This window comes from Rhizobium sullae, from assembly GCF_900169785.1.
Lineage (GTDB): Bacteria > Pseudomonadota > Alphaproteobacteria > Rhizobiales > Rhizobiaceae > Rhizobium > Rhizobium sullae.
In genome coordinates this window covers 1-57,354 of the sequence record NZ_FWER01000006.1, presented here as the reverse complement: position 1 = coordinate 57,354, position 57,354 = coordinate 1, and the positions used below count along the sequence as shown (strand labels likewise).

47 protein-coding genes, 1 tRNA gene and 7 pseudogenes (1 of these 55 only partly in view) are annotated in these 57,354 nt (G+C 59.5%); 35 read left to right on the top strand and 20 right to left on the bottom strand.

From position 1 onward, the window contains the following. The 3 genes in view from BN1800_RS07465 to BN1800_RS07455 are tightly spaced (at most 22 nt apart) and all read right to left on the bottom strand, a layout consistent with a single transcriptional unit that may run on beyond the window. Positions 1 to 233, bottom strand: the 5' end (the start) of a protein-coding gene (locus BN1800_RS07465; RefSeq protein WP_086996107.1) for an acyl-CoA dehydrogenase family protein. It extends 895 nt beyond the left edge of the window; 233 of the gene's 1,128 nt are visible here — the first part of the coding sequence; the start codon lies at positions 231 to 233; the stop codon falls past the left edge of the window. A gap of 22 nt (positions 234 to 255) precedes the next feature. After that, a complete protein-coding gene (locus BN1800_RS07460) occupies positions 256 to 1,443 on the bottom strand; it encodes an acetyl-CoA C-acyltransferase (protein ID WP_086996104.1) in 1,188 nt (395 codons plus the stop codon). A gap of 21 nt (positions 1,444 to 1,464) precedes the next feature. Continuing rightward, positions 1,465 to 2,232, bottom strand: coding sequence for a 3-hydroxyacyl-CoA dehydrogenase (locus BN1800_RS07455; RefSeq protein ID WP_027511606.1), 768 nt, complete (start codon positions 2,230 to 2,232; stop codon positions 1,465 to 1,467). Between the two features lie 89 nt (positions 2,233 to 2,321). On the opposite strand from BN1800_RS07455, the gene BN1800_RS07450 reads away from it, so the two are divergent. After that, positions 2,322 to 3,392 carry an AraC family transcriptional regulator gene (locus BN1800_RS07450; RefSeq protein WP_037142754.1) on the top strand — a complete coding sequence of 357 codons (1,071 nt, stop codon included), beginning with the start codon at positions 2,322 to 2,324 and terminating at the stop codon, positions 3,390 to 3,392. 23 nt (positions 3,393 to 3,415) lie between these two features. Here BN1800_RS07450 and BN1800_RS07445 read toward each other — a convergent pair whose 3' ends face one another. From BN1800_RS07445 to BN1800_RS07435, 3 genes are all read right to left on the bottom strand, one after another. Next, positions 3,416 to 4,678, bottom strand: coding sequence for a glycerate kinase type-2 family protein (locus tag BN1800_RS07445; RefSeq protein ID WP_027511604.1), 1,263 nt, complete (start codon positions 4,676 to 4,678; stop codon positions 3,416 to 3,418). 201 nt (positions 4,679 to 4,879) lie between these two features. Further along, positions 4,880 to 6,073 (bottom strand): NosD domain-containing protein, encoded by a 1,194-nt coding sequence (locus BN1800_RS07440; RefSeq protein WP_086996101.1) that lies wholly within the window; start codon positions 6,071 to 6,073, stop codon positions 4,880 to 4,882. Between the two features lie 319 nt (positions 6,074 to 6,392). Then, complete coding sequence (locus BN1800_RS07435) at positions 6,393 to 7,841, bottom strand: CYTH and CHAD domain-containing protein (protein WP_086996098.1); 1,449 nt, start codon at positions 7,839 to 7,841, stop codon at positions 6,393 to 6,395. A gap of 116 nt (positions 7,842 to 7,957) precedes the next feature. On the opposite strand from BN1800_RS07435, the gene BN1800_RS07430 reads away from it, so the two are divergent. Then, positions 7,958 to 8,395: an NUDIX hydrolase gene (locus BN1800_RS07430; protein WP_086996095.1), complete on the top strand. Its 438-nt coding sequence runs from the start codon at positions 7,958 to 7,960 to the stop codon at positions 8,393 to 8,395. Between the two features lie 149 nt (positions 8,396 to 8,544). Then, on the top strand, positions 8,545 to 8,883 hold the full coding sequence (locus BN1800_RS07425) for a gamma-glutamylcyclotransferase family protein (protein ID WP_086996093.1): 339 nt from the start codon (positions 8,545 to 8,547) through the stop codon (positions 8,881 to 8,883). A gap of 130 nt (positions 8,884 to 9,013) precedes the next feature. On the opposite strand, the gene BN1800_RS07420 is transcribed toward BN1800_RS07425, so the two are convergent. Further along, positions 9,014 to 10,204, bottom strand: coding sequence for an aminotransferase class I/II-fold pyridoxal phosphate-dependent enzyme (locus tag BN1800_RS07420; RefSeq protein ID WP_086996090.1), 1,191 nt, complete (start codon positions 10,202 to 10,204; stop codon positions 9,014 to 9,016). A gap of 231 nt (positions 10,205 to 10,435) precedes the next feature. On the opposite strand from BN1800_RS07420, the gene BN1800_RS40190 reads away from it, so the two are divergent. Then, a complete protein-coding gene (locus tag BN1800_RS40190; RefSeq protein WP_143533903.1) occupies positions 10,436 to 11,077 on the top strand; it encodes a hypothetical protein in 642 nt (213 codons plus the stop codon). On the opposite strand, the gene selD is transcribed toward BN1800_RS40190, so the two are convergent. Then, on the bottom strand, positions 10,958 to 12,019 hold the full coding sequence (gene selD / locus BN1800_RS07415; protein ID WP_086996087.1) for a selenide, water dikinase SelD: 1,062 nt from the start codon (positions 12,017 to 12,019) through the stop codon (positions 10,958 to 10,960). The two genes, BN1800_RS40190 and selD, sit on opposite strands and share 120 nt — an antisense overlap. 492 nt (positions 12,020 to 12,511) lie before the next feature. Between selD and fdnG the strand changes: the two genes are divergently transcribed. The 7 genes and pseudogenes from fdnG to BN1800_RS07380 all read left to right on the top strand — a co-directional run bounded on the left by fdnG (position 12,512) and on the right by BN1800_RS07380 (position 21,743). Continuing rightward, entirely contained in the window at positions 12,512 to 15,598 is a 3,087-nt protein-coding gene (gene fdnG, locus BN1800_RS07410; RefSeq protein ID WP_086996084.1) for a formate dehydrogenase-N subunit alpha, read from the top strand. Positions 15,599 to 15,610: 12 nt separating this feature from the next. Then, positions 15,611 to 16,552 (top strand): formate dehydrogenase subunit beta, encoded by a 942-nt coding sequence (fdxH, locus tag BN1800_RS07405; RefSeq protein WP_086996081.1) that lies wholly within the window; start codon positions 15,611 to 15,613, stop codon positions 16,550 to 16,552. Further along, positions 16,549 to 17,259 (top strand): formate dehydrogenase subunit gamma, encoded by a 711-nt coding sequence (locus BN1800_RS07400; protein WP_086996079.1) that lies wholly within the window; start codon positions 16,549 to 16,551, stop codon positions 17,257 to 17,259. Before fdxH ends, BN1800_RS07400 begins: the two co-directional genes overlap by 4 nt. A gap of 53 nt (positions 17,260 to 17,312) precedes the next feature. Then, a complete protein-coding gene (fdhE, locus tag BN1800_RS07395) occupies positions 17,313 to 18,227 on the top strand; it encodes a formate dehydrogenase accessory protein FdhE (protein WP_086996076.1) in 915 nt (304 codons plus the stop codon). 10 nt (positions 18,228 to 18,237) lie between these two features. Next, the gene (gene selA, locus BN1800_RS07390; RefSeq protein WP_086996073.1) at positions 18,238 to 19,692 is read left to right on the top strand and encodes an L-seryl-tRNA(Sec) selenium transferase; all 1,455 of its coding nucleotides are present in this window, start codon (positions 18,238 to 18,240) and stop codon (positions 19,690 to 19,692) included. Further along, positions 19,689 to 21,518, top strand: a pseudogene (gene selB, locus BN1800_RS07385) (selenocysteine-specific translation elongation factor); the annotation flags it as partial. The gene selA and the pseudogene selB, both read left to right, overlap by 4 nt. A 129-nt stretch (positions 21,519 to 21,647) precedes the next feature. Beyond that, positions 21,648 to 21,743, top strand: a tRNA-Sec gene (locus BN1800_RS07380). Between the two features lie 298 nt (positions 21,744 to 22,041). Here BN1800_RS07380 and BN1800_RS07375 read toward each other — a convergent pair. After that, positions 22,042 to 22,704 carry a GntR family transcriptional regulator gene (locus tag BN1800_RS07375; protein WP_086996273.1) on the bottom strand — a complete coding sequence of 221 codons (663 nt, stop codon included), beginning with the start codon at positions 22,702 to 22,704 and terminating at the stop codon, positions 22,042 to 22,044. A gap of 429 nt (positions 22,705 to 23,133) precedes the next feature. Between BN1800_RS07375 and BN1800_RS07370 the strand changes: the two genes are divergently transcribed. The 6 genes from BN1800_RS07370 (at position 23,134) to BN1800_RS07345 (ending at position 30,858) form a co-directional block, all read left to right on the top strand. Continuing rightward, positions 23,134 to 24,399 carry an NRAMP family divalent metal transporter gene (locus tag BN1800_RS07370; protein ID WP_027511578.1) on the top strand — a complete coding sequence of 422 codons (1,266 nt, stop codon included), beginning with the start codon at positions 23,134 to 23,136 and terminating at the stop codon, positions 24,397 to 24,399. A gap of 11 nt (positions 24,400 to 24,410) precedes the next feature. Next, positions 24,411 to 25,175, top strand: coding sequence for a LamB/YcsF family protein (locus BN1800_RS07365; protein ID WP_086996070.1), 765 nt, complete (start codon positions 24,411 to 24,413; stop codon positions 25,173 to 25,175). 22 nt (positions 25,176 to 25,197) lie between these two features. Next, entirely contained in the window at positions 25,198 to 26,004 is an 807-nt protein-coding gene (locus tag BN1800_RS07360; protein ID WP_179213760.1) for a putative hydro-lyase, read from the top strand. Positions 26,005 to 26,010: 6 nt separating this feature from the next. Continuing rightward, positions 26,011 to 27,657: a 5-oxoprolinase subunit B/C family protein gene (locus tag BN1800_RS07355; protein ID WP_086996067.1), complete on the top strand. Its 1,647-nt coding sequence runs from the start codon at positions 26,011 to 26,013 to the stop codon at positions 27,655 to 27,657. After that, positions 27,654 to 29,411: an acetyl/propionyl/methylcrotonyl-CoA carboxylase subunit alpha gene (locus tag BN1800_RS07350; protein ID WP_086996063.1), complete on the top strand. Its 1,758-nt coding sequence runs from the start codon at positions 27,654 to 27,656 to the stop codon at positions 29,409 to 29,411. The genes BN1800_RS07355 and BN1800_RS07350 overlap by 4 nt, the downstream gene beginning before the upstream one ends. Before the next feature lie 352 nt (positions 29,412 to 29,763). Next, on the top strand, positions 29,764 to 30,858 hold the full coding sequence (locus tag BN1800_RS07345) for a GGDEF domain-containing protein (protein WP_086996060.1): 1,095 nt from the start codon (positions 29,764 to 29,766) through the stop codon (positions 30,856 to 30,858). A gap of 49 nt (positions 30,859 to 30,907) precedes the next feature. Here the strand turns inward: BN1800_RS07345 and BN1800_RS42260 are convergent. Next, positions 30,908 to 32,435: pseudogene (locus BN1800_RS42260) on the bottom strand (cellulose synthase); the annotation flags it as partial. A gap of 7 nt (positions 32,436 to 32,442) precedes the next feature. Continuing rightward, positions 32,443 to 32,663 (bottom strand): annotated as a pseudogene (locus BN1800_RS42255) (cellulose biosynthesis protein BcsN); the annotation flags it as partial. Positions 32,664 to 33,137: 474 nt separating this feature from the next. Here BN1800_RS42255 and BN1800_RS07330 point away from each other — a divergent pair. The 7 genes from BN1800_RS07330 to BN1800_RS07300 all read left to right on the top strand — a co-directional run bounded on the left by BN1800_RS07330 (position 33,138) and on the right by BN1800_RS07300 (position 40,915). Next, on the top strand, positions 33,138 to 34,832 hold the full coding sequence (locus BN1800_RS07330) for a putative bifunctional diguanylate cyclase/phosphodiesterase (protein ID WP_086996054.1): 1,695 nt from the start codon (positions 33,138 to 33,140) through the stop codon (positions 34,830 to 34,832). A gap of 90 nt (positions 34,833 to 34,922) precedes the next feature. Continuing rightward, the gene (locus BN1800_RS07325) at positions 34,923 to 35,381 is read left to right on the top strand and encodes a ubiquinone biosynthesis methyltransferase UbiE (protein WP_086996268.1); all 459 of its coding nucleotides are present in this window, start codon (positions 34,923 to 34,925) and stop codon (positions 35,379 to 35,381) included. Beyond that, positions 35,378 to 36,556: a class I SAM-dependent methyltransferase gene (locus BN1800_RS07320; RefSeq protein ID WP_027512120.1), complete on the top strand. Its 1,179-nt coding sequence runs from the start codon at positions 35,378 to 35,380 to the stop codon at positions 36,554 to 36,556. Before BN1800_RS07325 ends, BN1800_RS07320 begins: the two co-directional genes overlap by 4 nt. Positions 36,557 to 36,612: 56 nt before the next feature. Next, positions 36,613 to 38,913, top strand: a complete 2,301-nt coding sequence (locus BN1800_RS07315; RefSeq protein ID WP_244564462.1) for a SpoIIE family protein phosphatase — start codon at positions 36,613 to 36,615, stop codon at positions 38,911 to 38,913. 4 nt (positions 38,914 to 38,917) lie between these two features. Next, positions 38,918 to 39,472 carry a slr1658 superfamily regulator gene (locus BN1800_RS07310; protein ID WP_027512122.1) on the top strand — a complete coding sequence of 185 codons (555 nt, stop codon included), beginning with the start codon at positions 38,918 to 38,920 and terminating at the stop codon, positions 39,470 to 39,472. Positions 39,473 to 39,490: 18 nt separating this feature from the next. Further along, positions 39,491 to 39,829: a slr1659 superfamily regulator gene (locus tag BN1800_RS07305; RefSeq protein ID WP_027512123.1), complete on the top strand. Its 339-nt coding sequence runs from the start codon at positions 39,491 to 39,493 to the stop codon at positions 39,827 to 39,829. 240 nt (positions 39,830 to 40,069) lie between these two features. Continuing rightward, positions 40,070 to 40,915 carry an SHOCT domain-containing protein gene (locus tag BN1800_RS07300; protein ID WP_086996048.1) on the top strand — a complete coding sequence of 282 codons (846 nt, stop codon included), beginning with the start codon at positions 40,070 to 40,072 and terminating at the stop codon, positions 40,913 to 40,915. Between the two features lie 162 nt (positions 40,916 to 41,077). On the opposite strand, the gene BN1800_RS07295 is transcribed toward BN1800_RS07300, so the two are convergent. Next, a complete protein-coding gene (locus tag BN1800_RS07295) occupies positions 41,078 to 42,190 on the bottom strand; it encodes an MFS transporter (protein ID WP_244564461.1) in 1,113 nt (370 codons plus the stop codon). A gap of 219 nt (positions 42,191 to 42,409) precedes the next feature. On the opposite strand from BN1800_RS07295, the gene BN1800_RS07290 reads away from it, so the two are divergent. From BN1800_RS07290 to BN1800_RS07280, 3 genes are all read left to right on the top strand, one after another. After that, entirely contained in the window at positions 42,410 to 43,927 is a 1,518-nt protein-coding gene (locus BN1800_RS07290; protein ID WP_086996042.1) for a winged helix-turn-helix domain-containing tetratricopeptide repeat protein, read from the top strand. A 325-nt stretch (positions 43,928 to 44,252) separates the two neighbouring features. Continuing rightward, positions 44,253 to 44,531 (top strand): type II toxin-antitoxin system Phd/YefM family antitoxin, encoded by a 279-nt coding sequence (locus BN1800_RS07285; protein WP_027512127.1) that lies wholly within the window; start codon positions 44,253 to 44,255, stop codon positions 44,529 to 44,531. Beyond that, positions 44,518 to 44,949 carry a plasmid maintenance toxin (PemK-like) gene (locus BN1800_RS07280; protein ID WP_086996039.1) on the top strand — a complete coding sequence of 144 codons (432 nt, stop codon included), beginning with the start codon at positions 44,518 to 44,520 and terminating at the stop codon, positions 44,947 to 44,949. Before BN1800_RS07285 ends, BN1800_RS07280 begins: the two co-directional genes overlap by 14 nt. A 77-nt stretch (positions 44,950 to 45,026) precedes the next feature. Here BN1800_RS07280 and BN1800_RS43600 read toward each other — a convergent pair. Next, positions 45,027 to 45,138 (bottom strand): annotated as a pseudogene (locus tag BN1800_RS43600) (IS30 family transposase); the annotation flags it as partial. A gap of 60 nt (positions 45,139 to 45,198) precedes the next feature. After that, a pseudogene (locus BN1800_RS07275) lies at positions 45,199 to 45,546 on the bottom strand (recombinase family protein); the annotation flags it as partial. 5 nt (positions 45,547 to 45,551) lie between these two features. Here BN1800_RS07275 and BN1800_RS07270 point away from each other — a divergent pair. Continuing rightward, positions 45,552 to 45,806 (top strand): GlsB/YeaQ/YmgE family stress response membrane protein, encoded by a 255-nt coding sequence (locus BN1800_RS07270; RefSeq protein ID WP_027512129.1) that lies wholly within the window; start codon positions 45,552 to 45,554, stop codon positions 45,804 to 45,806. 175 nt (positions 45,807 to 45,981) lie between these two features. Here the strand turns inward: BN1800_RS07270 and BN1800_RS41305 are convergent, their stop codons facing one another. Both BN1800_RS41305 and BN1800_RS07255 read right to left on the bottom strand, forming a co-directional pair. After that, positions 45,982 to 46,167, bottom strand: a complete 186-nt coding sequence (locus BN1800_RS41305; protein WP_157814286.1) for a hypothetical protein — start codon at positions 46,165 to 46,167, stop codon at positions 45,982 to 45,984. Positions 46,168 to 46,405: 238 nt separating this feature from the next. Beyond that, positions 46,406 to 47,545, bottom strand: coding sequence for a helix-turn-helix domain-containing protein (locus tag BN1800_RS07255; protein WP_086996032.1), 1,140 nt, complete (start codon positions 47,543 to 47,545; stop codon positions 46,406 to 46,408). Between the two features lie 803 nt (positions 47,546 to 48,348). Between BN1800_RS07255 and BN1800_RS07245 the strand changes: the two genes are divergently transcribed. The 7 genes from BN1800_RS07245 (at position 48,349) to BN1800_RS07215 (ending at position 55,805) form a co-directional block, all read left to right on the top strand. Next, complete coding sequence (locus tag BN1800_RS07245) at positions 48,349 to 49,362, top strand: UDP-glucuronic acid decarboxylase family protein (RefSeq protein ID WP_244564460.1); 1,014 nt, start codon at positions 48,349 to 48,351, stop codon at positions 49,360 to 49,362. Continuing rightward, positions 49,362 to 50,348, top strand: a complete 987-nt coding sequence (galE, locus tag BN1800_RS07240) for a UDP-glucose 4-epimerase GalE (protein WP_086996262.1) — start codon at positions 49,362 to 49,364, stop codon at positions 50,346 to 50,348. The genes BN1800_RS07245 and galE overlap by 1 nt, the downstream gene beginning before the upstream one ends. After that, a complete protein-coding gene (locus BN1800_RS07235; protein WP_086996026.1) occupies positions 50,345 to 52,192 on the top strand; it encodes a glycosyltransferase family 2 protein in 1,848 nt (615 codons plus the stop codon). Before galE ends, BN1800_RS07235 begins: the two co-directional genes overlap by 4 nt. Positions 52,193 to 52,207: 15 nt before the next feature. Then, the gene (locus tag BN1800_RS07230; protein WP_086996022.1) at positions 52,208 to 53,638 is read left to right on the top strand and encodes a UDP-glucose dehydrogenase family protein; all 1,431 of its coding nucleotides are present in this window, start codon (positions 52,208 to 52,210) and stop codon (positions 53,636 to 53,638) included. Beyond that, on the top strand, positions 53,625 to 54,170 hold the full coding sequence (locus tag BN1800_RS07225) for a DUF995 domain-containing protein (RefSeq protein ID WP_086996020.1): 546 nt from the start codon (positions 53,625 to 53,627) through the stop codon (positions 54,168 to 54,170). The genes BN1800_RS07230 and BN1800_RS07225 overlap by 14 nt, the downstream gene beginning before the upstream one ends. A gap of 15 nt (positions 54,171 to 54,185) precedes the next feature. Further along, complete coding sequence (locus BN1800_RS07220; protein WP_027512137.1) at positions 54,186 to 55,133, top strand: glycoside hydrolase family 26 protein; 948 nt, start codon at positions 54,186 to 54,188, stop codon at positions 55,131 to 55,133. A gap of 135 nt (positions 55,134 to 55,268) precedes the next feature. Next, positions 55,269 to 55,805 carry a DUF995 domain-containing protein gene (locus BN1800_RS07215; protein WP_086996017.1) on the top strand — a complete coding sequence of 179 codons (537 nt, stop codon included), beginning with the start codon at positions 55,269 to 55,271 and terminating at the stop codon, positions 55,803 to 55,805. 61 nt (positions 55,806 to 55,866) lie between these two features. Here BN1800_RS07215 and BN1800_RS07210 read toward each other — a convergent pair whose 3' ends face one another. From BN1800_RS07210 to BN1800_RS07195, 4 genes and pseudogenes are all read right to left on the bottom strand, one after another. Then, the gene (locus tag BN1800_RS07210; protein WP_027512139.1) at positions 55,867 to 56,184 is read right to left on the bottom strand and encodes a hypothetical protein; all 318 of its coding nucleotides are present in this window, start codon (positions 56,182 to 56,184) and stop codon (positions 55,867 to 55,869) included. A gap of 50 nt (positions 56,185 to 56,234) precedes the next feature. Beyond that, positions 56,235 to 56,471 (bottom strand): hypothetical protein, encoded by a 237-nt coding sequence (locus tag BN1800_RS07205; RefSeq protein ID WP_086996015.1) that lies wholly within the window; start codon positions 56,469 to 56,471, stop codon positions 56,235 to 56,237. 18 nt (positions 56,472 to 56,489) lie between these two features. After that, positions 56,490 to 56,873, bottom strand: a pseudogene (locus BN1800_RS07200) (Tn3 family transposase); the annotation flags it as partial. Continuing rightward, positions 56,868 to 57,272, bottom strand: a pseudogene (locus BN1800_RS07195) (helix-turn-helix domain-containing protein); the annotation flags it as partial. The pseudogenes BN1800_RS07195 and BN1800_RS07200, both read right to left, overlap by 6 nt. Positions 57,273 to 57,354: the final 82 nt, after the last annotated feature.

Genomic DNA, 57,354 nt, shown 5'->3' with positions numbered 1-57,354 from the left:
TCGCCGGCCGCGATCTCCTCAATGGCCGCGGCATAGGCGACGGTGCCGGTGTCGGAGCCGCCATAGGCTTCCGGAACCAGCATTCCGAGCATTCCGAGCTCGCCCATCTCCTTGAGTTCGTCGCGGGGATAGGTGTGCTCGCGGTCGCGGGCAGCCGCGCCCGGCGCTAAGCGCTCGCGGGCAAAATCGCGGGCGAGATCGCGTATTTGCTGCTGCACATCGGAAAGAATCATGTGCTTTCCTCCCCGGTGTCCGTTAGTGCCGCTCAACGGCGAGTGCGGTTGCCTCACCGCCGCCGATGCAGAGGGCGGCCATGCCGCGCTTCAGGCCGTATCGCTCAAGGGCCGCAAGCAGTGTGACGATAATGCGTGCTCCCGATGCGCCGATCGGATGGCCAAGGGCGCAGGCGCCGCCATGCACGTTGACCTTGTCGTGCGGTAGATGGAGATCGCGCATCGCCGCCATGGCAACGACGGCGAAAGCCTCGTTGATTTCGAAAAGATCGACGCTCTCAAGCGACCAGCCGGTGCGATCGGCAAGCTTCTGAAGCGCGCCGACCGGAGCGGTGGCAAAGAGATTGGGTGCCTGCGAATGGGTGGCCTGGCCGGTGATCGTGGCAAGCGGCTGCAATCCGCGGCGTTCGGCTTCCGAGCGGCGCATCAGGACGAGGGCCGCCGCACCGTCGGAAATCGAGCTTGAATTGGCCGCGGTCACGGTCCCGCCTTCGCGGAAGGCAGGCTTCAGGGTAGGGATCTTGTCGAGCTTCGCCTTGCCCGGCTGCTCGTCGCGGTGGACTGCCTGATCGCCTTTGCCTACCTTGACGACCACTGGCGTGATCTCTTCGTCGAAATAGCCGGCCTCGATCGCTTTCTGGGCCCGCGTCAGAGAGGCGATCGCATAGCTGTCCTGAGCGGCGCGCGTGAATTGATAGGCCTCGGCGCAGTCTTCCGCGAAGGTGCCCATCAGACGTCCCTTGTCATAAGCATCCTCCAGCCCGTCGAGGAACATATGGTCGACAACGCGCCCGTGGCCGAGCCGGTAGCCGCCACGTGCCCGATCAAGAACATAGGGCGCATTCGTCATGCTTTCCATGCCGCCGGCGATCGCCACCGAGGCGTTTCCTGCGGCAATCAGATCATGAGCGATCATCGTGGCCTTCATGCCAGAGCCGCACATCTTGTTGACGGTACTGGCGCCGGTCGAAAAGGGAAGGCCGGCTCCGATCGCCGCCTGTCTTGCCGGCGCCTGACCCTGGCCGGCGGTCAGAACGCAGCCGAAGACCACCTCATCGACGGCTTCGGCCTCGATGCGGCTGCGTGCCAGTGCGGCCCGTATTGCGGCGGCTCCAAGTTCGGGCGCCGCAGCGTCCTTAAGTTCGCCCTGAAATCCGCCGATCGGCGTGCGTACCGAGCCGACAATCACGACAGGATCCCGCAATGGCATTTTATTCCTCCTGGGCGACGCTTACTGCGCACCCATCCGCAATGCACCGTCGAGGCGGATGACCTCGCCGTTCAGCATGATGTTCTCACATATATGGCGCACCAGGGCGGCGAATTCAGCAGGACGGCCGAGCCGCGGCGGGAAGGGCACGCTCCTGCCGAGCGATTCGCGAACCTCAGATGGCATGCCGGCCATCATTGGTGTTTCGAAGATGCCGGGAGCGATCGACACGACGCGAATACCGCAGCGGGCAAGCTCGCGGGCGATCGGCAATGTCATGGCGGCCACACCACCCTTGGAGGCGGAATAGGCGGCCTGGCCGATCTGACCGTCGAAGGCGGCGGCAGAAGCGGTGTTGATGATCACGCCGCGTTCACCTTCGCCATCCGGCTCCTGTTGCTGGATGGCGGACGCGGCAAGGCGGATCATGTTGAAGGTGCCGATCAGATTGATGCCGATCGCCTGCGAAAAGCTCTCGAGCCGATGCGGCCCATCGCGCCCGACGACTTTTTCGGCCGGGGCGACACCGGCGCAGTTCACGAGCCCACGCAGGCCGCCGAAGGCGTCGGTCGCCGTCGCGACAACACGCGCGCCGTCTTCCTCGCTCCTCACGTCGGCACGCACGTACGAGACCTCGGCGCCGAGTTCTGCGGCGATCGTCTCACCCGCCTCTTCATTGAGATCGGCAATGACGACGCGCGCGCCGCACGCGACCAGCATCCGCACGGTTGCCGCACCGAGACCGGATCCGCCGCCGGTGACGATGAAGGTTGCTCCAGGAATCAGCATGGATCATCTCCCACAGCCCTACGATGCTCCTCTCATGTAGTGCCCAGCTAGAATAACACGGACTGTATGTCGTCCCACTATTGCAAGCGATGACGAAACTGCTTCATATTTTCGGACAAATTTACCACAGAGAGAGGAAGACGACGATGGCCGAACTCGAAAGGCGCATGATTGCACCGGGATTCGTCGAAGAGGCACTCGAAAGTCTGCGTAGGATGGGGAAACCGACGGCGCCGCTCCTTTCAGCGCTCGGACTGCCGCTGCGTGTCGACCAGCCGATATCGGCCGAGCGTTACGGGGCATTGTGGCTTGCGATTGCTGCCGAGCTCGATGATGAATTCTTTGGAATGGGCGGAAGGCCGATGCGTAGCGGAAGCTTTACGCTGCTCTGCCACTGCGTGCTGCATGCGCCGACCCTTGGCCAGGCGTTGCGCCGGGCGCTGCGCTTCCTCAATGTCGTCCTTGAGGATCCGCGGGGCGAACTCGTCGTACGCGACGGCTTGGCGCAGATCACGCTTCAGGATGCCGGCGACGCTCGCTCGGCATTCGCCTACCGTACGTACTGGATCATCATGCATGGAATTACCTGCTGGCTGGTGGGGCGCCGTATCCCGATTCGGCTCGTCGATTTCCGGTGCGCCGAGCCGAAGCAGGGAGCCGACTACCGGCTCTTCTTCGGTGCCCCTGTCCGGTTTTCTCAACCCGTCAGCCGGCTCGGCATCGACAGCGCCATGCTGCAACTGCCGGTTTCACGGACCGTACATGCGCTGAAACAGTTCCTGCGTGGCGCACCTGCAAATATCCTCGTGCGCTATCGCTACGATGCCGGGCTCGCCTCGAGCGTTCGCCTCAGGCTGGGGAAGCTGCCGCCGCCGGCCTGGCCGAGTTTCGTGGAGCTTGCAGCGGAGATGCGCATGCCGCCTTCCACCCTGCGCCACCGGCTGAGTGACGAAGGACAGAGTTATGCCGGCATCAAGGATGACATCCGCCGCGACATGGCCATCGACCTTTTGCTCAACACGCCGAAGACGATCGGCGATGTCGCCGCGCAGCTCGGCTATTCCGAGCCCAGCGCCTTCTTCCGGGCGTTCCGCAAATGGATGTCCAAGAGCCCGGACGCCTTTCGCCGGGAGAGCGGGCAGGCGGTACCGACCACGTAGCCGCCGGCGCGGGATCGTCGCTATCAGCCAATCAAGATCGCCCTGAAATCGTTGACATTGGTGCCGGTGGGGCCAGTCTCAAAGAGATCGCCGATAGCCCGGAAGGCCGAATAGCTGTCGTTGCCGTCAAGCAGGCGACGGGGATCGAGGCCGCTTTCGCGCAGGCGCCTGACGGTTGTACCATCGGCAAAGGCGCCGGCATTATCCTGCGAGCCATCGATACCGTCGGTGTCGGCTGCCAGGAGATGGATGCCGTGGCCGTCGATCGCGAGTGCCGCGGCAAGCGCGAATTCTCCGTTGCGCCCGCCTTTGCCGCCTTTGGCACGCAGCGTAACCGTCGTCTCGCCGCCGGAAAGGATGACCACCGGCTTTTCGAACGGCCGGTTGCGGCCAAGCACCTCGCGGGCGATCGCCGCATGGACCAGCGCGACATCGCGGGATTCGCCCTCGATCGAATCCGACAGGATCACGGGGCTGATTCCATTGGACTTCGCCAGTTGAGCTGCCGCCTCGAGCGACACGCCGGCAGAGGCAATGATGTGGTGCGTGTGCGTGGCAAAGACCGGATCATCCGGGTCGGGGGCATCAGCGTTCGGCGAGGCGAGATGGGCAAGGGCTGCCTGGGGTAACTTCAGGCCGTACTGCCGGACGATCTCGATCGCGTCATACCGTGTCGAGCCATCGGCAACGGTAGGACCCGAGGCGACATGGGCGGGATTGTCGCCGGGGATATCCGAGACGATCAGACTGACGACGCGTGCCTTCGTTGCCGCCGCGAGCCGCCCGCCCTTGATCGTGGAAAGATGTTTGCGCACGACGTTCATCGCCGAGATCGGCGCGCCGGAGGCGAGCAGCATTTCGTTGAGCGCGATCTCATTATCGAGCGTCAGGCCTTCTGGCGGTGCCGGCAGAAGCGCCGAGCCGCCGCCGCAGATCAGTGCGATGACCAGGTCGTTCCGCGTCAGGTCCTTCACTGCCTCGGTCAGCCGCCTCGATGCAGCAAGTCCGGCGGCATCCGGCACTGGATGGGCCGCTTCGATGATGTCGATCTTCTGCGTTTCGCAGCCATAGCCGTAGCGCGTCACGACCACGCCATCGAGCGGCCCGTCCCAGACGCTTTCAAGCGCGCGCGCCATCTGCGCTGCGCCTTTGCCGGCGCCGATCACCACTGTGCGGCCTCTCGGCCTTGTGGGCAGGTGCGCCTTGATGCCTGTCAGGGGGTCGGCGGCACGAACGGCGGCGTGAAACAGCGACGTCAAAAAGCTGCGGGGGGATGAAACAATCACACGACAATCTTTCGAATCTCAAGCGCCGGGCAGCTTTCGCGCGTCGGCATCTCCTCAAGCTGCAGCTTCCAAGAGATTGGCAGCTTAGGCAAGGTGGTTTGACCAATTTTGTATCGCATGATCGCCAAAGCGGGCATCGCTGGACCACGGGGCGTTTCGTCTGGTCGCAGCCTTGGTATTCGCGAGGATGAACTCCGGATATTACCAGCTGCCGGCGGCCGTATTCGCTCCGACGTCATTGGACGGATCATCGTTGCGGATAAGGCCTTCCGAGCCGCCTTGAAGGTTATTGTTACGGATCACATTGCGCTGCGCGAAATCAAGGCTGCTGACGCTGCTCCCGTAGGGATGTGCCGGGTCTTTAAAGCAATAGCTGCTGTTGCCGTTGCGCGAGTTCAGCCAGACTGCGGGCTTTGCGCCGAACGATGGCCCGTAGCGGAATGTGTTTCCTGTGATTTGATTGAACTGCGGCTTCTGGTGGCGGATGACGCCACCTTCTCCGCAGTTCCGGTACACGAATATGCCGCCGTTTTCGGGGTGTTCGAATGTATTGCCGGTGATCTTATTGCTGGCCGAGCCGTCTATGGCAATCAGTTCCCGCTTTTCGGTGACGATACTGAAAACGTTGTTGCTGATCGTGTTGTTGGCGGACTCTGCATCAAGGTAGACCGCGACAGACGTCGATTTGCCGCCAACCCTCGAGTTGACGAGAGCAGCACCCGTCACGCCAGGCCCGATATAGAGAGGAATGCCGCCGGGAGCATTGAAAGCCACATTCTCCAACCGCACGTTTTTTGGGGCGGATGCCTGAGCGAATGCCGTGTGACTGGCCGACAGCGATGATGCTTTCATGACCTCGCCGTTGGCGTTCTCGCCGAGACCATAAACGCGGACAAATCCGTTTATCTTGCAGTTGCGGATGGTGACGCCGGTCGGCGCGTCCCATGGCCCAGAGGTGGTCTTCTTCGAACGAACGATGATCGCCGTCTTTTGCTGCCGCGATCCTCCGGAGCTGACATCGATCGTTCCTCCTCCGCAATCCAGCAGCGATCCGGACGCAGCACGTCCTTCGAACACAAGGGGGTGATTGACGATATCCGCCGCCGACAGCTGTACGCTGCAATTAATCGTGACGGGGTTTGCACCTGGGGTTTTCAGCCTGGTGTGAACGTCGGCGCCGCAGGCCGGTGCCTGGTTTGTATTCTGCGCAGGCGGTGTCGTCGGAATTGTCGGTTCGGTTGATGGATCGATGGGCTGGCCGGTATCGACTTGGTGGTTGGTCGGATAGCGGGTCGGTTCACGAAACGCGGCGTCCGCGACCATGGCAAGATCGCTTTGGCAGCCTCCCAGAATAAGCCCGATCAGCATCAGGCTTGAGGACTTTGTGGGGCGCATGCTCGTCTCCGGTCGTGGTTCCGCCCCACTCAGATAGAGGCTTATGCTTAACGGAACATAAATAGTGTGCTTGGCCTCTTCCCAGAGATGGTCGTGATGGAGTTCGAGCTTCGCAAGAAGGAGACCATTGGCGGACTTTCGGAAAATCTCCGTCTTGTATCGTCCGCATCCAGGACACGACCAGTCCTGACGGGCTTCGAGGGATGGGCCGTCTCGAGGTCGATGCTTTGAAAGTGGAGCGAAATACTACGATGAGCTGTTGATGCGGCTCGAAATTGGTCACAGGCAGACAGAACCCAGTGGAGAGGCGAGTGGCTCGCTATCGCCAAAACTGCTTGGCGTCGAGAATGTCGTCCACCGAATCCTGCGCCTTGCCGATAAGAACATCTTTGTCGGCGTGAGATAGGACGCTTTCGCGAGCTGGATGGTCGGCCAGAGAGTACTTCTTGAGGACATCCGGCCCCGTCGCAAGGTCGTTGAGCGCGCCCAAATCATCCTGGAGATCCGCCATGGCGGCGATGAACTTCTTGTACCGCCGTGCCCCACGCTTGCTGTCAAACAGAGAACCGAAGAATTCCGCCGCGTAGCGAAGCTTCTTTGCGTCCTTTCGAACCTCATGACGATGCTCGTCGTCGACGGAGGCCAGCGCTCTGCCGTGCTTCTTCAGCTTCTTTCTCAATCTGTCGAGTGCCTCGACGGCAAACTCCGACGCCGAGGGATCCTGATCAGCCACGTCCTTCCTCTCGAGGTATTCGCCGCACTGAAGCCAGTCATTGAAATCGAGCGCGAGTGCCCGAGCGCGCGACGAGTTCAGCGCCCCGATCGCATCGTCGTAGGCGTCTCTGCGAGCGTCTGTCAGCTTGCTCACGAGATCGGCGTCCGTAGCCTTCGCGAGCAGGACGTCGATGTTGCGGGCTTCGCCTAGTACGCCGGCCAGCCATCGCATCTCGGCGTTCAGTCGCCCTGGCTCCTCGCCCGACAGGATCGGCTTGAACAGCGAAAACGCCGAACGCAAACGCCGGAGCGCCACGCGAGCCTGGTGCAGGGCTTCCGGATTGCGTCGATGCAAGAGGACGTCCTCATTGAGGCGGAACTGCCGGAAGCAGGACGAGGCGATCGTCTGGAAGGCTGCCACGGCCGGCATGTTGCGGTCGAGATCGAGACCCTCCGCCTTGAAGACGGACCTCTGCTGATCAACGAGTGCGAATCCCTTTTCCGACTTGGAGCGGACACCGAACCGGGACGGGACGATTCCGTCGACCTTACGCGCGAGGATGAACAAGTCTTTTCGGTCGCCATCTTTCAGTTCGAGTTCGACTTCACGGATGGCCGATTGTCTGTCGCCGGACACGGCCTCGCCCTGATCGACCACGACCTCGATTAGCGACCCGTTCTCCTTCACGTTCCAGACGCGTCTTTCCACATCGACGTCGAATACCGGCTCTACGGCGAGGTCGCTCCCGAACTCGCTCAACAGCGGGCTCGAATGGTCGAGAACGGGCTCCTCCCCGTCGATGGGAGTTTCCCATTCCGACCGCGCAAAGAGGGACTCGCTGGGTCCGGTGGCTTTCACCGTCTGCATGCGGGTGGCCCCGCTTCGCCGGATGCGGAGTGAGAAGCCTTCCTGGAAGAGCCTGCGCTCGACGGTGTCGAAGTAGGTCGACGACTGCTCCAGAATCTTCTCCGGTTCGCCGAGAAGGTCGGAACCAAGAAGAGACTCCAAGGCTTCGGTTGACAGTTCAAGCTTGATTTCGATTTCGGACGACAAGGTGGACTCCGACTGTTAAGGGGGCGGTCGTCAACGTTGAGGCTGTTGTCACAGACTGATGTTACACCGATTTATCAACGGTTCCTATGTTTCGAGCAGCATGATGAAGGCGATGCTTGAGGAAGAACACCGAACTGCTGCAGGTGCCAGTCCCCTCGCGCGACGTCCGACAGGCAGGTGCGATCTGTTGTCGTCGAAACAAGAACGGCGACCTCAGGATCCTATTGGTCGGAAGCCGCCGGAACGGACGGTGGGGCGTTCCCAAGGGACACCTCGATCCTGGCGAAACAACCGCGGCAGCAGCGCTACGCGAAGCGTTCGAGGAAGCCGGCGTCGAAGGCTCGGTCGATCCGGATGTCTTCGGTTCGTTCTCGTACCGGAAGGACAGCACCCCGCATCGATACAGTGTTTCCGTCCATCTGCTCGAGGTCTCCCGCATGACGACGGAGTTCCCTGAAAAGGCAATGCGGAAGCAGAAGTGGTTCCCGCTCAAGATTGCCATTCGAGACGTCGCCCAGCCGGGGCTGCGGACGCTCCTTCAACGCCTGCGATAGACACCAAAAGCCAGTCAGGGAGAGGCGAGGGAGGCTGAGACGCGCTCCCGCTCTGTGACCACACGTCATCTTGCTACAAACGTGCCAAACTTGTAGCAACGCCCGGCCGGGTTGCCGGCTCTGGACCTTTAGGAGCGCACCAAAGCATCATGGACGCCGAACATCTTGTCGCGACGTATGGAAGCCTCGCGCCCGGCGAGGTCAATCACGGACAGCTCGACGGCCTTCGCGGCACATGGCGAAAAGGCACTGTCCGTGGGCGACTTCTCGAGGCCGGATGGGGAGCGGGGATCGGCTTTCCCGGTCTCGTGCTCGATGACGAAGCCTTCGAAGTCCCTGTTTCAGTATTCGAATCCCCGGACTTTCCGGAACACTGGAAGCGTCTCGACGAGTTCGGGGGCGACAGCTATCAGCGTGTCATCGCCACGGTCACGGTTGGAGGCCAGCACGTTAAAGCATTCGTCTACGCATTGGCGAAGATGACCTAACTAGGCGTTCATTCGGTCGAACGGACATCGTCCTCTCCTGCATTCAGCACCGTGGCCAATGTTCCGCAGCCCGATCTCGAGTTGATCTAACAAGCGGCTGGGCCGGTGTTGAGTCTCGCTGTCCACTTCGCTACGCTGCGACTTCCCTAATCGCTTGTGCAAAGACGGGCAACGAGCGCTCGACCATCACATCGTTCGCGGTGAGGCTGATCCGCAGGCGGCCGGGCAACTGCGCGACGCTCCCCGGCAGAACCCAGACGCCGTCGGCCGCAAGGCGCGCCGCGAAGGCGATGTCGTCCGGAATAGGAGACCGCGGAATCAGATAGAAGGTGCCTTCGGGCACCGGTAGATCGTAGCCTGCTGCCCTAAGGCCTTCGACCATACCATCGCGCCGCCGCTCGAGGGCGGTAACATCGATGCAGAGCTTCTCAAGATCGGGCAGGGCCCGCTGCAGGGTTCGACCGGCGAAGGCCCAGCCATGCGATACCTGAGCTATGTCGACCGCCTCGCGCAGCCTCATGCGATCGGCCTCTGGCATGTCCGCCCCGAGGGCGAGCCAGCCGAGGCGCTCGCCGGGTGCAAGCAGAGTCTTGCCGTAGGAGTAGGCGATCAGCGTGTGCGGATAGCTTTCGGCCGGGCTGATATGGGCGTTAGCGCCAAACACTAGCCGCGCATAGGGCTCATCGGCAAGCAAGTAGATCACCTTGCCGTGTCGTTCGGATGCCGCGGCAAGCATATTGGCGAGCGCATCGAGTTGAGCGCGCGGGAATATTCGACCTGTTGGGTTGTGTGGGGTATTCACGACGACGACGCGCGTGCGCGGCGTGATCGAGGCCGCGATCTTCTCAATATCGAGATCGAAATTGACGGGCGACAGGTCCACGGCAACGGGCGTGCCGGCGGCCCCGCGAATCTGAGCGCCATAGGCGAACCAGCCGGGCCGCGGATAGATGACCTCGTCGCCCACCTCGAGCACGGCGAGCAGCGCCGCCGCTATCGCGCCGAACCCTCCGGCGGTGATGGCGATGTCGGCCGGTTCGTAGGAGCGGCCGCGCGTTTCGCTCAGCTTGCGAGCGACCGTCTCGCGCGCCACAGCATCGTATTTCTGGTAGCCGAACCAGTGAACGTCTTGCGGTTCGGCGTGGCGGACCAGCGCATCGACGAGGCCGCGCAACGGTGGCTCCTGCGGATTTCCGAACATGAAATCGCAAGCATCCGGACCGAGGCCATCTCCTTCGAGCACACGTTGCCCGAAGTCCATGACCGCGCGCATTTCCTCGGTTACTGCGAGCATCCGGCTGGACACGGCGGCGATCGGCATGGCGCACCCCCCTGCGGGCGGCGCCTGCCCCTCGGTCAAATACCGCCACCCGATCCCGACATTATCATCTGTCTGCCTCCCAGTCGCGGGAAAGTTCTCGCTGCTTTCCCGACGCCAGGGCGCGGATCCTGAAGATGGCCTTGATGGCCTGGTCGGGTTAACCCCGGCCTTTTTTCATTTTGGGCCTTTTCCGGGTGCCGCCTCGGTATAGCCGCTTCCCAATCACGTCGGATGCGCCTGAAGGGCTGCCAACGCGGACGATTCCGCCTTCTTCTTCAGCTTGCGGAAAACTGGGGTTTTCTCGGCAGGGTTCTCCTCATCGTCTGGATCGATCGCCGAGCCGCGAAGCTCACCGCCGTTCTCGGGAAAAAAGGGAGGAGAATTCGGATGCAAAGTCGTAGAGGTCCAGACGAATTAACCTCTCACCTAGCCAACGGCGGCAGCGTCGACGGTGAGGAGTTGAGGTGGGTTGCGCAGCATTTGGCGCAACTCAGATTGGCCAAGGTCCTTGATTATAGGGCCGACACTGGCCTGTCGCTCAAGGAACTAGGGCGCGTCTATTTGGGAGCGCGCATCGTCCAGGGAAGCATTATTGCCAGCCATCTGGCGTTGCCGGCGGTGATTGAGGCCGGCGAGGCACTCCGGAACGCGCAGCTGCCGGAAGACCTGGACGCTTTTGCCGAAGTCGGCGCAGCTCAAGTCGAGGCGTTCTTGTCCGGCGCCGAGGGCGGCCAGGCGCGGCGCGGAACTCGCTCAGGCAGCGACGCGCAGCCCAGGCCCGCCATCCTCGACCACACCGATGATCCGCGCTGCGGGATAGCCTGCCGCAACGATCTTTCCGAGCAATTCTTCCGCTTGAGCCATGCTGCATGAAACAAGCAGACCCCCGGAGGTCTGGGGGTCGGTGAGTATATGGCGCTGCCATATTGGGAGGTTGTCGGGCAGCGAAACGTTCATACCGTAGCTTGCCCAGTTCCGCTGCGATGCGCCGGTCACGAAACCCTGCTCGGCGAGCTCGGCGGCGCCGGCAAGAAGAGCCATGTCCCTGACCCTAAGCGATATCCGCTTGTTCGATCCCTGAGCCATCTCAAGGGCGTGACCAAGAATGCCAAAGCCGGTGACGTCTGTCATGGCGTGGACGTCGGCATCCAGGGCGAGTTCTGCTCCGACGCTATTGAGGAGCGTTGTTGACGCGATGAGTTCGCCATAGGCGTCCGGTGGCAGGGCGCCTTTCTTGAAGGCTGCCGAATAGATACCCACGCCGAGTGCCTTCGTCAGGATCAGCGCATCGCCAGCTCTTGCGTCACTATTGCGGCGCAGGCCGGAAACCGGGCAAGTGCCGACGACCGCTAGGCCGTAAATCGGCTCCGGCGAATCAATCGAATGACCACCTGCGACGGGAATGCCGGCCTCTGCACAGATGGCGCTGCCGCCATTCAATATCTCCCGCACCGTTTCGGTGGGCATTTTGTCGATCGGCATGCCGAGAATGGCGAGTGCCATCAGCGGCCTGCCGCCCATGGCATAGACGTCGGAGATCGCGTTGGTGGCGGCAATGCGGCCGAAATCGAAGGGGTTATCGACCATCGGCATGAAGAAATCGGTGGTCGCGATCAGGCAGGTTTCATCGTCAAGCTGCCAGACGGCGGCATCGTCGCCTGTTTCCGTTCCCACGAGCAACCGGGCGAAGGGCGCGGCCGCGGCTTGGCCCGCAAGCAATTGCTGTAGAACAGACGGCGCCAGCTTGCAGCCGCAGCCGCCGCCATGAGCGAGCGCCGTCAGGCGGAAGGGCGATGTTGCAGCCGGATTATCCATGATGGCCTCCCATAAAGGTCGCAATCGGATACTGCCGAATCCGCCACAGCGGTTCGCAGTTCTGTATTGTCGAAAAATTCCAATGTTACGGAAAACGGGTGGGGGCACGATCCCGGGGCTCCGCCATTTCCGGCGGGTCCTGATGCGGCAGCGCAATGCGCAAAGCCCCGAAACTCGGGAGCGGCAAGCAAACCCATTCAATTATTATCATCGCTTTAAAGCTGGACGTCAATTTTTGTCATGGTGGCGACGCGCTGCATATCCATCAACTTCGAAGCGTTTCGACGGTTGGATGAAGATATTCCCGACTGATCGCACAGCTTTCCGGATTCCAGCCAGTTACATTCACAATTTTGAGCTTCTTATTGATTTGACAATAAAATGTGCTGACCTAGTTTCTAAAAATCGAGCTACGTCTCGAATTGCAGAGAGTGTCTCCAATTCTCCGGCTTGCCGTATTGGCGAAGCCGGCTTCAGGGGAGGTATCAAGCCATGAACATGGAGCTCTCACGGCGCCAGTTTCTAGCGGCGGCCGGCGCAGGTGTTGCGGTTACGGCGCTCGGGGCTTTTGGCTTCGGCGACGTCGAAGCGGTCCATGCCGAAGCGATCCGCGCTTTCAAGCTCGTGAACACCACCGAAACACGGAACACCTGTCCGTATTGCTCTGTGGCATGTGGCATCATCATGTATTCGAAGGGTGACCTGAAAAAAGGCGAGAAGGCCGAGATCATCCATATCGAGGGCGATACCGACCATCCCACAAATCGCGGCACGCTCTGTCCGAAGGGCGCAGCCTTGCTGGATTTCGTCAAGGCCGAGACGCGGCTGAAATATCCGATGATCCGCAAGCCCGGGTCGGACAAGTTCGAGCGCATTTCCTGGGATGATGCGCTTAACCGCGTCGCCCGGCTGATGAAGGACGACCGCGACGCCAATTTCGTCGAACGGAACGCCGCCGGCCTTGCGGTGAACCGGTGGACGACGACGGGCTTCCTTGCCGCATCTGCGACAACGAACGAGACGGCGTGGGAGACCTACAAGGTCGTGCGCAGCGCTGGAATGCTGGTCTTCGACAATCAGGCGCGTGTCTGACACGGCCCTACGGTAGCCAGTTTGGCTCCAACATTTGGCCGCGGCGCAATGACCAACTCCTGGACCGACATCAAGAACACCGATCTTGTTGTCATCATGGGCGGTAACGCCGCCGAAGCACACCCTTGCGGTTTCAAGTGGGTTACGGAGGCGAAAGCCAATCGCGGCGCAAGGCTGATCGTCGTGGATCCGCGGTTTACACGTTCGGCTTCGGTCGCCGACGTTTACGCACCGATCCGCCAAGGCACGGATATCGCTTTCCTGCTCGGCGTCATCAATTACTGCATCGGCAATGACAAGGTGCAGTGGGACTATGTCAAGGCCTTCACGAATGCGGCTTACATCGTCAAGGACGACTTCGCCTACAAAGACGGGCTCTTCACTGGCTATGACGAGGCCAAGCGCGGCTACGACATGTCGAGCTGGGACTACGTGATCGGTGAGGACGGCTATGCCGTGATTGACGATACGCTGAAAAATCCGCGCTGCGTGTGGAGCCTCCTGAAGGAGCATGTCGCCATCTATACGCCAGAGATGGTGGACCGCATCTGCGGCACGCCGAAGGACAAGTTCCTGAAGGTGGCCGAGATGATTGCGGAATGCTCGTCACCGACCAAGGTGATGACCTCGATGTATGCGCTCGGTTGGACGCAGCATTCCAAGGGCTCGCAGAACATCCGCGCCATGGCGATGCTGCAGCTGATCCTCGGCAATATCGGGATGCGTGGCGGCGGCATGAATGCGCTGCGCGGTCACTCCAACATCCAGGGCCTCACCGACGTGGGACTGATGTCGAACCTGTTGCCTGGCTATCTGACGCTGCCGAACGAGAAGGAAGCGGATTTCGACAGCTACATGTCGACACGCGGCTTCAAGCCGCTCCGCCCGAATCAGATGAGCTATTGGCAGAACTACAGGAAATTCTTCGTGAGCTTCCTGAAGGCGATGTGGGGTTCGGCGGCGACGCCGGAAAACAAGTTCGCCTATGACTGGCTGCCGAAGCTCGACGTGCCGGGCTATGACGTCCTGCGCGCTTTCGAACTCATGAACCAGGGCAAGATGACCGGCTACATTTGCCAAGGGTTCAATCCGCTTCTGGCCGTTCCAAACCGCGCGAAGGCGACCGCTTCACTGTCGAAGCTCAAATTTCTCGTCACCATGGATCCGCTGGATACCGAAACCTCACGGTTCTGGGAGAACCACGGCGACTTCAACGACGTCGATTCTTCGCAAATTCAGACGGAGGTCATCCAGCTGCCGTCCACATGCTTTGCCGAAGACGAGGGGTCGCTGACGAATTCCAGCCGTTGGCTTCAATGGCATTGGCCGGGCGGCACCCCTCCCGGCGAAGCCAAGACCGACAACTGGATCATGGCGCAGATCCATGTGCGTCTGAAGGAGCTCTATCGCAAGGAAGGCGGAACCTTCCCCGATCCGATCGTCAATCTCGATTGGGCGTACGCCGATTCAGGCGAGCCGACGGCGGAGGAACTTGCCAAGGAGATCAACGGACGGGCGCTTGCCACCGTTTTCGACACGGCTGATCCTACCAAGGTAGTGGCCGAGGCAGGCAAGCTGGTGCCGAGCTTCGCGGCCCTTCGCGACGACGGCTCGACCTCCTCGGCGTGCTGGATCTATTCCGGTTGCTTCAACGAGAACGGCAACAACATGGCCCGGCGTGACACGTCGGATCCGGACGAGACCGGCGCCTATCTGAAATGGACTTTCTCGTGGCCTGTCAACCGTCGTATCCTCTATAACCGCGCATCGGCAGACCTTTCCGGCAAGCCATGGGATCCAAGCCGCAAGCTGATCGAATGGGACGGCGCAAAATGGTCGGGCTATGACGTGCCGGATATCGCGCCGACGGCCAAGCCTGCCGATGTCGGGCCGTTCATTATGAATCCGGAAGGCGTCTCTCGCCTTTTCACAAGGGCGATGATGCGCGACGGGCCGTTCCCGGCTCACTACGAGCCATTCGAATCGCCGGTTGCCAATCTTGTTGCCCCCGCAGTGCGCGGCAATCCGGCCGCACGGGTATTCGAGGACGATTTCAAGCAATTTGCCGAACCGGCCTCTAAGGAGTTTCCCTACGCGGCGACGTCCTACCGCCTCACCGAACACTTCCACTACTGGACGAAGCATGTCTGGGTGAATGCCGTGCTGCAGCCGGAATTCTTCGTCGAGATTTCGGAGGAACTCGCATCGGAAAAAGGCATCGCCAAAGGCGGTTGGGTGCGTGTTTGGTCCAAACGCGGCTCCATCAGGGCCAAGGCGGTTGTTACCAAGCGGATCAAGCCGCTGATGTGCGACGGCAAGGCCGTCCATGTCGTGGGCATCCCACTGCATTGGGGGTTTACCGGAGCTGCCAAGAAGGGTTTCGGCCCGAATTCGCTGACGCCTTTCGTCGGCGACGCAAACATAGAGACGCCCGAATACAAGGCGTTCCTGGTTAACATAGAGCCCATCGCCGGGCCGGTGGCATAGGAGACGGTAGCCATGTTCCCTCCTGTTCCAAATCCGACCGTCAAGCCTGAAAGCCCAAGATTCGGCGAACGGGATCTCATCCGCCGTTCGGCCTCACGCGTGACCCCGCCGGCAGAGCGCCAGACCGAGGTGGCGAAGCTTATCGACGTCTCCAAATGCATCGGCTGCAAGGCCTGCCAGTCGGCCTGCATCGAGTGGAACGACACGCACCCCGCCATCGAGGAGAATGTGGGCATTTACGAGAACCCGCATGATCTGACGCCGGACATGTTCACGTTGATGCGCTTCACCGAGTGGGAAAACCCGGAAACGAACAACCTCGAATGGCTGATCCGCAAGGACGGCTGCATGCATTGCGAAGATCCCGGCTGCCTCAAGGCCTGTCCGGCGCCGGGTGCAATCGTGCAATATTCGAACGGCATCGTCGATTTCGTGCACGAGAACTGCATTGGTTGCGGCTACTGCATCAAAGGATGCCCGTTCGATATTCCGCGTATTTCTGCGGTCGACCACACGGCTTACAAATGCACGCTCTGCTCCGACCGTATCGCTGTCGGCCAGGGACCTGCCTGCGCCAAGGCCTGTCCGACGCAGGCAATCGTCTTCGGTACGAAAGATGAAATGAAGCAGCACGCCGAAGGGCGGATCACCGATCTGAAGTCCCGTGGATTTGCAAATGCCGGCCTTTATGATCCACCGGGCGTCGGCGGCACACACGTCATGTACGTGCTCCACCACGCCGACAAGCCAGAGATTTACGCCGATCTGCCGAGCAATCCGCGGATCAGCCCGGTCATCGAGGCCTGGAAGGGTGTTACGAAATATGCCGGGCTCGCGGTCATGGGTGTGGCGGCTGTCACCGGCCTCTTTCACTATCTTGTCAACGGACCCAATCGGGTTTCCGAGGAGGACGAAGAGGCGGCGCAGAGATTGACGGGAGACGGTTCCTCATGAGCGCGGACGCCAAAAAAGATGATGCAGCAAAAGGCGAGGGTGTTCACCCAGGCAAGCCGGTGACAGTTGATCGCTATACTGGAGGAGCCAGGATCAATCACTGGATCACGGCGACAAGTCTCGTGCTTCTGGGGCTTTCCGGGCTGGCCCTGTTCCATCCAAGCCTCTTTTTCCTGACTGCGCTCTTTGGCGGCGGCCCTTTGACCCGCATCATTCATCCGTGGATCGGCGTTCTGCTCTTCTTCAGCTTTCTCGGCCTTTTCCTGCGTTTCTGGAAGGCAAACCTCTGGAGGAGGGAGGACAGCGACTGGCTCGCACACGGCCGCGACGTCCTGGCTGGTCACGAGGAGCGTGCGCCCGAGGTCGGCAAATACAATGCTGGTCAGAAGGTCGTGTTCTGGTCGATGTCGATCTTGATCACTATCCTGATCGCAACAGGCTTGATCATCTGGGATCAGTATTTTTCGGCCTATACCACGATCGAGCAGAAGCGATGGGCGGTGTTGTCGCATTCAATCGCAGCCGTCGTCATCATCAATGTCTGGATCATTCATGTCTATTCAGCCTTCTGGGTACGCGGTACGATACGGGCAATGACGCGCGGCTCGGTGACAGGCGGCTGGGCGTGGCGGCATCATCGTAAATGGCTGCGTGAACTGGTCACCAGGTCATCAGGGAGAAAATCGGGAGGAACGCCCGCCGAATAAACCGGGCGTCAGGGTCTGCATCACGTGGCCCGTGCGGTTCGTGAGGGAGTGTCATGAAAGGCAAAAGCGCGGTCTTGCCGGATCCAACGGCAATTGGGGATGTATCATCGCCACCGTTTGCACGTCTTCCGGATTGCACCTTGCTCTTTTCGGCCAGGTCGAAACGTCTGCGTCAACTCGCTGAAACCAGCAGCCTTTCGCCTTACCTTATTTTCCTCGCACAGCTCTCCGAAGCTCAACACGATATCCAGGCGGCTCTGCCACTTCCGGAACGTCCGGATCCCGACAGAATCAAGCGTGCCCGGGAGTTTGAAATGCCGCCGCTCGACCGAGAGATAGACGGCGGCGGAACGATCAGCGACATCTTCGATCGCCTCTTCGCAGCCGCCGACACTATCGAAAAGCCGGCTGCGGCTGCCGAAGCGCTTGCGCGCGTCGCCAAGGCCGACGTCAGAAACCGCTTGGCAATGGTGCAGAACGTGTTTTCCAGTGTCTTGCCTGCGGATGCGATTGCCGAGCACGTGTTCGTCTGGGCAGCGCTTCAGGTGCAGTTCGCTCGGCTTGCCTCTGTTCTCGACGCAGCAATGCTGGTGCCGGTGGCTGATGGTCTTTGCCCTGCATGTGGCAGCAGGCCGGTATCGTCCATGGTCGTCGGCTGGCCGGGCTCGCATGGCGCACGCTTCTGCTCATGTTCGCTTTGCGGCACTTTCTGGCACTATGTCCGGGTCAAATGCACACTTTGCGGCTCCACCAAAGGCATCGGCTATCAGGAGATAGAAGGGCAGGGCGGCGTCGTCAAAGCCGAAACCTGTGACGAATGCCACGGCTGGTCGAAGATATTCTATCAGGATAGGGAGCCGGGGGTCGATGCGGTCGCCGACGATGTGGCAAGTCTGAGCCTCGACCTTCTGATGCGCGAAGGTCCGTATCGCCGGGGTGGATTTGCACCGCTCCTGGCCGGCTTTTGAGGTGGGAGAGATGGACGCCAGCGCCAACCTGCGGGATATTTCATCCGTCGACCAGATCTTGAAGACAGCTCCCGCCGCCGCCGCGATCGAATGTTTCGGGCGGATCGCGGCGACGGAGGCAATCCGCGCCATCCTTTCTGAAACGAGGGACAAGGTGCGCCAGGGGCAGGAAGTCCCATCACGCGAGGAGATCGCGGCTCTTGCGTTTTCTAGACTTGACGCGAATGATCGCCCGATGCTTCGCTCCGTCTTCAACCTGACGGGCACGGTACTCCATACCAATCTCGGCAGGGCCATCCTTGCGGAAGCCGCGATCGATGCAGCGGCAGCGGCCATGCGCGAGGCTGTCGCGCTCGAATTCGATCTTAAGAATGGCAAGCGCGGCGAACGGGATGATCATCTGCGTGCGCTGATCTGCGAATTGACGGGCGCTGAAGATGCAACCGTCGTCAACAACAATGCTGCGGCCGTCCTTCTGGTGCTGAACAGCTTGGCCGCCGGCCGGGAAGCCATCGTCTCCCGGGGCGAACTCATCGAAATCGGCGGGGCCTTCCGCATGCCGGACATCATGGAACGCTCGGGCGTCCGTCTCGTCGAGGTCGGCACCACGAACCGCACCCATGCCCGGGACTACAGGGATGCCGTCGGTCCTGGCACAGGCGTGATACTGAAGGTCCACACGTCGAACTATCGAATAGAAGGTTTTACCAAGGAAGTCGGCGCACGCGAACTTTCAGGCATCGCCCGCGACAAGGGCGTGCCGCTGATCAACGATCTCGGTTCCGGCACCCTTATCGATCTGATCCGTTTCGGGCTTGCACACGAACCCACCGTCCGCGAGGCGATCGGCGAGGGTGCCGATGTCGTCACCTTTTCCGGCGACAAACTTCTCGGCGGGCCACAGGCCGGGTTCATTGTCGGGCGCCGGACACTTATCGAGACGATTAACAGGAACCCGATGAAGCGCGCGCTACGGGTCGATAAGATCAGGTTGGCCGCTCTCGAAGCGACGTTGAAGCTTTACCGCGATCCGGAGCGCCTGGGCGAGCGCCTCCCGGTGATGCGGCTGCTTTCCCGTTCTCAGCCCGGAATCATCGCGCAGGCGGAGCGGCTGGCGCCTGTCATGCAACACGTGCTGAATAACGCCTTCCGCGTCTCGGTCATCCGTTGCGAAAGCCAGATCGGCTCCGGCGCGCTGCCGCTTACGACCGTGCAGAGCGCGGGGCTGGCCTTGACGCCGGTTGAAGGCAGCGGGCGGATGCTCGCCGGACTGGCGGCGGCATTGCGGCGTCTTCCTATCCCGGTCATCGGCCGCATCGAACGAGGTTCGCTGCTGTTGGACCTGCGCTGCCTCGAAGATGAAGAGAGCTTCGCTGCTGGCATTCGCCGCATCGCCCTGCCGGTTGAAGAAGGTTTCGAGAGCGAAGCCTTTTCTGCCGGTGCCGAAAAGGGGAATGGATCATGATCGTCGGCACGGCGGGGCATATCGATCACGGCAAGACATCTCTCGTCCGGGCGCTGACCGGCATCGACACTGACCGGCTGAAAGAGGAAAAGACCCGCGGCATCTCGATCGATCTGGGTTTTGCCTATATGCCCGTGGACGGCGCGGAGACACTCGGTTTCGTCGATGTGCCGGGACACGAGAAATTCGTCCACACGATGCTTGCCGGCGCCTGCGGTATCGACTTCGTCCTCCTGGTCGTCGCAGCCGATGACGGCATCATGCCGCAGACGCGCGAACATCTCGCCATTATCGATCTTCTTGGCATCGAGCATGGCGTTGTCGCCCTCACCAAGGCCGATCTCGTGCAGGAAGACCGCCTCGTCGAGGTCGAAGCCGCTGTGCGCAACGAGCTTGCCCGCTCGCCGCTCGGCGCTGTTCCCGCCATCGCCGTCTCGACGGTTTCAGGCAGAGGTATTGAACCTCTGCGGGATGAAATCGCCGATGCAGCCCGGAAATTCATGCGGCGGCGGGCGACAGGGCGCTTTCGTCTGGCCGTCGATCGTTCCTTCACAATTCAGGGGGCAGGCACGGTCGTTACCGGGACAGTCCTTTCAGGCATGGTATCGATCGAGGATCATGTCACGGTCAGCCCTTCCGGCCTTGCCGCCCGGGTACGCTCGATCCATACCCAGAACAGACCAAGCAAAAATGGTTGCGCGGGGGATCGTTGCGCCCTCAACCTCGTTGGCCAAGGCATCACGAAAACGGCCATCAATCGCGGTGACATGGTGTGCGAGCCAAGCCTGCATGCCCCGGCGAGCCGTATCGACGCAACGTTGCGTGTGCTTCGTTCAGAGGTGAAGCCCATCGGTCACTGGTTCCCCGTCAGGCTTCATCACACATCGGCAGAGGTCGGTGCCCGTATCGTCCTACTTGCCGGAGAATCGGTAATGCCGGGAACAGATACCCTTGTGCAGCTTGTGCTGGACAGTCCGATCGCGGCTGCGGTCGGCGACCGCTACGTCATCCGCGACACTTCGGCCCAGCGCACGGTTGGCGGCGGCCGATTCCTGGATTTACGCGCACCGGCGCGCAAGCGCCGGACGCCGGAGCGGACCGCTCAGCTCAAAGCTCTGACCTCGGTTGCGCCCGAACGGGCATTCGAGGCCCTGCTCGCGGTGCCTCCGTTTTATGTCGACGTTGCCGCCTTCGCCCGCGACAGGGCAGTTGCCGAGGCAGATGCCGGCGCCCTGGTCGCTTCGATGGGAACGGTGCAATTGCCTGTGGATGACACGACCTTCGCCATATCGCCAGATCGCTGGGAGAAATTTCGCGCCAACCTTCTGAGCCGGCTTGAAACGTTCCATGCGGAGAACCAGGATCTGCCGGGCATGGGCATCGAGCTGTTGCGGGCAGGACTCGACCTGCGCTTGCCGATCCCCGCGTTTCGCGCCGCTCTGCAGAACCTCATCGGTGGGGGAGGGATCGTGCTGGACGGAGCGTGGGTCCGGCTTGCCGGACATCAAGCAACGATGACATTGGCCGACGAGCGGCTCTGGGGAGGGATCGAGCCGCTATTGGGCGGGGCCGAACGGTTTCGTCCGCCGCGGGTTCGCGAGATTGCCGCATTCCTGACGATCCCCGAGCCGCAGACGCGCCGGTTGTTGAAACTCGGCGGCCGCATGGGCAAGGTGCATGAAGTGGCACACGATCACTTCTTCCTGCGTGAGACGGTTGCGGAAATGGTGGCGATCATCGCGGAGATCAGCTCCGGCGCCGATAAGGGCTGGTTCACCGCGATGCAGTTTCGCGACCGTGTCGAAAATGGCCGCAAGGTCGCGATCCAGATTCTCGATTTTTTCGATCGCCATCGGGTCACGCTGCGTCGCGGCGATCTCCGTCGCGTCGATCCCATCCGTCTGGACCTCTTCGGCAATATGACGAATAGTATCGCCGGCGGCGATATCATTTCTGGAGGAGATACGTCCCCGGTGGGGCGTCCGGACTTCAAATCCGGGAGGGGCCGAGAGACGGTCTTTCGTGGGTTCGACTCCCACTCTCTTCCGCCAGAAAAATCGCATATGTAATTGATAAAATAACAATATTGCCGAGACAACGCGGCGATGCGGTTATGAAGCGCAGTCGGCAATCCGACGACGGAATTTTCCGATCGTCCTGCCATTTCGTGCGCGAGGAGCTCCAGAACCTTTTCGATATCGGGGTCGGAAGTTTCTCGTCAGCACCGTCGACACCCCGGTTGCCAGCAACGCTTCGGCAACCCGCTGGCGCCGCTGCTTCGCAACGAAGCGGCGCGCCGGCGGCCTGTGCAGCGCGAGATTAAGATTTTAGCGCGGGCCACTTTATGTATCACTTGCCCTTATCAATCCTCGAGAAAGCAGCGAGAACCGTGCGCTCAGACTGTATTAGGTATGCTTCGAGTGCTGCGGAGGCTTCGGCCGTTGACCCCGCCTCGAGCTTTTCGACGATCGACGCATTCAGGTCGACATAGGGCGCGTGCAACAACTCGGGATCGGCAAGCAGACCGAAGCTGAGCCGCAGCTCTGCGGCGATCTGAGCATAGAAGGCATTCAAGCGCTGACTGTCGGCAAGATCCACGATCGCAGCGTGAAAGACCATGTTTTCGCTGCCGACCGTGCCCCAGTCCTTGGCATCGCGCGCGACCGTGGCACGCTCGACAGCCGAGCGCATGCGCGCCACTGCCGGATGCTTGGGGTAGGCCTTGGCGAGCGCCTGGCATTCGATCATCCGGCGCACCCGGTAGATGTCGATGATCGAGGCCATGCTCGGCGTTGCGACAAAGACGCCGCGATTGGGCTCGTGGCGCAACAGGTTTTCCTTAGTCAAAAGCCGGAAGGCCTCGCGCAGTGAATTGCGCGACACATCCAGCCCGGCGCTCAGCGCCGCCTCGGATAAACGTTGGCCGGGCTTCAATTCGCCTGCGATCAGCTTGTCGCGGATCTCCTCCGCCAGCCGCGGCGCAAGCGCCGATATGGTCTCCTGCTCAACCATCAAAGCCCCTTATGCATGAACAAGGATGAAACATCCGTCCTCCTCGTGGATCGATACAGCGGTTAGCGCTTTCCATCGGAACCATGAGAGGAACGATCTCGCCAAGCGGATCATGGCGACGTCAGACATGATTCACGATCAGTCGGGCAACCATGAGAAATGAACGCCCCGCATCGGCGTCCTTATCGTTGATGGCACGAAAGGAGGCAAGAGCGGTCCCGGGCATGGCTAAATTTACTCCGTAAAGGGCATTTTGTGCCCAAGGAAAGTTCATATCGCTCAACATTTTTGCATTCTAGTAGAACGATAAAATAAAATCGTTGAACAATATTGACAGAATTGTGAAACGCGGCGACGCTGGCTCCGTCAATAATTTCACGCGGCCCATCCGTGGGATTGAGGGCGGTCCGCACATAAGGAGAGGGTTTAATGGAACAGCTATCTATTTCATCCAGTGACGGCGCATCGGCCACGTCGTCTGGCATGTCGGTCAAGTCGCGCCGCGCGGCGCTCACGGCCGCGATCTTCCTGATGGCCACTTCGGCCATCGGCCCGGGCTTCATCACCCAAACGGCAACGTTCACAACGAAGCTCGGCGCAGCCTTCGCCTTTGCGATCCTTTCCTCGATCGTCATTGATTTCGTCGTGCAGCTCAATATCTGGCGGATCGTGACGCTGACGCGCATGCGCGCCTCAGATCTCGCCAATGCGGCAATCCCGGGCTCCGGCTATCTGCTTGCCATACTCGTTATCGTCGGCGGGCTGTTCTTCAATATCGGCAATATCGGCGGCACGGGTCTTGGAATCAACGCGATGGTCGGGCTGGATCCGAAAATCGGCGGTGCAATCAGCGCGGTCCTTTCGATCGGCATCTTCTTGTCGAAGCGCGCCGGTATGGCCATCGACCGCTTCATCATCTTTGCCGGTATCCTGATGATTGCATTGACGCTCTATGTGGCCATCGCGTCAGGCCCGCCGGTCGGCGAAGCGCTGTTCCAGACGTTTTTGCCGGCAACGATCGACTTCGCCACGATCACAACGATCGTCGGCGGCACGGTCGGTGGCTATATCACCTATTCCGGCGCCCATCGCCTGCTCGACAAGGGCACGGTCGGCATCGAGAACCTCAGCGCCGTCAACCGCGCAGCGCTCACCGGCATCGCTGTCACCGGCGTCATGCGCTACGTCCTCTTTCTCGCCGTGCTAGGTGTAGTCGCCAGCGGTGCCGTGATAGATGTCTCGGGCAAGGGGGCCAACCCGGCCGCCCAAGCCTTCCAGGCAGCCGCCGGCGATGTCGGCATGCGCATCTTCGGCATTATCCTGTGGGCCGCCGCCATCACGTCGGTTATCGGCGCCGCCTATACCTCGGTTTCCTTCCTCACGATCTTCAAGCAGGATATAAGCGAGCGAGCTCGCAACATCGCGACCGTGATCTTCATCGCGGTATCGCTGTTCTTCTATGTGATTATCACAACCCCGCCGGCCCAGATGCTGGTCTTCGTCGGCGGCCTGAATGGTCTCATCCTGCCGATCGGTCTGTCGATCTTCATCTATGCGGCCTGGGCCCGTTCCGACCTGATGGGTGGCTATCGCTATCCGCGCTGGCTGCTGGTGCTTGGCGTTCTGGCTTGCGCCCTCACCTGGTACATGGGCTACAAGTCGATCGGCCCGATTTTCGCGCTTCTGTCGGCCTAAGGAGACCTGTTATGACTGCCATCGATCTGAATAGCGACCTCGGTGAAAGCTTTGGCGCCTGGGGCATGGGCGATGACAAGGCGATGCTTGCCATCGTCTCCAGCGCCAATGTCGCCTGCGGCTTTCATGCCGGCGATCCGCTCGGCATCCTGACAACCGTCAGGGCCGCAGCCGAAAAGGGTGTGTCGATCGGGGCGCATGTCTCCTATCCTGATCGCGTCGGCTTCGGCCGGCGTGACATGGATGTCACAAGCAACGAGCTGACTGCGGACGTCATCTATCAGATCGGCGCACTGAAGGGTATCGCCGCTGCAGCTGGCGTCACTGTCGGGTACGTCAAGCCGCATGGTGCGCTCTACAACCGCATTGCCCACGATCCGAAGCAAGGCCAGGCGGTAATTGATGGCATCAAAGCGGTGGACCCCGCGCTGGTGTTGATGGGCCTTGCCAACGCACCGATCCTCAAGCTCGCCCGGGACACCGGCCTGAAGACCGTTGCGGAAGCCTTTGCCGATCGGGCCTATACGCCGGATGGCGAGCTCGTCTCACGCCGTGAACCGGGTGCCGTACTGCATGATCCCCAGCTAATTGCTCGCCGCATGCTGCAGCTTGCCCACGAGGGCACGCTCGAAGCAATCGACGGCTCGACCATCAAGATCAACGCCCGGTCGATCTGCGTGCATGGCGACAGCCCCGGCGCTGTAGCCATTGCCCAGGAAATCCGCCGCGTCTTCGAAGTTGACGGAATTACCGTCCGCTCCTTTCTGTCCGCCTGATCAAAGCTGAGGGAGACACGCAGTGATCACGATGGAACATCTTCATCACATCAACACCGAGCCCGCTCGAAAGGCCCGCGAACGCTATCGGGCAGGTAGCATCGAGCCGACCTCGGGCGTCGCGCCGGGCTTCACTCAAGCCAATATGATCGTGCTTCCGCGCGACTGGGCCTTCGACTTTCTGCTTTATGCGCAGCGCAATCCGAAGGCCTGCCCGGTGCTCGATGTATCCGATCCGGGCTCGCATGCGACCCTGCTCGCACCAGGTGCTGACCTACGCACTGATCTGCCGCTCTATCGCATCTGGCGTGATGGAAAACTCGCCGAAGAGACAGCGGATGCGACTGGGGCTTGGGCGGAATATCCCGATCTCGTCAGCTTCCTGATCGGCTGCAGCTTCACCTTCGAGACGCCGATGGTGGAGGCCGGGATCGAGATTCGTCACATCACCGAAAAGTCCAATGTGCCGATGTATCTGACCAACAAGCCCTGTCGGTCGGCCGGCCGCCTGCATGGCAACATGGTCGTTTCCATGCGGCCGATCCAAGCGTCCCGCGTGGCGGACGCCGCAACGATCTCGGGCCGCTTCCCGGCGGTGCATGGTGCACCCGTGCATATCGGCACTCCGGAAGAGATCGGCATCCAGGATCTCGCCAAGCCGGAATTCGGCGATCCGGTGCGCATCGAGCCGGGCGAAATTCCCGTCTTTTGGGCCTGCGGTGTCACCCCGCAGGCGGCAGTGATGGCTTCCCGCGTACCCTTTGCGATCACCCATGCGCCGGGGCATATGTTCGTCACCGACGTTCCAGATTCCGCCTATCACGCCTGAGGTCCCATGCGTTTCCTGCCCGTCAGCCTGACGACCATGCTTGTCGAACTCGCGGATCTCGATGAGACGCTGGCGCTATTTGCTTCGCTCAGAGCTGATCCGGTGCAAGGTGTCGAGGACATGGTGCCTGCCGCCCGTACGCTTATGATCCGCTTCCGACCGGAAAAGCTCACGCTGGAAGAGCTGGCCGGCGAGATCGCGACACGCGATCTGTCGATGCGCATCGCACCCTCCGGTGAGCTCGTCGAGATCCCCGTCCGCTATGACGGCGAGGATCTTCGCGACGTCGCCGACCTCACCGGCCTGTCGGTCGAGGATGTCGTTCGCCGCCATACCGAGAGCGAATTCACTGTCGCCTTCTGCGGTTTCGCGCCCGGCTTCGGTTATCTCGTCGGCGGCGACCCGACGCTGCAGGTGCCGCGCCGCCAGACCCCGCGTACGAGGATTCCGGCCGGCTCGGTTGCCTTGGCCGGCGCCTTCAGCGGTGTCTATCCGCAGGCAAGCCCAGGAGGCTGGCAGATCATCGGAACGACACCTGAAAAGATGTGGGATCTGTCACGCGATCCACCGGCGATTCTCCAGCCCGGTTACCGTGTGCGGTTCTTCGATCTCAAAAAGAAGACCGTCCCAACGTCCAGGATCACGACTAAGACGCCGGTCACTCAACCGTCAGAAGTCGCGTCCGGCGCCCTTACGCTCAAGGTTCTCGCTGCGCCCATGCCGGCACTGTTCCAGGACCTTGGCCGCTTCGGACAGACCGGCCAGGGGGTTTCATCTTCTGGCGCGCTTGACAAAAGCGCGCTGAGGGCAGCCAATCGCGTGGTCGGCAATCCAGCCGGCATGCCCTGCCTCGAAATCACGCTTGGCGGTTTTTCCTTCGAGATCTCCGGTCGCGCCGTCATGGCGCTCACCGGCGCGGCCTGCCCCATCGGCATCCGCGACGCAGCTGGCCGCACGATCAGCGCTGGGACTTATCAGCCAATCTCGCTTGAAGCCGGCGATATTGTAACACTCGGCCATCCAACCAGGGGCATGCGCAGCTACCTCGCGATGCGCGGCGCGTTTGCAGTGAAGCCAGTACTCGGTAGTGCTTCGACCGATACGCTGGCTGTTGTCGGCCCCGACCCCGTCACAGCAGGTAGCGTTCTAACCGTTAACAATGACGGTCTGGCTCTAACCAGCGTTTCGCTCCATGAATCGCCGGCCTTCGATCATCCCGCCTGCGGCGAGGTCGTCACGCTCGACGTGATCCTAGGCCCGCGCAGTGACTGGTTCACCGACAAAGGAATCGCCACTTTATCCGACCAGCTTTGGCAGGTAACGCCGCAGTCGAACCGGGTGGGCATTCGCCTCGTCGGCAATGTGTCGCTGAAACGTAGGGACAATAGTGAACTGCCAAGCGAAGGCACGGCGACAGGTGCAATCCAGGTACCACACAACGGCCAGCCGGTCCTTTTTCTTGCCGACCATCCGCTGACCGGCGGCTATCCGGTCATCGGCACGGTCGCCGAATACCATCTCGATCTCGCCGCGCAGATCCCGGTCAACGCCCAGATACACTTCCGGCCCGTGACGGCTTTCGCCGATATTCAGCCTGCCAAGGCCCGAGATCGCGGACGCCGGCCGACAAAAACAGTGAGGAAACATCCATGAAGAAGGTCCTGATCGCCAATCGCGGCGAGATCGCAGTGCGCATCATCCGGGCTTGTCGCGATCACGGCCTGCAATCAGTCGCCGTCTATGCCGATCCGGACATGGACGAACTCTTCGTCAAGCTGGCTGACGAAGCCTATGGGCTCTCGGGCGCACGTCCGGCCGAGACCTACCTCGACATCGACAAACTGATCGACATTGCCAAGCGCTCCGGTGCGGACTCGGTGCATCCGGGATATGGCTTTTTATCCGAGCGGGCTGAATTCGCCCGCGCGGTGATCGATGCAGGCCTCACCTGGATCGGCCCCGATCCGCATGTCATTGAGGCATTGGGCGACAAGGTCGAGGCGCGGCGGATCGCAACCAGCGTCGGCGCGCCGCTGGTTTCGGGAAGCGATGGCCCGGTAAAGACGGCGGCCGAAGTCATCGCCTTTGCCGAAGCGCATGGGTTTCCCGTTGCCATCAAGGCCGCCCATGGTGGCGGCGGCCGAGGCCTAAAAGTCGCGTGGAAGATAGAGGAGGTTGCAGAGCTTTATCAGTCGGCAGTCCGCGAGGCAAAGGCCGCCTTTGGACGTGGCGAGTGTTTCCTCGAGCGTTTTCTCGACCGTCCGCGCCATATCGAGGCGCAGGTGCTTGCCGACAAGCACGGTAATGTGCTGGTCCTTGGCACCCGTGATTGCTCGCTGCAGCGACGCAATCAGAAGCTCGTGGAGGAGGCGCCCGCCCCCTTCCTCAGCGACGTACAACGCCAGTCGATCCATGATGCCGCGAAGAAGATCTGCGCCGCCGCCAGCTATTCGGGCGCGGGCACCGTCGAATTCCTGCTCGGCGTCGACGGCACGATCTCCTTCCTCGAAGTGAATACCCGCCTGCAGGTCGAGCATCCGGTAACCGAGGAGACAACCGGCATCGACCTCGTCATCGAACAGTTCCGTATCGCCGACGGCCTGCCTCTGCGGGTCACCGAAACGCCTGCCCCGCGCGGCCATTCGATCGAATTCCGTATCAACGCCGAGGATCCCGGCCGCGGGTTCCTGCCGACGCCAGGTACAATCACCGTCTTCGACGCACCCTCCGGTCCGGGTATTCGACTTGACAGTGGCGTGGCCTCCGGCTCGACGGTGGCCCACACCTTCGACTCCCTAATAGCGAAGCTAATCGTGACCGGCGCCACGCGCGAAGAAGCGCTGAAACGCGCCCGGCGCGCGCTCAGGGAATTCAAGATCGACGGCATCGCAACGGTTCTCCCCTTTCATCGTGCCGCAATCGAGGCAGAGGACTTCACGGGCGAGAGGGGCTTCAAGGTGCATACACGCTGGATCGAAACCGATTTCGCCGGGCGTCTTGAAGCGGAAGCCCGGCCCGAGCAGGTTGCCGATCCGGCACTGATCCGCACCCATGCGGAAATCGATGGCAAGCGCTATGAAATCGGCATTCCGGCCGCACTGCTGGCTGGTCTCGGCGGGCTTGCAGGCCAAGGCATCAGTGCTCCCGTTAAGGCGGCCAGGGCAGAAGACGCGTCGAGCGTCACCACGCCGATCTCCGGCACGCTGCAAGCCTTCAAAGTCGAGGATGGTGCAGAGGTGTCGGCGGGCGACCTTATCGCTGTGATGGAAGCGATGAAGATGGAGACCCAGGTCACGGCACAGCGGGCCGGCAAGATCCGGATTACCGCCGAGCCCGGCGCCTATCTGCAAGCCGGCACCGAGATCGCCTGCTTCGAAGCCTCGGTGTCGGTCAGCAACGACGATTGATCTCGAATTCCAGGATCACTCCACTTTGCCTGAGTTCGTCGTTCAACCAAGCCTTGCGGGCGAGTCCGTGTCATCTTGCGACAAACGTTTGAGCCGGCCGCTCCTGTTCCAGAGATTTTGGATCTCCTTGCAAAGGCTGGCTGACCGCTTCAGCCCGATAATTTGATCTCGATTCTCTCATGTCACGATCAGGTCCGGGCCTCGCCCATCGCCGATGGGCCAACGCAAACCTAGAGGCGTCTCCACGGTAAATTCGACAGCTAGCCGCCCTTGTCTTGTGCGAGGCGGCTGCCATCTATCGATGATCATTTGGAATCACGTATCGGTGTCATCGGACATTTGACAGAGAAGCATGGAAATCAGCGAAATCGTCGCCGCTTACATACGTGTCTTGGCTTTGGCTGTCTTAGTCGTCTATGCTTATGCTTGGGTCATTCGCACCGTCGGGCAGAGATTAACGAGGGGCGTCGCGGCAGGCCTTTTGTTTGGCCTCGGCGGCATTCTTTCCATGAATGATCCGATCGTGATGAGACCAGGGCTTATCTATGACGCCCGGTCCATCCTCCTGATCCTGTCCCCCATCTACGCAGGACCGATCGGCACGGTCATTGCGGCAGCAATGATGGGCGCGCACCGTTTCGTTCTCGGCGGCGTCGGCGCGACGGGCGGTGCGGTGAGCGTGGTCCTTGTGGCGCTCTGCGGTTACGCCAGCACGTTCATACCCCGTCACCGCGTCGGCACCGGCTGGGTGAGATCGCTGCTACTCGGCCTTACAACTATCTCTTCCTTCATCGTTCTTGTCTTTCTGCCTCCGGATGTTGCCAGCGACCTCCTTCTAAGCGCTGCGGCTCCCGTCATGCTTGCCAATATTCTCGGCGTGCTCCTTCTTGCCGATCTGCTTGAGCGCGAAAAGCAGCGGGTCCGTATGGTACGTGCGCTCGAAAATGAGGCGAGCGTCGACCCGTTGACGAAGTTGCCGAATCGCCGCGTCTTTCAGCGGGCGGCCGACCGCTGCGCCAAAGAGGCGAGCAATCGCGGGCGGCCCTTCTCGATCATCATGCTCGATGTCGACCACTTCAAGAAGATCAACGATACCTGGGGCCACAGTGTAGGCGACACCGTGCTCTCCAAGGTTGCCGACCTCATTCGCCAGACCGTTCGCAAGACCGATATCGCAGCCCGCTACGGGGGCGAAGAAATCGTCATTCTGCTTCCGAATACCGAAGGGCGCGACGCATCAACGGTGGCGGAGAAGCTCCGCCATGCAATCGAGTCGGAAGACCTGATTGTCGGCGACATCGCAATCAAGGTTACCGTCAGCATCGGCGTCTCGGCTGTCGATACCGACAACACCAATATTCGTGCGACGATTGAGGCCGCCGACAAGGCTCTCTATCGCGCCAAGACCGCCGGCCGCAACCGCGTCGAATTGGCAAACGCTGCCTGAGAACGGGTTTCCTCTAGGGCTATAGCCGCGCCGCAGCTGAGAGCGGAGATCAGCCTGACGTCTCTGGGCGCGTTGCTTGCCTGAAGTCGGCGAGCCCCCTGTTGGCGCCCTTGCTGCCGGTGGCAGCCGCCGCGGTGAATATCCGTCAGGCATCGCCATACATTTTGAGATTCAGACAGCAGTAGCCCGCAATACCATGAGGTCGACCGTTTCCCGTTTGATCTGTGCTCGCTGATCGAGATAGATCAGCGTCTCGCGATAACGCTTGGCGCCATAGGCGGCGAGTGCGCGATCGGCGAGGATCGAGACCTGGAGTTCCGCGGCGCGCTCATGGCTTTGAGGCGCGCGCGGGTTGCCGCAACCGCAGCATTGTTGGATAGGCCAACACGAAGATAGGCGAGACTCTGCCCATAAGCGGCATCTTCGCGTGTCCGGCGCTGGGGTCCTTGCAACGCTCTTTCGAAAGCAGCAACTGCTTCCATCGGACGAGTGAGGTCCATCAGGCACCAGCCGCGGCTGAGAGCGTCATCGGGACGGAGGATCGTAGCATCCGTCGTACTCGAGCAGCCGAGTGGCGGGCGGGCGGGCGCTGCGCTGGACAGTCGCCGTCCCGATAGCCGATCCTTCGGGCCGCATAGCCGGACGTGAAGGCGACGCCGCGCCGCCTTCGGTGGCGGACCGTTGAGCCGGCTCAGCCGTAGGCGCAACACTAAGCTGACCGGATGCCGGAAGCGGTGCCTCGGCGGAAGGCGCCGATAGCGATGTATCCTCAAGTGTGGCGATACGCTGAGAGCGGCCCGCCCAAAGCCGCTGGACCTCTACGACACCCCTGCGATCGTTGAACTGTTCGCGGGTAATGGCGAGACCATAGGCGGAAGGTTCGTCGTCCGGTTTCCAGCGAAGCCCAGTTTCAAACCAGCGCGCGCGGCGGTTTGCGGTTGATTGAGCGAGAGCGCATACCAGCCGAACTGCTGTGCGGCCGGCACGTATTTCTGCGCGATGACCACCTCCTTCGCCATGCGCCCAAGCACGTCTTCACTGATATTGGCGGGCGGCTGCAGAACCAGGAGATTGGCCGCCGCGGCAAGATAGGTATCGGTGGCATCCTTGGAATCGCTACGCCACCTGAACATGACATCTTCGGCCTCTTGAGGCGCCCTGCGGGCGATGAGCGCAAGTGCCAGCCCTTGCGAAGCGGATGCGGAATCCTCCTCGGCGCGGGCTGCTCGAAACCACTTTTCCGCTTCCGGCGCATTTTCACGTCGAAGCTGGTACCAGCCGAGTCGGAGCGCATCGGAGGCGAGACACCCTGTTTCGGCGAGACGCGCAACACGCGACACATAGTCTCCGTCGACTTCAAGCTTCGGATCGGCATTGCCTCCAGCGACGAAGCGCCGGGCGAGATCGTCGCTGATGCTGTTAAACTCGCGAGCGCCGCTCACGCCGGGCTGCTCGAGGGCGAGCAGTGGCTGCATGGCATGATAGGGCAGAAACGCCGAAGCCTTCTGAACGGTCGCAAGGCGCTCTTGCGGAATCGTTCAGTTTTTCAAAATGTAGCTGTAGGCGTCTGCGCCACGCTGTTGCGGAGGAAGACGTAAAGAGCAAAAGCGTCTGCTCCTCCACGCCGTTGCCGCGCCTGGTTTCGAGGACGCTCACGATGGGCGGCCACCAGGGGGCGGAAGAACGAGCGCCTTCTCGCTAGCTATGGCTTCGGGTGCGGAGGGCTGTCTGACGCTGCCGCTCGTCGACGTGCAGCCGCCCAGCAAGTCCGCCGCGACCACCGATGTCAACCCCAGCAAGCGCATTTTGGGTGCCACCGCAAATCGTCTTTCCAGATATCCATCGGCACTTCGTGCGATGGATGTTCGAATCAACGACCGACCGGCCGTTAACGATGAATAAACGGCGGATATGGTTTCTTGCGACTCGCATAGGTGACGGCGATGTAAAGATAGTCGATCAGAGCACTCTACGCCCCTTACGGGACGACGCGGCCACGGCGCGGCGCCCGGCGACGTGACTCCCTGCGACCCTGAGCTCTGGATGCGTAGCGTCGCCCTCCGCCCGCCGCTCCGGCCCGCGGATTGTTTGCGATTCCTTAAATAAGGCGTCTTTAATGTATGGTCGAGAATCCGGCCGCTACACGCATGAAAAATAGCGCGTTTTGGTAGAGTTCTGCGTTGACTGCAACGAGGCTTGCTCTAAGCTCTGATTTCGAACGGGCATTGGGGCTTGGCAGGATGCGCCGAGATCACGCGACGGGTTGAGGGGGTGACTCCATGCCGAAAAATCGTGCGAATTGGCCTCAGCTGGTCACGCAAGCGTTCGGATTCGGCAGCCGCGCCGAGGAGCTATTTTCGCTTTGGGATCCCGATCTCCGACTTATCGATTGGTCTGAAACGCTCAAGGAACGCCTGGACTTTGCTGACGAGGCAGCCGTTACATTGCGGGACGTTTATCCCGCCTTGGCAAATCCCGAGTTGGCTGCCCTCGTTCAGCTCGTCGTTGACACCGGCAAGCCGCGAACCATTCATCTCGGCGCCCCTGAGTCCGAGCGGCGCAATCTGCTCTTGTTCCACGCTAAGGCCGGCCTTGCGGTCGTCGAACTCGCCGGCGCTGATGTTGATGAGGCAGCAAAGGCGGAGGAGCAGGAACGGGCATTGCTCCTTCACCAAGCAACCCATGACGTTTTGACCGGACTGCCCAATCGCCGGCAATTCAGCGACAAATTGGGCAAAGCTCTTCCAGTTCGCGGAAAAACCGGCCTTGCACTGATGCAGATCGATCTGGATGATTTCAAGCCCGTCAATGATACGCTGGGCCACGGAGCCGGGGATATCGTCCTCAAGCTTGCCGCAGAGAGAATTCGAAAAACGGTAGGCGAAGACGAGACCGCCTTCCGTCTCGCAGGTGACGAATTCGCCGTCATACAGATCGCTCGAGAGCAACCGGCTGAAGCCGAAAGATTAGCGGATTCGCTGGTCAGCGAATTTAAGAAGCCGTTCACAGTAGACGGCATTACCGTGTTTGTCGGTGCCAGTATCGGCGTAGCGATTGCGCCTCGTGACGGCAATGAGAGCGAGCAGTTGATGAAGGCTGCCGACGTTGCCCTTTATGCCGCCAAGAAGGACGGACGCCGGCGCGCGCGGACCTTTGATCCAAGCATGCTGCAAGTGCTGGAACAGCGGGAGTTATTGAGACGAAGCCTGCGAGTAGCGCTGCAACACGGCGAGTTCTTTATCGAATATCAGCCGCTAGTCGACCGGTCGCTGGCGATAACCGGCTTCGAAGCACTTCTGCGCTGGCGCCATCCAATCCTCGGAGTAATATCGCCGGTCGCCTTTATCCCTATGGCCGAAGCAGATGGTCTTATGAGCGAAATCGGCCAATGGGTGCTTGAAGAAGCCTGTCGGCAGGCTCTGACTTGGCCCGCCCACTATACCGTTGCGGTCAATCTGTCGCCGGCCGAATTTCTAACGCCAGGCTTGACCGACCGGGTGTCCCATACGCTCGATACGGTCGGATTGCCCGCAGAACGCTTGGAGCTCGAAATCACCGAAACCGTGCTACTGGAACGCACGATCAACAATCTTGACGCGCTGAACACCCTCAACGTGCTTGGCATCCAGATTTCCCTTGATGATTTTGGAACCGAGTACTCCTCTTTGAGTTATCTCAAGAATTTTCCATTCGATAACATCAAGGTCGACAAGTACTTTATCAACGATCTCCCCGATGATCAGAAAAGTCAGACCATAGTCCGCTTTGTCATAGCAATGGCGCATGGGCTTGGCATGCGGGTGACTGCCGAAGGCGTTGAGACGGCCGAACAGGCTTCCTGGTTACAGGCGGAGGGATGTGACCGGCTGCAGGGATATTTCCTAAGCCCCCCTCTCAGGGCAGAACTGATTGATGAATTTATTCATAGGAGCCTGCTGACATCGGAAACCGCCAATGATCAGGCCAAATCCTGAGTATTAAGCGGCAATTCGCCGAGGAGGTGCCGTTTGAAAAGTCAAGAAGCTGTAACGAGCGTTCCATTTGACCAGCTGCTCAGTCTGAAGATGGACATGGCGACCTTTACCGCCGAATGGTTGCATTGCGATCAGCTGTCTAACTACGTTGCTCGAATGGTCAGCCATGATCGCCGCGACCCTGTGCGCCACTCTAATCTGCTTTCCTCAGCTCTTAACGAGCTCCTGGAGATGTCGTTTCGCTCGGAGGCGGATGATGGTGAATTCGTATGCAGTTTTTACCGCCGGCAGCAGATCGAGCGCGTTGAACTGACCTTTCCTTGCCCTCCAGAACAGCGGCAATTCTACAAAAAAAGCCTCCTGAGGCTAAAAGCCGGCCGAGCGCTTGCGAGCTATCTCAACGTTATCACGAGCGATGCCGCATCTGACGCTCAGGCAATCCTGCTGGGACTGGTTGTGAACTATGATGCTGAAATTCAAATCCGCGATGTGGACACCGGCACACTCACATTTGTCGTCGACCTGCCGCTCGAAAGGCTACAGAATTGACCGCGCAAAGTCCTTCTCCTGTCTTCACAGCCCAATTCGATGTCAACGATCAGGAGTTTTCCTTCGCTGGCGTGCTTCGCCCCCATTCCACGGCTGAAATTGCCGACGAGCTCTTGCTGCTGCGAAATGGGATTGAGATCGTAAACGGTGTTTTATACGTCAATCTGAAGCGCGTTACACACATGAACAGCACGGCATTTCGAGCCCTGACGCGGGTTCTGGTCGATGCTTCGCGTTCAAGGCCTGAGCTCAAGTTTGTGGTTGTCATATCAAGCGTAGTCGCCTGGGCGGCACGGATGTTCCGGCATTTGAGCGATCTTTCACCGAACATCGCCGTCGAGATCTACGATTCTGCTTTCTATCCCGGCCAGACGTTCGTTGAAGACCAAAGCTTCATTCCCATCCTTAGGACGCAGACCAAGATGACCTGGCGACACGAGCGAGAAATCTTGCCACGCCATGGGCTTCACAGCGGCATGGTGATTGCCGACATTTGTTGCGGCATCGGCGATTTCGCGATGCTTGTCAGGAAGGAATTTGATCCAGCGAGGATCGTGGCGCTAGACCATTCGGTTGTAAGCCTCGACTATGCCCGCGATGTTGCGGAAAAGTTCGGTGTCCGCGACATTGAATATACCTATGGCGATGCATCGCAGATGCTGTTCGAAAGCGACCAGTTCGATTTTGTGACCTGCCGGCACTCGCTGCAGATCTTCGATCGACCTGAACTGCTGCTCAGGGAACTCTATCGGATTTGCAGGCCAGGTGGCCGGGTTTACATCACCAACGAGAAAAACTCTCATTGCCTCGGGGAGCCGCGAGCTGACAGCATCCAATGGACCTATACGGAGGTCGCCAAGCTCTTCAGTCACTTCGAAATGGATGTCGAAATGGGACCAAAGGGCCTGCGCCTTTTGTTGGACGCAGGCTTCGAGGCCGTGAGAATGGAAAGCTTCATGGTCACCAATCTGGACGGAAATCCCCAGGATTTCGCAGACATCATTGCAGCATGGCAGGACGTCTACGCAGGCGAAATGTCTGTCCGCAGGGGCGATTCACCGGAGTTCATCGAACGCTTCAAACAAGGGTTTGCTGACCATATCTTTGCGGCGCTTCATCCAAGGGGCTACGCCGGTTGGCCCATCTGGGCAGCGTCCGGGCAGAAGCCGTTATGATAGTCGGCCGAATCAGGAAGCCAAACCTCGGCTTGCGCTCATTTCGGGCGAAATTCATGATTGTTGTGGGCGGGGCAGTCCTTTTCGACCTGCTTGTCAGCGGCGGCCTCGCGCTCTGGAACGTGCAGCGTCTTTCTCGCGACGCGACAGCAGAAGTAGGGCAAGGCCTTGAAAAGGCGAGCCAGGACTATATCCGCTCTTACACGGACTCGACGGCGGCACAGGTTGGCTTGCTTCTCCACCAGGTCCATTCCGACGTCAAGGCGCTGGCCGGCGTGCTTCAAGGCCAGATCGATCAGCCGACGAGAAACAGCGAGATTGGAGCCGCCATGGCAAGGGCGGCTCCAGCTGCGGTGACCGTAACGTTCGACAGCAAAGGCCAGTGGGCCCAGAACCGTCCAGGGTCGCCGTCCGTTGTCAGCGTGTGGGGCTATCTCCTCGACAAGGAACACCATCCGCTGCCGCAGGTGCAGACCGATATCGAGACGAGTGCCGTCCTTGATCTTGTGGCCCCGGACCTTTTGCAGAATGGCGCGTCGAAGCTGCAGATGTACTATATTGGGCCGAAGGAGCGTCCGATCTTCAGGACGGCACCGTATACAGATCAAGCGCAAACATTCGATCGGCTCTATCCCGGCCACAATAGTGCAGACTTCTGGGATTTCTTCTTCCCGGGCCTCTACGAGTCTTGGCAAAAATGGGCAATGGACATCGCTTCCCGGCCGGTCCCTGACAGTATCACGCAGACCGCTCCTTATACGGACGCAATCACGGGCAAACTGATCGTCAGCTTCTTCCATCCGCTTTGGACTGCCGATCGGCGCAGCGTGGCGGGAACTGCCGGAGCAGATATCACCCTTAATCAGCTCGCCGAAATTGTCGAGCGCGTGAAGGTCGCCGAAAGCGGCTTCGGTTTTCTGACCATGTCGGACGGCAATGTCGTTGCAATCAACCCTGCCGGGGAAAAGATCATCGGTCTACGCTCGGCGAGCGACGCGACGAACAAAGGCGTGACGGGTCTTGACCGCTCTTTACGCAACAGTTCGCAAAAGGCGGTCGCCTCACTCCCGCTTGATGCAGATGGCATCATAAAGCACATTTCGCTAAACGAGAACGGCGAAGACGTTCCTTATCTTGTCGTTACAAAACAGCTAAACGCGACCAATCTTTGGATAAGCGGTCCGGTTCAACGCGAGGTCATGTCGCTCGGCATCGTTGTCCCCGAGCGCGAGATCTACGCTTCCCTCATTGCCGCCAGAGATCAAATATCCCGGGCAACCAACCGCATCCTGATTTATCAGATCCTCGCGGTTTTTGTTTCGATGCTCGTCGTTACTGCTGCGGTCATTGCGGCATCTAAGCGAATTACCAGCGGGATCAGCGCGCTGGCGGGTGCCGCCAAGCGCATCCAGGCAAAGGATTATTCCGTAAGGGTCGATATAGCCACCAAGGACGAAGTCGGCGAGGCTGGTCTCGCGTTCAACCGCATGGCCGAGGAGATCAGCTTCCATACCGAAAATCTTGAGAACCTGGTGGCCGAACGCACGAAGGAAATTGAAGCTGCCAAGGAAGAAATCTCAATCCTGAACGGCCAATTGAAGAGCGAAAACGTGCGCCTTGGTGCCGAATTGGATGTGGCTCGGCAGATTCAGCTTATGGTGCTGCCACGCGAGAAAGAGCTTGCTGCAATCGAGCAACTGGAGATTGCCGCCTATATGCGGCCCGCCGACGAAGTTGGTGGGGACTACTACGACATCCTGCAAAACGGAGATCACCTGAAGATCGGCATCGGGGACGTCACGGGCCACGGCCTCGAAAGCGGCGTGCTGATGCTTATGGTGCAGTCCGTCGCCCGCGCGCTACAGGAAGCTGGCGAAACGGACCCTTCAAGATTCCTCACTTATCTGAACCGCTCGATCTACAAGAACATTGAGCGGACAAGAACCGACAAACACCTCTCGCTGTCATTTCTGGACTATGATGGCGAGCGCTTGATCATTTCGGGCCAGCATGAAGATTTAATTGTCGTTCGCCATACGGGCGAAGTCGAACGGATCGACACCGGCGATCTCGGCCTGCCGGTGGGACTTGAAGCTGACATATCGTGCTTCATTGATACCCGCGAAATACCTTTTCAGAAAGGCGATTTGATTGTCCTTCATACCGATGGCGTCACGGAGGCAGAAAATCCCCATGGCGAGCTCTTCGGGATCGAGCGGCTTTGCGAAAATGCACGCCGCCTGCACGGTCGGACAGCAGAGCAGGTGATGAATGGCATCCTCGAGAGCCTCATGGCTTATATCGGAACGCAAAAGATATATGATGATATCACGCTCGTTGTGATACGGCATAGGTGATCGCATGACAAAGGTTCTTTATGGACAAGAGCATCTCGCTTCCTTTGACACAACACGTGCCGTTCAATTGCGGCTACTCGACGGCCCGCTTGATCTTGCCTGGAAGCACTCCAGCATGACATCGGATTTCATCGCCGAGATGATTGCGCTCAGATTTCGTCCTTCGAAGCGCCGTTACAATCAGGTTCGACATGACATCGGCTATCTGACGAACGAGCTGATCGAGAACGCCATCAAGTTTCGCGCTTCTGGCGAAATCGCGATCGAGGCCGTAGCGGAAGGCGACAACTTTAAAATGAGGGTATCAAATTTTATCGACAGCGAAACGGCAGCCAAGTTCCAGCAGGTGCTGTCGAACATAACGCAAGGCGATCCGAGCGATCTTCTCATCCAGCAGATCGAGGCAAGCGCCGCAACGATCGGTAGCGGTTCCGGATTGGGATTGCTGACTTTGATGAGCGACTACCAGACAGATCTGGCTTGGCTCTTCGAGGAGGACAGTCCCCGCAACCGGGCAAAACTCGAAACATATGCCGTAATGCCAATTTCACCGTCATGAAACCGCGAGAAATGAGCTATGGAAATTAGAGAAGAAGCGTTCCGCGTCTGGTCCGAGGGCGGTACTGTTTACTTTGACGGAACTATGCGACTGGCAGGTCCCGATGCGTACGCGCCCATTCATGCTTTGGCCATGAATGCGCTCAAAGATGGGGACGGTAAGACCATTTTCGACGTAACCGGCCTTCAATTCTTGAACTCCTCCGGCATAAACCTGCTCGCCAAATTGACGATCGAAGCGCGCAAACAGCCGGACATTCATTTGATCATACGCGGTTCGTCCCAGGTTCCGTGGCAGATGAAATCGTTGCCCAACCTCAAGAAGTTGCATCCAGGTGTGGATCTACGGCTGACCTAACGATCACACGTGCGCATGAATACTGATTGGCGCCGCATGGAAGCACCGCCAGTACACAGCACAGGCGGCCAAGAGACGAGGGCAGCCTCACGTCGCATTATCCAAGGTTCTCACGCTCAGCACGCGGGCCGGTGCGGGGCCCCTGTCAACCCGGAGCGGCGCGTGCTAGATCACTTGCAACGGGGATGCGCCGGCACGGCACGGCGTGGCCGCAATCTTCATCAGGCAAGGGCGATCACGATGAGACAACTCAGTGAAGAGGGCCGACGGACCCTGGAAGGGATTGCAGCGCGGTACGGGGTCAGCCCTGGCGCGGTCGAGCACCTTTTGATGGCGATTATCGCCGGGCAGGCGACCCAGGCCCAGTTCAACCATCCCGATCTGGGTGGGATGGGGCAATGGTCGCAGGGCGGCATGATCATGGTCGGCGACATGTTCAACAATGCGCTGAAGGCAAACGTGGCCGGGATATGTTCCGAGCTTGCAGCCTTGGTGCGCGGCATGGATTTGCGAGGCTCACAGACGTCGCACCAGTCCCAATATCAAGGTCAGGGCGGCGGCGTCAGCCTGTTCGTGCCCGGGGCGCTGTCGGCCGGGAACTGGTGGCCCGAGGAATTCGGGCATCCTGCCTCGACCGGGGCGCAGAATGACCTGCGCTACGCCTTTTTCCCGACAATCCGGCGGCTGGCGATCGATGTCGGCGGCCAGGTTACGGTCTATGACACGAAGGACCATCGCATTGGCGGTTTTTCGCAACAGCAAAGTGGCGACCAGTCGCTGAGCTTTACCTCTCAGCATGGGCCGGTGAGAATTTCGGAACTGGATGTGGTCCGCCAGGACGGCACGGAACCGGCGGACATGCCGGCTAGCGGAACATCCGCTCCCTCGGCTGCGCCGGCGATATTCGAATCGCCTGCGCCGGGAGCCGCCGAGCCACAACAAGCGGCGCGTCCAGCACCGGAGGCGCTTCGGCCCGATGAGGACGTCTTCGACAAGATCGAACGCCTCGCAGCACTTCATGCGAAAGGCATTCTCACGGATCAGGAATTCGAGACCAAGAAGTCGGAGTTGCTCAGCCGACTATAGCATCGATCAATGGCGGCCCAGGTAATTGTTGAAGGCTTTCGATCGCACCGGGCTGGAGCAGCGGGCGCGTTGGAGTGCCGCCAGCAACGGCGTTCCCGATCATCCCTCGCTAGTGGTGGAAGCCCGGCATCCCATCGACGCGCCACGAGGCAAGTGGCTCGATCAGACCCGCCGTCTCCGCGCCATCAGAAGCGCCGCGAGTACACAGCACAGCAGGCCCAGGGACGAGGGCAGCCCTTGATGTCCGATCAGTTGCATCGCCAATCCTGTCGCGGGCGAGCCCACGATGCCGCCGACGCCCCATGCGAACGCGAAGGCCGCGTTGCCAGCGATCAAGACTTGACCGGTGAAACGCTCGCCGAGTTGAATCAGCGACATGGTGTAGATCCCGAACGAGACCCCGCCTAAGACGAAAACGAGCGGCCAGATGAGCCACGAGGTGAAGAGCGGCGGCAGCAGCAGGCAGCCGGCCAGCGAAGCAAGGGCACAGAATAACATGGACTGCGTCGAGCCAAACCGTTCGGCCACGCGCCCAAGCAAAATCTGCAGTACGGCATTGCCTGCTATGAAACACGTGATGAGCGAAGCGATCCGCTCCTCGGCGCTGCCGAGCGCGGCGCCATAGACCGCGAACAAGGAAAGCAGGATCTGCTCGAAGGCGGCAGCAGTGAAAACCGCGAACGATAGAAGCGGCGCCAGTGTAAGGAAGCCGCCGACCGATGTTGCCGTGCCTTCATGCGGCGTCTTCGGCAGGCGCGGCACGACCGCAAGCACGATCAGGCCGCAGACAAGGAAGGCCACGATGCCGACCGTGAAGGGCGGCCAACCCTGTGTGCCGACCAGGCCGAGCGACAGCGGGCCGATAGCGAAGCCACCGGAAACGATCGATGAATAGAGGCCCATGATGCGGCCCCGGCGTGGCGCGGGCGTGATCGAGATCAGCCAGGTTTCGCTGATCACGTAAAGCGGATTGGCGAAGAAGCCGAGCAGGAAGCGCAGCGGCATCCAGGTCCAGACGTCCTGCGTCCAGGCAATCGCGATCAGGGTGAGCGCGGCCAGGACCGAACACAAGATCGCTAGCCGCGCCCCGCCTACGCGCCGCGCCAGCGCCGGAATGAAGGACGCGGATACAATAAAACCCAGCGCCGTCATCGCCGACGACAAGCCGATCAGGCCGGACGTCGTCCCCTGCCGCTCCAGGATAAAGCTGAGCAGCGGATAGGTGAGCCCCTGTGCCACGGCGAACACCGTGACGGTCGCGATGATGCCCGCCATCGCGGCCCATGGAATCCCCACAGGCGTTCCCGGTTGCGCCGTCGCAGACCGGGCCGATGCAAGGGTGGGGGTATCGTGCATGGCAAACCTCCATACGGGGGTAAAGGGGGCCGGGCCCCGACCTGAAAGAGGATGAATTCTGCAGGATCCGAACAGCGTCGTAATTAAGCTCTCCCAAATAGTTCTCAAAAATTTCCAAACCGGCTATGGATGCGCCGTATGCAGGGATCGCGCTTTGCCTTTGGTCCGTTCGTGCTTGATTCCGGTGCGGGAACGCTCCTTCGGAACGATATCCCCGTCGCCATTGGCTACCGCGGGCTGAGGCTGCTTGCAGCGCTCGTCGGACGACCCGGCGAAATCCTGGGCAAGGCCGAGTTGATGGATGCGGCGTGGCCGGGCAGGGCGGTCGAGGAAGGCAACCTCACTGTCCAGATCGCGCAACTCCGGAAGCTGCTTGGTCCGGCCGATGCCGGAAAGGGGGGCGGTGAATGGATCGCCACGGTTCCGCGCGTCGGCTACCGCTTCTTAGGCACCGTCGAACAGCTCGGTGGCGCGAAGCGAAAACCTTTGCCGCTGCCCAGCAAACCATCGGTAGCCGTGCTGCCCTTCGTGAATATCAGCAACGATCCCGAGCAGGAATCCTTCGCGGATGGGTTGACCGAAGACCTGATCACCGACTTGTCCAGGATATCCGGCCTGTTCGTCATCGCACGTAACTCGGCCTTTGCCTACAAAGGTAAGGCGATGGACGTGCGCGGGATCGCCGAGGACCTTGGCGTGCGCTACCTGCTGGAGGGAAGCGCCCGACGCGCCGCTGGGCGCGTACGCATCAACGCGCAGTTGGTCGACACGGTGAGTGGCGATCATCTATGGGCGGAACGCTTCGATCGCAGCCTCGACGATATCTTTGCCGTTCAGGACGAAGTGACGGCCAAGATCGTGGAGGCGCTGCTCGGCCGGCTGCGTGCACCGCCGCCGCGCAACCGGCCCAAAAATCTCGAGGCTTACGATCTCTGCGTGCGGGCGCGCAAGCTGATGGATGACTCGCCGCAGTCGGCGCGGGAAGCGCATCTGATGCTCACGCGCGCGGTTTCGCTCGATCCTGATTACGCCGAGGCATATCGCTGGCTCGCCATGAACCACTGGATGGGATGGATACACTCCGGCGGACCAACCGAATCGACCCGTAGCGCTGCCTTGGAACTGGCGCGCACGGCCGTAGCGCTCGATCCCAACGACGCCGGCTGCCGCTGGGTCCTGGCGTATCTGCTTGCCTATGAGCGTCGCTTCACCGAGGCGGATACGGAATTCACCACCTCGATCGCGCTCGACCCGAACGAGGCCGACGCCTGGGCGGCATTATCCGACATCGCGATCCTGGCCGGGCGCGTCAATGAGGGCCTTGAGCACATTCGCAAGGCGTTCCGGCTGAATCCGTTTCCGGCAAGCTGGTATTATCTGACGCTCGGCCAGGCGCAATATGCGGCCCGCGACTACGAGGCCGCGGTCGAGACACTGCGCAGGGACGAGACTTATCGTACGAGCTCACGCCGATTCCTGGCAGCAAGCCTTGCGCAACTCGGCCGGCTCGATGAGGCGCGCGCAGAGGCCGAACTGTTCCTCGTCGGCAATCCGCATTTCACAATCCGCCACTGGGCCGCGACGGAGCCGTTCCGCGACGGTGCGATGCTTGAGCATTTCGTTGATGGCTATCGCAAGGCCGGTCTTCCGGAGTGACACCGGCGTGATGGAAGGCACCGCTTTCCCCTTGGAAGCGGACATGCGGCCGGGGAGAGAAAGCGGCTGCTTTGGTGAATGGCGTCAATTCGGCAAGGGCGAACGAACTTCAGCAAATGTTGCAGCGATGGGTCCGTGGCTGGCGGTCCAGGTTTGTCCATGGGCACCTACGTCACGCTTCCTTTCACTACGGATCGTTTGTGAAGCGCCGTTGATAGCAGATATATCTTCTATGCCCCACTGAAGGGCACCTTGCTATTTCGGCAATTCGTATCCTTGAAAAATTACGGAAATCCCGTATATTCCGGAAAAAGGAGTTTTCAAGATGACATCGACAGTTACGGCCGCAGCGGTATCCAAGAATTTCGGTGCTTTTCAGGACGCGGCCGTGCGTGAACCGGTAATCATCACTAAGAACGGCCGGCCGCGCACGGTGCTGCTAGCCTATGAAGACTATCTCCGTCTGGCGCGCCGTGATCGTCGCGTCGAGGCCTCCGCGGCTCTGACCGAAGACGATCTTGCAGCGGTTGAGGCAGCCGAGATGGATGGCGACCTCGATGATCTCAATGCCGAGCTGCTGACGGGTAAGAATGCTGCCGATTGATCCCAAGATCGGCTGGGTCTTTCGTTATTCCTATCTCTGGCACTGGCAATACCTTCAAGGCCGCGAAGAGGGCGACAAGGACCGCCCTTGCTTGGTGTTGGCGCTGGTGTCGATGCTCGAGGACGGAACGCGGGTGGTTCGCGTACTGCCGATCACGCACACGCCGCCCTCCGACGCCGCTGAGGCCATCGAGTTGCCACCGGCCACCAAGAGGCGTCTTGGTCTCGACGACGAGCGGTCGTGGATCATTTTGACCGAGAGCAACCGCTTTGTCTGGCCCGGTCCGGACATTCGAGCGGTCGATAGCGAGACAGGCTATTATGGGCCATTACCACCGGCACTGTTTGACGAGGTTAAGCGCCGCTTCGTCGAATTGGCGCGGGCTCAGCGCCATACCCCGGCGCAACGTAGCGAGTGAACGACGGCAACAGTCGTCTGTCTTTTTTTTTGGAGAATCGACGCCAAGTGCGACAGGCCGGATTACAGGGTAGGGGATCAGCCACATTCCCGCAAATGGGCGATGAACACTTCGGCCGGTGTTTTGTAGCCGAGGCATTTTGCGTGGCTGCGCATTCAGGTGATGGTCGAGGTCGACGAGCTGTTGCTGGGTGGGCCCTGTCGGCTCGAAGCTGCATATTTGGCCAACTCAAAGAACAAACGGTAAACGTTACGTTTCATCAGTGACCAAGCGCTTCGCAAGGCGGCTCAATGTAGATCGTGAACATCCAGTCGCATTGACGATACTGTTCCAGCTTTGTCCATTCGTCAGCATTTGCTCAATTGCCTGGTTTCGGCTCTTATCTTCCGGGCGTCCCCGATAGAGGCCTCGCTCTTTCGCCTTGGCGATACCTTGTGCCTGCCGTTTACGTCGGTCGTCATAATCTTTGCGCGCAATTGCCGCCAGCATATCGAGCATCATACTGTTAATCGCATTAAACATACGGGCGGTGAATTCATCATTGTTCCCGGTCATCATCATATGCGATGTCGGTAAATCCAGCGCCACGATCCGGAGCGCAAATGGGACTTGAGAGCTTAATCATATTTCTGCTGATAGGCGCTGTTGCCGGTTGGTTGGCCGGGTTGATCGTCAAGGGCTTCGGCTTCGGATTGCTGGGGAACATTGTTGTCGGTGTCATCGGAGCTTTCATCGCCGGATGGCTACTGCCTCGCGTCGGTGTCAACATTGGCGCCGGTTACATCGGCGCCATTATTCACCCGATGATCGGCGCGATTGTTCTCTTGCTGGCGATTAGGCTGCTGAAACGAGCTTAATGCTCTTGAACCTGCCAGAGCAGACTTCAGTGCACATTGTTGCCTGGTTGAGGCAGCATCAAGGGAAGCGCTGACGCGGCGCTTCCCAACGACGGACGTCCTCGATGCGATTGCGGCAAGCCTATGAGAAGCCGCCGGTGAACAAGGCGCGCCAGAAGTCCGAGGGCATTAGCCGTCAATGCAAGAAGCTCGAAAGCCGCTTCAGGGAGAAGGCCTTCGCCGCCCGCAAAAAGAGGTCGGGCCGGTAGATCGCCAACCTGCGGCGATCGTCATCGGCGTTGTCATGTCCGGGGTGAGTGGGATCGCGCTCGCTTTCATGGCGCCTTGGAGTGCCGGTGATGGTGCCCGCTCTTGCGCGCATCGATCCAGACATCAAAGCTGATAGCGCCCCGGGAGTCGAGGAAAACAGTTAGCCGTCCAGCCGACAACCGAGGTCCATCTGACGCAATAAAAACGTCGGCTTTCGTTGCCAGTTTACGGCATCGGCAACTCTGCCGGCACAACCGGCAGGATTTGTGGCAGGATGGTTCAACGATACGCGAGACACGTCCTGCGGGTGCTCAAGCAGAAGGTGTGTTGAGGCCTCTGGAATGCGCGCCTCAAAAGAGTCCGAGAGTTCGCAGCAAGCTTTCGAATGTGACCTTTGGCTTTTTATCCGTTTGCCAATCCGGGCGCGTGTGGTCCCCGGACGTCCGCTTGTGTATGTTGCTCGGGCTGTACCCGAACTGCTGCGTGAAAGCGCGACTAAAGTTCGCTGCTGAATCGAAACCGATTGCTAAACCAACTTCGGCGATCTTTCGGGTGTCTGAAGGATCCGCCAACATTGCATGAGCTGCGGACAGGCGCCGTCGGCGAATATAGTTCGCAACGCCACCGGACGTTTCGAAAAGTTCATAGAGCCGCGTCCTCGAGATCGCCAGTTCCCGGCCGAGAGCATCCGGTGTCAGGTGGGGCGAGGCAAGATTGCTCAGAATGAAGCGTCTCGCCCGCGTCATCAATCCTATTTGCGAAATCTGATCGTTGCCGCCATCACGGTCCACCAAAGGTGTGATCGTGTCGAAAACCATTTCCCGCAAGCGGTCCTTAACGCCCTGAAGGTCGTCATGCGTGAAGCGATCGAGATTGGTTTCAACGCTCGACAGATGATCGATTAGCAATTTGGCTCTGTGTCCACCCAAAACGACGTTATTGCTTGCCGTGGTCAGGCCACCTCGATCAGCAAACAGGTCGACCGGAACGATCAAACTCACCGAATCCGTTGCTAATGCTCGCCCGCTAAACGGATGACCGAGTGAGCGAACTTCAATCATGCCTGGTTCATTTTGCACAACACGTCCAGCATTGCCGGTCCAAGTGCGACCGGCACGGAGAAAGGTGATCTGCCAATGGTCTATCGGACTGAAACGCACCGTGTCTGGCGAGCGTTCATAACTGAAAGCCGGAATGGTTTGTTGCAGCAACAGCATACCGCCCAGATTCCACACAGCTTGCCGGGCGACAAATCCATCGTCGGGATGAACATTGTCTGGCAGACGCGTATCCGACAATACCGCCATGTGCTCCTGCCAGGCCGGAAACTGCTGGTATGGTGGAAGGCTCTCCGTCTCAAAAACCAGCGGAACCAAGACGGTTTTTTTCACATCATGCTCCCCGGGGGGATCTTGCGACACGCGCGGCCAGCGACGTCGTTCTACGAAATCCGGCTCTGAATGGCGGTCATCGTCATTATCCGACATCATTGCCCCCAGCCAAGACCCGAAATGCGGAAACGTCGCGCCCTATAGCCGTGGTAGTCAGCATCGCAGAGCCGTCCTTGCCCGCCTGCGAAATCTGCGAAGGTATGAAATCCCAATGAGTCCCGACAACCTCCGCCCATATCACGCAGATAGGCAAGGAATTCAGAAATATTACGATGTAAAGATTCAGGAAATCCAATTGAAGCATGCCCACCGCCGTTTTGCTTTGAACTGCTCTTTTGCTTCAGGCCCCGATTGAGGCGTTAGGCGCCGAAAATTTCGCCATCATGTCGAACTGTGCCTCTGTCGCACCAAATCAAGGCGTGCTCTCTCATTATCCGCCCTATTCTGAACCACCCACCCATGAACGGGCATTCCGGTCCAGTGGTAAAGGCCTACAGTTGCATTGGTTTTGACTTCAGCGACGGGATTGCTTGAGTGCCGGCGCACGCCCCGAAAAGCTGCTTGCTGGGGGCTTCAGAGCTTTCTTACAAGAGCTTCGAGTGTTGTAGGGCGGTAAAATTTGAGGGCCGCCCTGGGTCTCGATCTGCGTCCAGGCGTGCGATCCTCCTGTTGTGCCCGACGCCTCCAAACGAATGGCTGCCGATATCTGTAAGAAATGGACGAATTGAATAGTTTCCGGACGACCGGATATCGCAACGCAGGAACCGGGTCGGTATTAGAAACTACCAAATCTGTTTCAGGACGAAAATCGAAAAAGCTCTGTTAGTTTCAGTAGTTTTCACATGTCATCGTTCTTTCTGGAGCATTGATGCATATATTATTCTTGTTCTTGGGAGCGTGTTGTGGGAATCGTCTTCAATTCGTCTAACTTTCGTTCTGATCGCGCCTCAAAACCGCGGGTTCTTGTTGCAGGCGGCGCGGGGTTTCTAGGATCTCATCTTTGTGAGCTTCTTTTGCGTGAAGGTCGGACCGTAGTCTGTGTGGACAATTTTTCCACGGGACGAATGGAAAATATGCGCCACCTCTTGCGCTTTGACACGTTCAGCTATGTACGTCACGACATCGTTGATCCGATCGATCTGCCAGTGGACGAGATCTACAATCTCGCCTGCCCGGCGTCGCCGCCGCACTATCAGGCCGACCCGATCCATACGATGAAGACCAACGTGATCGGTTCACTCAATCTTCTCGAGCTGGCCGCACATTATCAGGCGCGGATTTTCCAGGCTTCCACCTCGGAGGTCTATGGCGATCCTCACGTGCATCCTCAGCCCGAGAACTACTGGGGCAATGTCAATTCTTTCGGTCCGCGCTCCTGCTATGACGAAGGCAAGCGTTCCGCCGAAACACTTTTCTATGACTTCCATAAGCAATACGGCGTCGACATTCGTATCGTGCGCATTTTTAATACCTATGGTCCGCGCATGCGTCCAGACGACGGCCGGGTCGTCTCCAACTTCATCGTGCAGGCGCTCAAGGGCGAAGATATCACCGTTTACGGCGACGGATCGCAGACCCGCTCCTTCTGTTATGTGGATGACCTGATCGAAGGCTTTCACCGGCTCATGTACAGCCCTCGGGCCATTCACACACCGGTCAACATCGGCAATCCCGGTGAATTCACCGTGCGTGAACTGGCCGAGCAGATCGTTGCCATGACAGGCTCGCCATCGAAAATCGTCTATCACCCTCTGCCTGCAGATGATCCGCGCCAACGCCGGCCCGATATTGCTCTGGCAGAGCAGGAGCTTGGTTGGGCACCGAGCATTGCGCTGACGGACGGCCTGAAGTCGACGATAGCCTATTTCGAACGCCAGCTGGTGAGGCCCAATGGGGGACTCGCAGAGGTGGCATGATGAGTGGGCAGAACGTACTCGTTGTCGGCGGCGCGGGCTTTATTGGAAGTCATACCGCCAAGCTCTTGTCCAAGCAGGGTTACGAGCCTGTCGTCTATGACAATCTCTCGACGGGGCATCTCGCATCCGTGCGTTGGGGAACTTTCGTTGAAGGCGACATTCTCGACACGCAGCGGCTCATCGAGGTGGTCGAGGATCACGATCCGATCGCGGTGATCCATTTCGCCGCCTCGGCCTATGTCGGAGAATCTGTGGAGCACCCGGCTAAGTATTACCGCAACAATGTTGGCGGAACGCAGTCGCTGCTGGAAGCTTGCCGTCTCGCCGGCGCGCGCAATGTCATCTTTTCGTCGAGCTGCGCAACCTATGGCGTTCCGGATCAACTGCCGATCCGCGAAGGCGAAGCGCAGCGCCCGATAAACCCATACGGTCGTACCAAGCTGATCGCGGAGCAGATGCTTGCCGATTATTCGGTTGCTTATGAGCTGCGCTATGTGGCGCTGCGTTATTTCAATGCATCCGGAGCGGATATCGACGGAGAAATCGGCGAAACCCATGATCCCGAAACGCATCTCATTCCGCGGGCGCTGATGGCTGCCGCGGGCAGCATCGACTTTCTGGAAATTTATGGCAACGATTACGATACGCCGGACGGCACCTGCATCCGTGATTACATCCATGTCGCCGATCTGGCACGCGCGCATGTGCTGGCAGTCGAACATCTCGTCAATGGCGGCAACAATCTGGCCGTCAATCTAGGCACAGGACACGGCACGTCTATCAAGGAGATTCTGGATGCGATCAGGCGCCTGACAGGCCATAACGTGCCAGTCGAAATGCGCGCTCGCCGGGCCGGCGATCCCCCGGTGCTTTATGCCGATCCGGCGCTTGCAGCGGAAAAACTTGGCTTTCAGGCGCTTTATTCCGATCTCGATACGATCATTTGCACGGCTGCTCCCTTCTTTGGGCTGGAGGTGCGGACATGAAAACACGCCGGGCAATATGGGAGGCTACCCCAGATGAACCTTTGATGGTTCCGGTTTTTACCGGCTGGCGGCGCGTAGAATATCTGCTCGGTGCAGCGTTGTGGGCCGCGGCGCTCTTCTACTTTTGGCGCTGGTGGCTTGAACCGGCCAACCATGTGAGCCTTGCGGGCTCCGTTCTGGTTACGGCCATCCTGGCCTGGGTGACGTTGCTGCCTGCATATTTCATCGTCCTGTTTTTCCGTGCGCGTCGTCCAAGCGGCCCGTTGAGTCTTCCGGCAGGAAGCCGCATCGCTATGGTGGTAACAAAGGCGCCATCAGAACCTTTCGAGGTGGTGGCCGAGACGTTGCGCGCCATGCTGGCCCAGGATGTGCCGCACGACACATGGCTTGCCGATGAAGACCCTTCTCCGGCAACGCTCGCCTGGTGCGAGAAACATAGTGTCTTCGTTTCCACGCGCAAGGGACGCGCGGACTATCACCGCAAGACGTGGCCGCGTCGCACGCGCTGCAAAGAAGGTAATCTCGCCTTTTTCTACGACCATTACGGCTACGACGCTTACGATTTTGTGGTGCAGCTCGATGCGGACCATGTGCCGGATTTGAACTATCTGTTTCAGATGCTGCGTCCCTTCGCTGATCCGGCTGTGGGTTATGTCTCCGCGCCCAGCATTTGCGATCGCAATGCCCATGAAAGCTGGTCCGCTCGCGGGCGTCTCTATGCAGAAGCCAGTATGCACGGATCGTTGCAGGCCGGTTACAACAACGGTCTAGCCCCGCTTTGCATCGGGTCGCATTATGCGGTTCGCACCGCGGCATTGAAAGAAATTGGCGGCCTGGGACCGGAACTGGCGGAAGATCATTCCACCACTTTGATGATGAATGCCCATGGCTGGCGCGGCGTGCACGCACTCGACGCCATCGCACATGGCGACGGACCGCGCACCTTTGCCGATCTCATCACGCAGGAGTTTCAATGGTCGCGCAGTCTGATGATGATCCTGCTGCAGTATTCGCCCAGGCTTGTTGGTAATTTGCCGCCGCGACTGAAATTCCAGTTTCTGTTCTCGCAATTCTGGTATCCTCTGTTTTCTCTTTTCATGGCGCTGATGTTCGTCTTGCCGATCATTGCGCTGGGGGTAGGGGATAGCTTCGTTGCCGTCACCTATCCCGATTTCCTGAGCCATTTTGTTCCCCAGGCGATCATGTTGATCGTGCTGGCCTATCGCTGGCGCGCTTCCGGCACGTTCCGCTCGTATGATGCGAAAATACTGAGCGTCGAAATGACCCTGTTTGTGTTCGCGCGCTGGCCATGGGCGATGGCTGGAACGTTGGCTGCGCTGCGCGATTGGTCAACGGGTTCATTCGTGGATTTCCGCGTCACGCCGAAGGGGGCGTCCGAAGTGGATCCCCTGCCGTTCCGTGTGCTCGCACCCTACGGTTTCTTGGCGGTTTTCTCGATCCTGCCGGTGCTGCTCATCCCGCATGCGAGCGACAACAGCCGCGGCTTCTATGTCTTCGCCATCGTCAACGCCGTGATCTATGCGCTGCTCCTGTTCGTTATCGTTCTCCAGCATGCACGCGAGAACACGGTTCGCTACCGCACGTGGCTCTATCGCCCAGCGCTTGCCGCCAGCTTGCTTGCTCTTGTGGCTCTGCCGAGCTTTGCAACCGCCGGACGGGGCCGTGACGGCATCGAGGCGCTCGCATGGGGAACCCAAAGCTTTTCCCTGTTCGAGGACCGCTTTTCAGTTGCCGGCGCAGGTGTCGGTGGTCGCGATGTTCACAAAACCATCTTCAATCCGCGCTGGCGCACCAACGCTCCCAACAATTCAAATCAGCAATAAAAGGCAATCAAACACATGAAGATCGCAGTCATAGGAACCGGCTATGTCGGATTGGTCAGCGGGACTTGTTTCGCCTCATGGGGCCATGAGGTTGTATGCGTCGACAAGAACGCTCAGAAAATAGACGGCCTTGAGCGCGGCGTCGTGCCGATTTACGAGCCCGGTCTGGATGAACTGGTGGAACGCAATTCAGCGGCGGGCCGCTTGAGCTTTACATGCAATCTGGCCGAGGGACTGAAGGGAGCATCGGTCGTATTCATAGCGGTCGGCACTCCGCCGCGTGCCGGTCAGGGGGATGCTGATCTGTCGTTCGTTTACATGGCCGCACGGGAACTGGCGCCGCTGATTGACGATGATGCCGTTGTGGTCGTGAAGTCCACCGTTCCGGTGGGCACAGGCGACATCGTGCAGAAGATCATTGGATCCGTGCGCAAAACCGGCACTTTCTCGGTTGCGTCCAATCCTGAATTCCTGCGGGAAGGCGTCGCTATCCGCGATTTTCTGGAGCCCGATCGCGTCGTGATCGGCGTCGAGGATGAGCGCGCGCGCAAGGTTCTTATGAAACTCTACGGTGCGCCTTTCGAAGCGCGCAGGACACCCATCGTGGTCACCCAGCGCCGGACTTCTGAACTGACCAAATATGCCGCCAACGCGTTTCTGGCGACCAAGATCACCTTCATCAATGAACTGGCCGATCTTTGCGAGCAGGTCGGCAGCAATGTCAGTGAACTGGCGCTGGGCATGGGTCTCGACAAGCGCATCGGGACAAGTTTCCTCAATGCCGGTCCAGGTTACGGCGGCTCGTGCTTCCCGAAAGATACGATGGCGCTTTTGCGCACAGCCCAGGACTATGGCGTGGCGGTGCGCATCGTAGAAGAAACCGTGACCGCCAATGAAGCGCGCAAGCGCCGCATGGCTTTGAAAGTCGTGGACGCTCTGGACGGTGATGTGGAAGGCCGGACGATCGCCGTTCTGGGTCTCACTTTCAAACCCGATACGGACGACATGCGCGATGCGCCCTCCGTTCCACTCATCGAAACCCTGCAGCGTTTCGGCGCCACTATCCGCGCCCATGACCCCGTGGGTATGGAGAATGCCAGCCGCATCCTCTCGGATGTTGAGTTTTTTGACGATGCCTACGAATGCGCGCGCAACGCCGATGCTGTTGTCATCATCACGGAATGGGACAGCATTCGCAAACTCGACCTTGCGCGCCTGAAGAAGACCATGCGCCAGGCGGTATTGATCGACCTCAGAAATGCCTTTGAACACGGCGTTGCGGAAGAAATCGGCTTTCGTGTATCGGCCATCGGCCGATCAACGACGGCTCGGTATGATGGGAGTACCACCGGCGCGCTGCCTCATACGTCGGAACAAGTCCATCCAGGACGAAAAAGGGAGGGCGCTCATTTCGAGATAGCGGGAGGTTCCAATGACAATCTCTAAATCTGGAAGGGCTCGGTTCCTGCGGGGTTTCCGGATGACAACGACAGTCGCTTGGGCGGCATCTTGTATTGCCGCACCGGCTATTGCCGCGCCGTCGAAGGCGCCTGGACAGCCGACAGGAACTCGCGCCATGACGCCTTTCGAAATCTATAAGAACAAGAGCTGGCAGTGGGACAACGGAGCCGGATATATGACGGATGCCGGCCGGCAATTCAGTGCATGGGCCGACGGTGATAAGGGCAAATCCTGGGCAGAAGGTCGCTGGGTCATCACCGCGACAGGAGGGTTGTGTCTCAATGCGACATGGCATTCCGGACAGGGCGCATTTCCGGCCAAGACCTGTTTTTCGCATCGTATCGGCAATGGAGCGATCTATCAAAAGCGCGAGCCCGATGGTGAGTGGTATGTATTCCGCCACGCCGAAGCCCGCGAAGACGACGAGGCCCACAAGCTGGTTTCCACCGATCTGGTTTCCCAACAACGCGACAGCATTAAAACCGCGCTTGGCGCGGCCCAGTTGCCTAAACAATAAGAAAGGGAGGGGGCGATGAAAAGTCTCTTTAAACTAACCGCAGCTTTGCTTTGCGGCGCATTCGTTTCCGGTGGTGTATATGCTGCCAGCGGTGTGTCAGGAGCGAGTGTCGACAGCCGCAACAAGTTTCAGGACAAGCGGCCCATCATCACGGCTGAGGCCGTGACGCCCGGTGCCTATGATCCGCACGGGGATTATACCAACGATTCCACTTCCAAGATAGAACACCTGTTCCTGCCTTGGGAGAACGTGGATCTGACAACCCTCAGTGCCGCGGACGCATATGCGCGCGAGCGTGGACGGTCCCTCTTGATCACCGTCGAACCGTGGTCATGGGCGCGTGACTGGCGCATCAGCCCGGATGATCTGCTCAGCGGGATTCTAGCGGGACGGTACGATTCCAACATGGCGGCGGTCTGCTCTGCGGCAGCAAAGCTGAAAAGCCCTGTCACCATCCGCTGGGCGCAGGAAATGGAAGATAATGACGGGCAGTTCACCTGGGCCTTCTGGAAGCCGGAAGGTTATGTGAAGGCCTATAGACATGTAAACGACGTATGCCGCAAGCAACTTCCGTCGGCCCAATATATGTGGTCGCCGAAAGGAGAGGAGGGCCTGGAAGCCTACTATCCGGGGGATGAATATGTCGACATTATCGGTCTGTCCGTCTTTGGCTATCAGCCCTATGACAAACTGGAGGTCGGTCACGACACGACGTTTGTTGAGCGGACAAAACCCGGATACGATCGTGTGGCACGCTTTGGCAAACCAATCGCTATTGCGGAGCTTGGCTATGAAGGCAACGACGATTACGTTCGCGACTGGGCTGCAGAAGCAAACAAGCCACATACCGAGTTCCCTGCCATGACCGCGGTTGTCTACTTCAACGATGGTGAAGTTTATCCGTGGCCGAGGGACGTTGGCCGCCCTGATTGGCGCGTCGCCAACCATCCGCTCCTGGACTGATCCCCGGCTTTTAACTGAGCGGTTCGACTTTTGCACCAGTTCGCGAACCGCTCCATCCCTTTGTTCTATGCGATTCCAAACGCAAGTACCCTAACGCATTGTCGATGGAACTGCTTTATTAGTCAGGAGTAAAAAATGTATCCGATCCATTCAATTATCGTAAGTACGGCGCTGTCCGCACTCTTGCTGGCTGGCAATGCCAGCGCCGCATCCAAGGCACAAGTGGACGACGCGACAGCGAAGCTTGCCGCCGCCGCGTCGCCGATGAAGGCCGTGGCACTGGAAAAGCTCTATGTCGACCGCACGTGGAAATGGAAAGATGGGGGCGGGTTCTTTTCGGCCGACGGGAAACAGTTTACCGCGTGGTCACGCAAGAGGGCGGCTTGGTCCTACGCCGAGGGCCGTTGGTATGCGATCAATGGCGGAAAGCTCTGCTTGCGGGCTCGCTGGTCCAGCAAGATGGACTGGTCCAGCAAGATGGAAAGAGACGGCGCAGTCACATGTTTCCTGCATCGCGAAAAGGACGGCGTCATTTATCAAAAGCCAAGCTTGGGTGGCAAATGGTACGTCTTCCGGCATAATCCCGTTCGGGAGGGTGATGAAGGGCTCAAGCTGGTTAAAGGCGATCGGGTGAGCAAGGAAGTGTCTCGTCTCAAAGACATTCGTCGATAAACACGGCGAAGAGCTGCCGAGCGGATCGGGCGCGGCAGCTCCTTCACTACGAAATTGCTCTCTAAACGTTTGGCCGCTTAAAAATGTTTGGAGTATAGCAACGCGCTTTTTGCCCAAAGCCGCTAGGCGTGCAGACATAAGGATTGCTGTTCATATATTGCGAGGCCGACACCTTCACGACCTTGCCAGCAGACTTCTTGGTATAACGAATTTCGTTATTGACCCGATATTTGACGAGGTAGACGGATCGTATCCCTTCTTTTGGTTTGCGGCTTTCTCCGGCTTGTGCGCTTGTGCTGAGAACCGCGGAAACTGCGAGTCCGATTGCCGCTGTCGTTATCCATTTCAGACTGTTCCGATGCGCGATGGAAAACTTCATGTAGTAGCCTCCAATATTGTTGTTCTGGAGAGCGTTCTAGTGATCAGGATTTAAGGTTCCGGCTGAACTATCCTGAATATTTTACGCAAATTGTTGCTTCTCGACCGCCCCTCGCCCCTCATCGAACGCACATCTAATTGGCCAGCAGCCACAACCAGGGCCGCCACCACGGTATCATCATCCAGCAAATCCCGTTTGACGCTCGCAAAATACGAGTGAAGAACCTGCGATGCGAGGCCCTGGGGATGCAAGATATCCAGACAGGAATTGAGAAGCTTAATAGCCATTCTATTGTTTCCAAAAAACTAAGCGACCTTTTGTTCGTACTCAATCCGGCTGATCAGATCGAGCTCAAACTTTCCATACGGATTGACGTGTGAATAGATCAGTGGCGTCAGACCGCGATAATCGTCCGGCGTCAGCTGCTCAGACCATTTCGGCTCGATCAGAACAGATTGCAGCATCCGCGTGTTCACATAGACGAGCGATGCCTGCAGCAGATGCAGCGCCAGCACAGATATTTCCTGATCTTCAATGTTGTTGGTTGCAATCTCACCGCCCTTGCCAAAGAACACAAACCCGTTGGCGCGGTTCCAGTTTTCCACCGCGTTCAGCCCTTCGTTGATTTCACGGCGAAACGCTTCATGACGCAAATACCGGCACAGGAAAATCGTCTTGATCGCCCGGCCTCGTGGCTGATGGAAGCTGCGACGCTGCTGGCGCGATCGCCAGAGGCCGGCCGCCGTCATCCATTGCCGCAGCGTCTCGCGCGACACACGCAATCCATCGCGTTCGGCAAGCTTCTCGGCCGCCAAGGTCGGGCCGAAATCCGCATAGCGTTCGCGAACCAGAGTCACCGCATAATCGCGAACACCGTCGCTGATCCGGTTGTTCGACGGCCTGCCGATCGCCTTGTGCCGGATCGACGCCGCACCGTCAGCGTTGATCCGGTCCAGCAGACGACGCACCTGGCGCGTGCTCAGATCAAGCACATGTGCCGCCGACACCAGCGTCATGCGGCCGGCGATCACCTTCGACAAAATCTCGATCCGCTGCAGATCACGCTCGCTCATCGCAATCAGTCCCATCGGCAATCTCCCAGGTCATCAAAACCGGGGAGAGTGTGACATTCCAACTTTGCAGAAACAGGACACTTTAACTTTGCGGCTA

Coding starts and splice junctions, on each gene's coding strand:
- BN1800_RS07460 (WP_086996104.1), bottom strand. CDS start 1,443: ATGCCATTGCGGGATCCTGTCGTGATTGTCGGCTCGGTACGCACGCCG.
- BN1800_RS07455 (WP_027511606.1), bottom strand. CDS start 2,232: ATGCTGATTCCTGGAGCAACCTTCATCGTCACCGGCGGCGGATCCGGT.
- BN1800_RS07450 (WP_037142754.1), top strand. CDS start 2,322: ATGACGAAACTGCTTCATATTTTCGGACAAATTTACCACAGAGAGAGG.
- BN1800_RS07440 (WP_086996101.1), bottom strand. CDS start 6,073: ATGCGCCCCACAAAGTCCTCAAGCCTGATGCTGATCGGGCTTATTCTG.
- BN1800_RS07425 (WP_086996093.1), top strand. CDS start 8,545: ATGGACGCCGAACATCTTGTCGCGACGTATGGAAGCCTCGCGCCCGGC.
- BN1800_RS07420 (WP_086996090.1), bottom strand. CDS start 10,204: ATGCCGATCGCCGCCGTGTCCAGCCGGATGCTCGCAGTAACCGAGGAA.
- BN1800_RS40190 (WP_143533903.1), top strand. CDS start 10,436: ATGCGCCTGAAGGGCTGCCAACGCGGACGATTCCGCCTTCTTCTTCAG.
- selD (WP_086996087.1), bottom strand. CDS start 12,019: ATGGATAATCCGGCTGCAACATCGCCCTTCCGCCTGACGGCGCTCGCT.
- fdxH (WP_086996081.1), top strand. CDS start 15,611: ATGTTCCCTCCTGTTCCAAATCCGACCGTCAAGCCTGAAAGCCCAAGA.
- BN1800_RS07400 (WP_086996079.1), top strand. CDS start 16,549: ATGAGCGCGGACGCCAAAAAAGATGATGCAGCAAAAGGCGAGGGTGTT.
- fdhE (WP_086996076.1), top strand. CDS start 17,313: ATGAAAGGCAAAAGCGCGGTCTTGCCGGATCCAACGGCAATTGGGGAT.
- selA (WP_086996073.1), top strand. CDS start 18,238: ATGGACGCCAGCGCCAACCTGCGGGATATTTCATCCGTCGACCAGATC.
- BN1800_RS07375 (WP_086996273.1), bottom strand. CDS start 22,704: ATGGTTGAGCAGGAGACCATATCGGCGCTTGCGCCGCGGCTGGCGGAG.
- BN1800_RS07370 (WP_027511578.1), top strand. CDS start 23,134: ATGGAACAGCTATCTATTTCATCCAGTGACGGCGCATCGGCCACGTCG.
- BN1800_RS07365 (WP_086996070.1), top strand. CDS start 24,411: ATGACTGCCATCGATCTGAATAGCGACCTCGGTGAAAGCTTTGGCGCC.
- BN1800_RS07355 (WP_086996067.1), top strand. CDS start 26,011: ATGCGTTTCCTGCCCGTCAGCCTGACGACCATGCTTGTCGAACTCGCG.
- BN1800_RS07350 (WP_086996063.1), top strand. CDS start 27,654: ATGAAGAAGGTCCTGATCGCCAATCGCGGCGAGATCGCAGTGCGCATC.
- BN1800_RS07345 (WP_086996060.1), top strand. CDS start 29,764: ATGGAAATCAGCGAAATCGTCGCCGCTTACATACGTGTCTTGGCTTTG.
- BN1800_RS07330 (WP_086996054.1), top strand. CDS start 33,138: ATGCCGAAAAATCGTGCGAATTGGCCTCAGCTGGTCACGCAAGCGTTC.
- BN1800_RS07325 (WP_086996268.1), top strand. CDS start 34,923: ATGGACATGGCGACCTTTACCGCCGAATGGTTGCATTGCGATCAGCTG.
- BN1800_RS07315 (WP_244564462.1), top strand. CDS start 36,613: ATGATTGTTGTGGGCGGGGCAGTCCTTTTCGACCTGCTTGTCAGCGGC.
- BN1800_RS07310 (WP_027512122.1), top strand. CDS start 38,918: ATGACAAAGGTTCTTTATGGACAAGAGCATCTCGCTTCCTTTGACACA.
- BN1800_RS07305 (WP_027512123.1), top strand. CDS start 39,491: ATGGAAATTAGAGAAGAAGCGTTCCGCGTCTGGTCCGAGGGCGGTACT.
- BN1800_RS07300 (WP_086996048.1), top strand. CDS start 40,070: ATGAGACAACTCAGTGAAGAGGGCCGACGGACCCTGGAAGGGATTGCA.
- BN1800_RS07295 (WP_244564461.1), bottom strand. CDS start 42,190: ATGGCGGGCATCATCGCGACCGTCACGGTGTTCGCCGTGGCACAGGGG.
- BN1800_RS07290 (WP_086996042.1), top strand. CDS start 42,410: ATGCAGGGATCGCGCTTTGCCTTTGGTCCGTTCGTGCTTGATTCCGGT.
- BN1800_RS07285 (WP_027512127.1), top strand. CDS start 44,253: ATGACATCGACAGTTACGGCCGCAGCGGTATCCAAGAATTTCGGTGCT.
- BN1800_RS07280 (WP_086996039.1), top strand. CDS start 44,518: ATGCTGCCGATTGATCCCAAGATCGGCTGGGTCTTTCGTTATTCCTAT.
- BN1800_RS07270 (WP_027512129.1), top strand. CDS start 45,552: ATGGGACTTGAGAGCTTAATCATATTTCTGCTGATAGGCGCTGTTGCC.
- BN1800_RS41305 (WP_157814286.1), bottom strand. CDS start 46,167: ATGCGCGCAAGAGCGGGCACCATCACCGGCACTCCAAGGCGCCATGAA.
- BN1800_RS07255 (WP_086996032.1), bottom strand. CDS start 47,545: ATGATGTCGGATAATGACGATGACCGCCATTCAGAGCCGGATTTCGTA.
- galE (WP_086996262.1), top strand. CDS start 49,362: ATGAGTGGGCAGAACGTACTCGTTGTCGGCGGCGCGGGCTTTATTGGA.
- BN1800_RS07235 (WP_086996026.1), top strand. CDS start 50,345: ATGAAAACACGCCGGGCAATATGGGAGGCTACCCCAGATGAACCTTTG.
- BN1800_RS07230 (WP_086996022.1), top strand. CDS start 52,208: ATGAAGATCGCAGTCATAGGAACCGGCTATGTCGGATTGGTCAGCGGG.
- BN1800_RS07225 (WP_086996020.1), top strand. CDS start 53,625: ATGACAATCTCTAAATCTGGAAGGGCTCGGTTCCTGCGGGGTTTCCGG.
- BN1800_RS07220 (WP_027512137.1), top strand. CDS start 54,186: ATGAAAAGTCTCTTTAAACTAACCGCAGCTTTGCTTTGCGGCGCATTC.
- BN1800_RS07215 (WP_086996017.1), top strand. CDS start 55,269: ATGTATCCGATCCATTCAATTATCGTAAGTACGGCGCTGTCCGCACTC.
- BN1800_RS07210 (WP_027512139.1), bottom strand. CDS start 56,184: ATGAAGTTTTCCATCGCGCATCGGAACAGTCTGAAATGGATAACGACA.
- BN1800_RS07205 (WP_086996015.1), bottom strand. CDS start 56,471: ATGGCTATTAAGCTTCTCAATTCCTGTCTGGATATCTTGCATCCCCAG.